Genomic DNA, 57,671 nt, shown 5'->3' with positions numbered 1-57,671 from the left:
GAGTTCAAAAAAGAAAATAACATTGATTTAAGCCAAGATAAAATGGCGCTTCAACGCTTGAAAGATGCAGCTGAAAAAGCGAAAAAAGATCTTTCTGGTGTAACACAAACTCAAATTTCATTACCATTCATTAGTGCTGGAGCTGCTGGTCCATTACACTTAGAATTAACGTTAACAAGAGCGAAATTCGAAGAGCTTTCAGCAGGTCTTGTTGAAAGAACATTAGAGCCAACTCGTCGTGCATTAAAAGACGCTGGTTTTGCTCCAAGCGAATTAGATAAAGTTATTCTTGTTGGTGGATCTACTCGTATCCCAGCTGTACAAGAAGCTATTAAACGTGAAACTGGTAAAGAGCCATATAAAGGTGTAAACCCTGATGAAGTTGTAGCATTAGGTGCTGCAGTTCAAGGTGGCGTACTTACTGGTGATGTAGAAGGCGTTCTATTATTAGACGTAACTCCACTTTCTTTAGGTATTGAAACTATGGGTGGCGTGTTCACGAAATTAATCGAGCGTAACACTACAATTCCAACAAGTAAGTCACAAGTATTCTCGACAGCTGCTGATAATCAACCAGCAGTAGACATTCACGTATTACAAGGTGAGCGTCCAATGTCAGCTGACAACAAAACGTTAGGTCGTTTCCAATTAACTGACCTTCCACCAGCACCACGTGGTATTCCGCAAATCGAAGTAACATTCGATATTGATGCGAACGGTATCGTTAACGTACGTGCGAAAGACTTAGGAACAAGCAAAGAGCAAGCTATTACAATCCAATCTTCTTCAGGTCTTTCTGATGAAGAAGTAGAACGTATGGTACAAGAAGCGGAAGCAAATGCTGACGCTGACCAAAAACGTAAGGAAGAAGTTGAACTTCGTAACGAAGCTGACCAACTTGTATTCCAAACAGACAAAGTTGTAAAAGATTTAGAAGGTAAAGTAGATGCAGCTGAAGTTGCAAAAGCAACAGAAGCGAAAGAAGCATTACAAGCTGCAATTGAGAAAAACGAGCTTGAAGAAATTCGTGCGAAAAAAGATGCTTTACAAGAAATCGTACAACAATTAACTGTTAAATTATACGAGCAAGCTCAAGCAGCTGCTGGCCAAGCGGAAGGTGCGCAAGGTGCACAAGACGCTGGCGCAAAGAAAGACAATGTAGTTGACGCTGAGTTTGAAGAAGTAAAAGAAGACAAGTAATTCAACTGTAAACATAATAAGTAAGATGACAAAAAGTCAAAGTCAAGCGTGCCTTGACTTTGGCTTTTTTCACGAATGAGAAGCGATGTGTGAGGATCTTAAGTTTTTCGCTTTGCATACTGTAAGTGAGGAAACTTTGTTGCAAAGCACTTTCTTTCGGTGTTAAAATTACGTTTATGTGAAAGATTCGGGGGTTGTAAATTTATGAGTAAACGAGACTATTATGAGGTCCTTGGACTTAGCAAGGGCGCTTCAACAGATGAAATTAAAAAAGCGTATCGTCGTTTGGCTAAAAAATACCATCCAGACGTAAGCAAAGAAGAAAATGCAATTGAAAAGTTTAAAGAAGTACAAGAAGCATACGAAGTGTTAAGTGATGATCAAAAGCGTGCACAGTACGATCAATTTGGTCATGCTGGTGCAAATCAAGGATTCGGTGGATTTGGCGGCGGAGGAGACTTCGGTTTTGAAGATATATTTAGTTCTTTCTTTGGCGGTGGCGGCGGTAGACGTCGTGATCCAAATGCTCCGCGCCAAGGTGCTGACTTACAATATCAAGTCACTTTAGATTTTGAAGAAGCTATTTTTGGTAAGGAATTAAATGTAGAAATTCCAGTAGAAGATCCATGTGATACTTGTAAAGGTAGTGGAGCAAAACCAGGAACTTCAAAAGAAACATGTAAACATTGTTCAGGATCAGGTCAAGTGAGTGTAGAACAAAATACACCGTTTGGTCGTATTGTGAACCGTCAAGCTTGTGGTCATTGTTCAGGAACTGGGCAAATGATTAAAGAAAAATGTACGACATGTCACGGTTCAGGTAAAGTTCGTAAACGTAAAAAAATCAATGTTAAAATTCCAGCAGGTATCGATAATGGTCAACAAATTCGTGTGTCTGGAAAAGGTGAAGCTGGCGTAAACGGTGGACCAGCAGGAGACTTATATGTTGTCGTTCATGTAAGAAATCATGAATTCTTCGAGCGTGAAGGAGATCATATTATTTGTGAAATGCCATTAACATTTGCACAAATGGCACTTGGTGATGAAGTAGAAGTTCCTACTGTTCATGGTAAAGTGAAGCTGAAAATTCCAGCAGGAACACAAACAGGAACAGAATTCCGCCTAAAAGGAAAAGGTGCTCCGAACGTACGTGGATACGGTCAAGGAGATCAATATGTAGTCGTTCGCGTTGTTGTACCGACGAAATTAACTTCACAGCAAAAAGATTTATTACGTGAATTTGCAGGACAAGAAGAGCAGGATGATAGTTTATTCGGAAAGCTTAAACGTGCTTTCAAAGGGGAATAATGGAAATAAAAAATGGAGTTGGTAAATTGTGAAATGGTCAGAAATTAGTATTCATACAACAGAAGAAGCAGTAGAAGCTGTCTCTCATATTTTACATGAAGCTGGTGCTAGCGGAGTTGCAATTGAGGATCCAGCGGAGTTAACGAAAGAGCGCGAGCAACAATATGGTGAAATTTATGCATTGAACCCAGATGAATATCCGGCGGAAGGTGTATTAATAAAAGCGTATTTCCCGCAAACGGATTCTTTACATGAAACGATTGCAGGTGTAAAATCATCTATTGATGTGCTTCCATCTTACGACATCGAAATTGGTACTGGAAATATTACCGTTAACGAAGTCAATGAAGAAGATTGGGCTACTGCTTGGAAAAAATATTACCATCCAGTACAAATTTCTGATACATTCACAATCGTACCGACTTGGGAAGAATATACACCATCTTCTCCTGATGAAAAAATCATTGAATTAGACCCGGGTATGGCATTTGGTACAGGAACTCATCCAACAACAACGATGTGTATCCGTGCTTTAGAAAAAACAGTACAGCCAGGTGACACTATTATTGATGTAGGAACAGGTTCTGGTGTACTTAGTATTGCGGCTGCAAAATTAGGTGCGTCTTCTGTTCAAGCATATGATTTAGATCCGGTTGCGGTTGAAAGTGCAGAAATGAATGTACGTTTAAATAAAACAGATGATATCGTGTCTGTTGGACAAAATAGTCTTTTAGAAGGTATTGAAGGTCCTGTTGATTTAATCGTAGCTAACTTATTAGCAGAGATTATTCTATTATTCCCTGAAGATGCAGCAAGAGTTGTGAAGTCAGGTGGATTATTTATTACATCGGGCATTATTGCTGCGAAGGAAAAAGTAATTTCTGAGGCGTTAGAACAAGCTGGATTTACAATTGAAGAAGTGTTACGAATGGAAGATTGGGTAGCAATTATTGCACGAAATGCGTAATATAGATTTTAGTCTATAATGAAAAGTGGAGTCTCTCACTATAAGGTGAGGGACTTGCCGTTTGTTATATGAAAAATGATAACGTTTCGTTCTTTTCGTAAGTGTTGACTTACGAAAGGAACGAAACTCTACTAAGGTGATTATATGCAACGTTATTTTGTAGAAGAGAAATATGTAAATGAGACAAGTATTCGCATTGTAGGTGATGACGTACATCATATCGCAAGAGTGATGCGTATGTCAGCTGGTGATCATATTTATTGCTGTGTAAACGGAAAAACAGCAGTATGTTCAATTGATGAAATTACCAGTGAATTTATTAATACGGCTATTGTAGAATGGGTAGAGGCGTCAAGTGAACTTCCTGTTTTCGTGACGATTGCAAGTGGACTGCCAAAAGGAGACAAGCTAGAGTTAATTTTTCAAAAAGGAACTGAGCTTGGGGCAGCTGCATTCTTACCATTTCAAGCATCTCGCTCTATCGTAAAATGGGATGCGAAAAAAGCTGATAAAAAAGTTGAGCGTTTAAGAAAAATTGTGAAAGAAGCTGCGGAACAATCACATAGAAGTGAAATTCCAGAAGTACATGCTCCGGCATCATTTAAGCAATTGCTTTCAATGAGTGGTGAGTATGATGTTTGTCTTGTTGCTTACGAAGAGGAAGCAAAACAAGGCGAGAAATCTAATTTTGCGAAAGCTTTAACGACAATGAAACCAGATCAAAAGCTATTGATTGTATTTGGCCCAGAAGGCGGTTTAGCTGAGGAAGAGATTACAGCGCTTCGTGAACATAAATTTGTACCATGTAGTTTAGGACCAAGAATTTTAAGAACAGAAACGGCGCCGTTATACGCGTTAAGTGCTGCTTCGTATCATTTTGAATTGATGGGGTGATGATCAATGTCAACTGTTGCGTTCCATACGTTAGGTTGTAAAGTAAACCATTATGAAACAGAAGCCATTTGGCAATTGTTTAAACAAGGTGGTTATGAAAGAACAGAATATGAAAAGAAAGCTGATGTATATGTTATTAACACATGTACAGTAACGAATACTGGGGACAAAAAAAGCCGTCAAGTAATTAGACGTGCTGTGCGTCAAAATCCAGATGCAGTTATTTGCGTAACGGGATGTTATGCACAAACATCTCCAGCTGAAATTATGGCGATTCCAGGTGTAGATATTGTAGTTGGTACACAGGATCGTGAAAAGATGTTAGGTTACATCGAAGAATTCCGTAAAGAGCGTCAACCAATTAATGCTGTCCGTAATATTATGAAAACACGTGTGTACGAAGAACTTGATGTACCTTATTTCACGGATCGTACACGTGCGTCTTTAAAAATACAAGAGGGTTGCAATAACTTCTGTACATTCTGTATCATTCCTTGGGCGCGTGGTTTAATGCGTTCTCGTGATGGAAAAGAAGTTATTAAACAAGCACAACAATTAGTGGATGCAGGCTATAAAGAAATCGTATTAACGGGTATTCATACAGGTGGATACGGCGAAGACATAAAAGATTATAACTTAGCTGGATTACTTCGTGATATGGAAGCGGAAGTAGGCGGATTAAAACGTCTTCGTATTTCTTCTATTGAAGCGAGTCAAATTTCAGATGAAGTAATTGAAGTGTTAGATAAATCTGAAGTAGTTGTACGCCACTTGCATATTCCGTTGCAATCTGGTTCTAATACTGTATTAAAACGTATGCGTCGTAAATATACGATGGAGTTCTTCCAAGAGCGTTTAGATCGTTTGAAAGAAGCGTTACCAGGCCTTGCGATTACATCTGACGTAATCGTTGGTTTCCCAGGTGAAACAGAAGAAGAATTCATGGAAACATACAATTTTATTAAAGAGAACCGCTTCTCTGAATTGCATGTGTTCCCTTACTCAAAACGTACAGGAACACCTGCAGCACGCATGGAAGATCAAGTTCCTGAAGATGTGAAGAACGATCGTGTTCATCGTTTAATTGAGCTATCTAATCAATTAGCGAAAGAGTACGCATCAGCGTTTGAAGGTGAAGTGCTTGAAATCATTCCGGAAGAGCAATTTAAAGAGGGCGACCGTGAAGGGTTATATGTAGGTTATACAGATAACTACTTGAAAATTGTATTTGAAGGATCAGAAGAATTAATTGGTAAGCTAGTGAAAGTAAAAATTACGAAATCTGGTTATCCATATAACGAAGCGCAATTTGTTCGTGTTCTTGAAGATGATGTGAAAAAAGAATCAGCAAGCGCATAAAAAGAGCGTGCAACCGGAAACGGTTTGCATGCTTTCTTTATTTGAAGCGGTTAAGTACTAGAAGGTGGGAAGGCGTTTCGTGCATCCCTGTATGAAAAAAGATGAAACGATAAAAATATAGTTGTCTTCATCAGTGAAGGATACTAGCTATTTGCTTAACTTTTGAAAAGGAAATGCTTCTATTCTTCTTTTATTCTGCCAAATAGTTGACCTGAAGTGATAAAATGTATTATAATCGTAAAAGACATGCTGAAGAAGTGTTTCTTTTTGCATGCTGAAGTTAGTATGTAAGTGTGATGTTTCGGAGGGAGGGAAAGAGAATGTCAAAAACAGTCGTTCGTAAAAACGAGTCTTTGGAGGATGCACTTCGCCGTTTTAAAAGATCGGTTTCTAAAACTGGTACACTTGCTGAAGCAAGAAAGCGCGAGTTTTATGAAAAACCAAGTGTAAAACGTAAGAAGAAATCTGAAGCGGCAAGAAAGCGTAAATTCTAAGAGAGGGTGTAAGTTATGAGTCTTCTCGGTCGTTTAAACGATGATATGAAACAAGCGATGAAGAATAAACAAAAAGAAAAATTAACCGTTATTCGTATGGTTAAGGCTGCTTTACAAAATGAAGGTATTAAACTGCAACATACTCTTACTGAAGAAGAGGAAGTAACAGTTTTAGCTCGTGAAGTAAAACAGTATAAGGACTCCCTCCTTGAATTTAAAAAAGCTGGTCGTGAAGACCTTGTTAATAAACTGCAAAGTGAAATTCAGATTTTAAGCGCATATTTGCCAGAGCAATTAACTGAAGAAGAACTAGTTGATGTAATCAAGCAAGTTATTTCTGAAGTTGGTGCGACTTCTAAAGCAGATATGGGTAAGGTGATGACTGCTGTTATGCCGAAAGTAAAAGGTAAAACAGACGGATCGCTTGTGAATAAGTTGGTTATCCAGCTATTAGCATAAAAAAACGTCTCATTTCGTATGAGACGTTTTTTTATTGTTCTTATTAAGGAGAAACGCTATATTACTTAAAAACGTTTCTGTAAGTGATAGAAACGCCTCTGGTATGTAAAAAAGGTAACAGCCTTAGTTGTAATTAATCCCACCGTAAAAAAAGCTTTTTCGTTTTCTTAATTTCTGTGACTAACTCCTCAATGCTTTCTGTTCCTTGTTCCACTATATCTGGACAAAATTCATACATTTCTTGCGCGAAAGATTGCATTTCTTCGTCTGTAGGTAACACGCTAAAAATGGCATCAACCCAGTCATGATCTGCACCGATCATGATAAAAGGATAGCGGTCATTCCATTTTCTTAGTTTAAAAATAACATCTATATTGCTAACTTCGTAATTAACACCATTTGTTTGTTGGATTGTAAGGATATCAAATTGGCCATTTCCTTGTATAATTGCAATTCTACACTTACTCTTACTTCCTTGACTAAAACTTCTTTCGCAAATAAAAGCTAAGTATCCAAGCTTCTGAACCTCAGATTGAAGTTTTATAACTTGCTGTTCAGCATAATCCTCAAAGGTAACGAAAGAGACTCCAGCTATTTTAGATTTTGAATCAGTTACATAAAAGGGTTGGATGCTGCTGTCAGTAACTTGTTTTATAACATTCAAAATTTCTTGACTAAATCCAATTTCCTTTCGTATTTCCTCGCTTATTAATTCATTTTTTTGTTTTTTAATGAATCCTAATATTTTTTTGAAATTCATATAACAACCACCTATAAAATATTCTTACTTACAATGCGAAATTTAGAGTGGAGCAATTTCCTTTTTCGGATTTTATCTCATTTGTCTAATGAATGACAACTACTTATTCTATGGTCATTATGTCAAGCCCAGAACAAATTGTAACAGGGTTTTTTTAGTATCCAACTGCTCGCTAGGCTCAATTTCTTCATGCAACTTGTACTGATATCCCTTAGGGGTGCATATTCTTGTATTAATACTTCTATTAATAAGGATCACATCCTCTGATCCATCATTGTCCCGATAAATATGATTTCATATAGCGACTGTTTTATTAACATGATATGAACTCTTACAGAATATAGTTATGTTAGTGAAGTCGTTATAACACGATAGGCACTTGTGAAGAAATACATATATGGGATGAGAGGGGGGTCTTTCGAGATGAAGAAATTAGAACAAATGAAAAATTGGTTAACAAAACAAGTAGACCTACCAGTGGATGTATTAATGGATCTACCTCGGATTACTCTTGTTGGGCAAATACATATTTATATAGAAAATCATCGGGGACTATTAGTGTTTTCAGATAAAGAAGTGCGATTGCTTTTAAAACACGGTCAATTACTAATTAAAGGACAATCCTTTGTTATTAAAACGATTCTTCCAGAAGAGCTTTTGCTCGAAGGGATAATTGAGCAAGTAACATTTTTAGAAAATGAAAAAAAAGGTGATTGAAGTGAAACTTCCATTTGTGAAGTTTTTCTTCTTTATCCTGTAAAAGTTTCGTTGATAGAGATCGATTACAGTTTTACTTTGTTTCATTTTAGTACGAGCTATTTTAATGCTTCAAATAAAAAGTAGTATATCTACTTTTAGAAAGGTAGTGAAGGTGGTAAATGAAAAATAAATGGTTTATAAAGTGGCTTGGATATGTAAAAGTGCGAATTGAAGGTAGAGGAGCGGAACGGTTTGTTAATGAATGTGTACGGAGGAATTTATTAGTTTGGGATGTTAAGAAGATAGCTGATGAAACGTTAGTTTTTTGTATGTTGTTACGCGATGTGAAAAAAATAAAACCAATTTATAGAAAAAATGAATGTAAATTATATTTTATTGGACGGTATGGTTTTCCTTTTTGGAATAAGCGTTTAATTAAAAACAGTGGATTTTTAATTGGGTTTTTAATTTTCTTTTTTGGCGTGATTGTAATGTCCAATATGGTTTGGAAAATTGAAATTACAGGAGCAAAACCTGAAACAGAATATATATTGATGAAAGAATTGGATAAAATGGGTATTAAAAAAGGAAAACTACAGTTTCAAATGCCGAATGTAGAAGATGTACAACGCCATTTGACAGATAATATTAATGCCATTACTTGGGCGGGATTAGAAGTAAGAGGAACGACGTATCATTTTAAAATTGTTGAAAAAAACGAACCGAAAAAAGAAAAGGAACAAAGGCCGCAAAATTTAGTAGCAAAAAAAGAAGCGATTATTACAAAAACGTTTGTAGAAGTTGGAAAGCCGGTTGTACTGAAAAATGATCATGTGGAAAAAGGGCAGATTCTCGTATCAGGAATATATGGTAATGAGGAAAGTCCGACGATTGTTTCAGCGAAAGGTATTGTGTATGGCGAAACGTGGTATACATCTAAGGTGGATGTCCCGTTAAAGACGCAATTCCAAGTGTATACTGGCAATGTATACAATGAACATTTTCTTAAATTTGGGGATACGAAAATAAAAATATGGGGATTTCAACATGATAAGTATAAACGCTCTCGTACTGAAAGTGTAAAGCATGATGTGAAATTATTTGGTTTTACACTGCCGATTGCATATGAAAAAGATGTTGTGAGAGAAGAGGAAGAAGCGAACCGAGAATATACAGAAAAGCAAGCGCTGAAAGTAGCGAAAGAGATGGCCGAAAAAGAACTAAAGAAAAAATTGGATGAACATGCTATGATTGTAAGTGATAAGATTTTGAGCAAAGAGGTTGAGGCGGATCAACTAAAAGTCACATTACATTATACTGTGATTGAAAATATTGCAGAGCCACAACCAATATCCGAATCCGATATTCAAGGAGACTGAGTAATGGCAGAACAATTAGTAGAAATGAACCAACAATTGGAAAATACTAACGAAGCAATCGCTCTTTTTGGAGTCAATGATGCGCATTTAAAAGTAATTGAACGAGAACTGAATGTATCGATCGTAACTAGAGGAGAAACTGTTCATGTATCTGGGGCAGTTGAAACGGTGACACTCGTAGAAAAAATCTTACAGCAATTACTTGTTGTAATTCGTAAAAGTATATCAATTTCAGAGAGAGATGTTGCGTATGCAATTCAGCTCGCACAACAAGGGAAAGTTGCTCAATTTGAAGAGTTATATGAAGAAGAAATTTTCAAGACTGCAAAAGGCAAATCCATTCGTGTAAAAACAATGGGGCAAAGACGATATATTCATGCAATGAAGAAGAATGATATTGTCTTTGGGATAGGGCCTGCAGGAACTGGAAAAACATACTTAGCTGTAGTAATGGCTGTGAGAGCTTTAAAACAAGGATATGTAAAGAAAATCATTCTAACAAGACCTGCTGTAGAAGCTGGAGAAAATTTAGGTTTTTTACCAGGGGATTTGAAAGAGAAGGTAGATCCATACTTACGCCCATTATATGATGCCTTACATGATATTCTTGGACAAGAATATACGCAGCGTATGATGGAGCGAGGAGTAATTGAAATCGCGCCGCTTGCTTATATGAGGGGGCGTACGCTTGATGATTCATTTGTTATTTTAGATGAGGCTCAAAATACAACGGGTGCTCAAATAAAAATGTTTTTAACAAGATTAGGTTTTAGTTCTAAAATGGTTATTACAGGGGACCCTTCACAAGTAGACTTGCCAAAAGGGGTAAAATCAGGGCTATCTATAGCTGCTAATATTTTATCTGGTGTATCAGGTCTGTCATTTATTACATTAGAACAAACGGACGTTGTCAGACATCCATTGGTGCAACGTATTATTGAGGCATATGATAAAATGGAATGATCCTATTTGTCAGGATCATTTCTTTTTGTATGATAAGGTTGGCGAACGTCATATTTTTTACTATCATGAAAGATAAGGAAAATAAACTATAGGTACTGGTGTATAAAATGTTACCCCAAAGTATCGTTGGGTAGAAGAAATGAAAGCTATAAATAGTTTCACTTTATTTCTGGAGAGGAGAAGGTATTGAAATCATGTCAAGATCTCAAGAAATTTCTAAGTGGTTTCGTAATTTACAACATTCGAAAAAACTAAGTTGGATTTCTTACGTTGTATTAGGAGCAGTGCTGTTTTTTGCGCTTATGAATAATGTAAAACCAGAGCAATTAGATGTTAACATGTATTCTATTGCGAAAAAGACAATCCATTCTCCTATAAAAATTGAAGATAAAGTTACAACGGATAAAAAGAAAAAAGAAGCCACTACAAAAGTTGAAGATCAATATACATATAAAAGTGAGTATAAACAAAATAAAGTTGATATTGTGAATGACGTCTTTGCTAAAGTGGATGAAGTGGTGCAAGAGATTAAAGCTGTTGGACCGGATGATCAAAAAAAGATGACTGATGCTGAGAAAGTGGACAAGTTAAAAAAGAAACTACCGGCTGACTTAACGAAAGAATTATCTGATTCAAACTTACTAAATTTGATTAATGCAGATTCGAGCCAATTAGTATTAGCGAAGGATGCTGCGGTCACAGCGATTAATAGTATCATGACTGAGCACATTAAAATGGACGAATTGAAAGATGCGAAAGAACGATATGTAAGTGAGATGAATAGTGTTAATGTTGATAATGGTTTAAAAGAGTCAATTAAGGCGCTAGGAAGATATGCAATTTCAGCGAATTATTTTTATGACCCGATCTTAACGAAAGAGAAGAGAAAAGCAGAGGAGGATTTAGTTCCACCTGTTTATATTCTTCAAGGACAAGTTCTTGTTAGAGAAGGTGAAACAATTTCAAGTGATGTGTATAATCAGTTGAAATTAGTTGGCTTGTTAGAAAAAGGGAACGGTTTTCAACCTTATGTTGGATTAGCGGTACTCATTGGTGTGTTACTATACTTTATGCATAAACAATTTGAATTATTTTTAAAGAGAAAAAGAGAAGATAGACCGTATGTTTTAGCGTATATTACAATTTTGTCTATCACAATCGTTTTAATGAAAATCATTAGTTTGTTTCAAAAACTTGAATATGCAGGGATTGCATATGTTGTCCCGGTTGCGATGGGAACAATACTTGTGAAATTAATGATTGGTGATCGATTTGTCTTTTTAACGAGTATGATTTTTTCTGTATGCGGAAGTATTATGTTTAATGAAGGAGTAACGAGTACATTAAATTATAGTGTAGGGATTTACGTATTGTTAAGTTCATTATCGGTTAGTATTTTCTTGAGAGAAAAAAATCGTCGTACAATGATTTTACAAGCTGGTATACTCGTTTCTGTATTAAATGTAGTTGTATTGGCGGCGCTCTTATTATTACGTAATGGGAATTTTTCGCCTCTTGAAATTGGTACGCAATTATTAATGGCTTCACTTTCAGGGATTATATCATCCGTTTTGGCTATGGGGATTTTACCATATTTAGAAAGTGGACTTGGAATCGTATCAAGTATGAAGCTTATGGAACTATCAAGTCCAAATCATCCGCTTTTACGCAGAATTTTGTTAGAAGCGCCAGGGACATATCATCATAGTGTAATGGTAGCGAATCTTTCTGAAGCTGCTTGCGAAGCAGTCGGGGCAAATGGTGTATTAGCGCGTGTAGGGGCATATTATCATGATGTAGGAAAAACAGTACAACCACAATTCTTTATTGAAAACCAAATGGGGATTGAAAACCCGCATGATAAATTAGATCCTGTAACGAGTAAAGATATTATAATTGCTCACGTAACGGATGGAGTAAGAATGCTTGAAGAATATCATATTCCACAAGAAATTATTGATATCGCTGGGCAACATCACGGTACAACGTTACTGAAATATTTTTATTATAAAGCGATTAAAGAAGATAAAGAAAAATATACAGAAGAGATGTTCCGTTATCCGGGCTCAAAAGCAACTTCGAAAGAATCGGCAATTGTTGGTATTGCTGATAGTGTAGAAGCTGCGGTACGTTCTATGAATCACCCAACGCCAGAACAAATTAATAATTTAGTGCAAAGTATTATTAAAGATCGATTGCAAGACGGTCAATTTAGTGAATGTGATTTGACGTTTAAGGAACTACAAATCGTTGGGAAAACGTTGTGTGAAACGTTAAATGGTATTTTCCATTCGCGTATTACATATCCGGAACTTCCGGAAGAAAAGGAGAAAGAATGAGTTTGTTAATTGATTTTATTGATGAAACAGAAGAAGTAAAAGAAGAGTATATGAGTTTAATTCGTGAAGTGTTAGAAAAAGCAGCTCAAATGGAAAATATCGAGGGTGGTGCGGAGGTATCGGTGACATTTGTAGATAATGAGCGCATTAGAGAAATTAATCGTGATTACCGAGATAAAGATCAACCTACAGATGTAATATCCTTTGCTATGGAAGAGATGGGAGAAGGAGAAATGGAGATTGTTGGTGCAGAGATGCCGCGCATGTTAGGTGATCTTATTATCTCTATTCCAAGGGCGAAAGAGCAAGCTGAAGAGTACGGACATTCTTTCGATCGTGAACTTGGATTTTTGGCGTTACATGGCTTTTTACATTTACTTGGTTATGATCACATGACAGAAGAAGATGAAAAAGAAATGTTCGGAAGACAAAAAGAAATTTTAGAAGCTTTTGGATTAGGACGATGAAAAAAGGAAAACTTATAGATAGTTTTGGATATGCTATAGCTGGTATGTTCTTTTGTCTTCGTCATGAACGAAATATGAAAATTCATTATTTAGCCGCAGTCATTGTTATATGCTGCGGCTTTTATTTCCATATTACGAAAATAGAGTGGATGATATTACTTATTGTAATAGGGAGTGTAATGAGTTTAGAAATGGTAAATACGGCTGTAGAAAAAACGGTAGATTTAGCGACTGCCGATATTCATCCGTTTGCAAAAATTGCAAAGGATGTTGCAGCAGGAGCGGTTTTATTGTTTGCAATTATAGCTGTTATAATTGGTGCTATTATCTTTTTACCGTATATGGTATAGTTGCATTCCGAAGCTTTTATTAAGCTTTGGAAGTGCCGTAAGGGCCTTTAATGAGAGAGTGTATCTCTTCATAGCTGTGAACAGGAAGGATGCGGGAATATGAATAGTAAACAATTAATTCTAGAAGCAATCGAAGCGCGTAAACAAGCGTACGTACCATATTCTAAATTTCAAGTAGGTGCAGCATTATTAACGCGCGATGGAAAAGTATATCGTGGATGTAATGTTGAGAATGCATCATATGGCTTATGTAATTGTGCTGAAAGAACAGCTTTATTTAAGGCGGTTTCTGAAGGAGATAAAGAATTTGTAGCCATTGCGGTTGTAGCAGATACAAAGCGCCCAGTACCTCCTTGTGGAGCATGTCGACAAGTTATGGTAGAATTATGTAAACAGGATACGAAAGTATACTTATCAAATTTACATGGTGACGTTCAAGAGACGACAGTCGGAGAATTGTTACCAGGAGCATTTTTAGCGGAGGATTTACATGAATAGAAAAGGTTATAAATCAGGTTTTGTCTCTATTATTGGCAGACCGAATGTTGGAAAATCTACATTTTTAAACCGTATTATCGGCCAGAAAATTGCTATTATGAGTGATAAGCCACAAACGACTCGTAATAAAATTCAAGGTGTATATACAGAAAATGATTCACAAGTTATTTTCATTGATACACCAGGAATACATAAACCTAAACATAAATTAGGCGACTTCATGGTAAAGATGGCTCAAACGACATTGAAAGAAGTTGATATTGTTCTGTTTATGGTCAATGCAGTTGAAGGATTTGGTCGTGGTGAGGAATTCATCATTGAGAAATTAAAAGAAACGAAACAACCAGTATTTTTAGTAATTAATAAAATTGACCAACTTCATCCAGAGCAATTACTAGAGTTAATTGATCAATATCGTAAACTACATGAGTTTGCAGAGATTGTACCAATTTCTGCGTTAGACGGTAATAATGTGGACGCTTTAATTGGAACAATTAAAAAGTATTTACCAGAAGGACCACAATACTATCCAGATAATCAAGTAACGGATCATCCGGAGAGATTTATTATTGCAGAGCTTATTCGTGAGAAAGTACTACATTTAACACGTGAAGAAGTGCCACATTCTGTGGCTGTTGTTATCGATGCGATTCAAAAGCGTGAGGGCGGTGCAGTTTATATAAATGCAACGATTGTTGTTGAACGTGCATCACAAAAAGGAATCATCATCGGAAAACAAGGGAAAATGTTAAAAGAAGTTGGTAAGCGAGCTCGTTTTGATATTGAAGCGCTACTTGGTTCTAAAGTATTTTTAGAAGTATGGGTAAAAGTGCAAAAAGATTGGCGTAATAAAATGTCTCAGCTTCGTGACCTAGGTTTCCGCGAGGATGAGTACTAAAATAGAGTCAAGCTATAATCAGTGGATGGTTGGTTCATCCACTGATTATTGGTTTTTATGAACTTTGATAAATTAGGAAAAATTTTTCTCACATGAAAATGGACAAAATGGGTCAATTTAATAACAACAAAGGAAATTGGTTTATAGGCTACGCTTATTGAGAAAGGTGGATTCTTATGCTAGATTTTACCTGGAAGTTTTTCTCCAAAACAGGAAGCATTGAAACGTACTTGCTTTTGAAAGAAATGGAAAAAGACGTAAACGATGAGATGGATCAACATGAAGAGGAGCTAGCGCATCTAGACTCTCCAATTTCTTGACCCGTTTTGTTCAAACCTTGGATGGTGACGAACATGTTTCAAAAAGTTGAGGGCATCGTTATCCGTACGACAGATTACGGAGAAACGAACAAGATTGTTACAATATTCTCAAGAGAACTTGGTAAGGTAAGTGCAATGGCAAGAGGGGCAAAAAAACCGAAAAGCCGATTAGCATCTGTGTCGCAATTAATGACACATGGCCAGTTTCTTATTCAAATGGGATCTGGGCTTGGAACATTGCAACAAGGCGAGATTATTTCAACTATGAAAGAAATTCGCGAGGATATATTTTTAACTGCTTATGCATCATTTATTGTTGAGTTAACTGATAAAGCAACAGAAGATAAAAAACATAATCCGTATTTATTTGAAATGTTATATCAAACGTTGCATTATATGTGTGAGGGTGTTGATCCAGAAGTATTATCATTAATTTATCAAACGAAAATGCTTCCGGTATTAGGGATGCGCCCGTACTTTGATACATGTGCGATTTGTCATCAAGAAACAGACTTTGTCGCCTTCTCCGTCAGGGAAGGCGGTTTTCTGTGCTCACGTCATGCAGAGCAAGACCCATATCGTATACCGGTAGGAGAAGCTGTTCATAAATTATTACGTCTTTTCTTCCATTTCGATTTACATAGGCTCGGAAATGTATCGGTAAAGGATAGCACAAAAAAACAAATGCGTTTAGTATTGAATACATATTATGATGAATATTGCGGAATTTATTTGAAATCAAGACGTTTTTTAGAACAACTTGATAAGTTTCAAATATAATTTTGGGCCGTATACGGTCCTTTTTACATACTTTCTTTTTCGAATAGCATATTTAGTATATAATATTTAAGAGATAGTATAACTTTTTTCGTTGTGCATTAAAGGTGGTGATTATCATAGAGCTGAATAAACGACAAGAACATATCATTCAGATTGTAAAAGATCACGGTCCTATTACAGGGGAATCAATTGCAGCGCAATTGGGTCTAACACGTGCGACGCTAAGACCAGACTTAGCAATTTTAACGATGGCTGGTTATTTAGAAGCACGTCCACGCGTAGGTTATTTTTATACGGGTAAAACTGGGGGGCAGCTATTATCTGAAGCTGTTAAGAAAATTAAAGTACAAGATTATCAATCTAGACCGGTTGTAATTGATAAAAATGTTTCCGTATACGATGCAATTTGTACGATGTTTTTAGAGGACGTTGGTACATTGTTCGTTGTAGATCAGATGACTCTATTAGTTGGTGTTGTGTCTCGTAAAGATTTATTAAGAGCGAGCTTAGGAAAGCAGGATTTAACCTCTCTTCCGGTTAATATTATCATGACAAGGATGCCAAACATTGCAATGTGTCGTAGAGAGGATTCTTTATATGATATTGCGATGGAATTAATAGAAAGACAGATTGATGCAATGCCAGTTGTAAAAGATACGAAACAAGGTTTAGAAGTGATTGGGCGAATTACAAAAACAAATATTACACGTGCGTTTGTAAATTTAGTAAATAACGAATAAGTGTAATTTGTTTAAAGTGAGGTAATGTAATGGATAATAAAATCGTATATGTCGTATCTGACTCTGTAGGGGAAACGGCTGATTTGGTTGTTCGAGCAGCAATGGGGCAATTCCCGTTTGCTCCTGATATTAGACGTGTACCGTATGTAGAAGATACAGGGACATTAAAAGAAGTGATTTCGATTGCTAAGAGTAATCAAGCACTTATATGTTTTACGTTAGTTAAGCCTGATATGCGCCAGTATTTAGTAACAGAGGCTGCAAGAGAAGGGGTAGAGGCATACGATATTATCGGCCCTCTTATTGATCAAATTGAAGAAATTACGGGGCAAGTGCCGAGGTATGAGCCAGGTGTTGTCCGTAGGTTAGATGAAGAATACTTTAAAAAAATTGAAGCGATTGAGTTTGCTGTGAAGTATGATGACGGCAGAGATGCACGAGGTATTTTAAAAGCAGATATCGTGTTGATTGGTGTTTCGCGTACATCAAAAACACCACTTTCTCAATATTTAGCTCATAACAAACGCTTGAAAGTTGCGAATGTACCACTCGTACCAGAAGTTGACCCACCTGAAGAACTATATCAAGTGGCAAAAGAAAAATGTTTCGGTTTGAAAATTACACCAGATAAGTTAAATCATATTCGAAAAGAACGATTAAAATCACTTGGATTAAGTGATGGAGCAACATATGCAAATATTAATCGTATTCAAGAAGAAATTGATCACTTTGAGGAAGTAATTAGTAAAATAAATTGCCAAGTAATCGATGTATCGAATAAAGCGATTGAAGAAACAGCAAATATTATTGTGAATGCAGTGCAAAACCAAAAAATGTTTTAGCACATTTACCAAAGGTGAATGTGCTTTTTTCGCTCGTGTGAAATATGATACCTATAGATTTTGTAATAGATTGTAGTGTAATGGTTATACTTATACTCCTTTGTCTTTTAGTATATTCAAGGTGTAAGTTTGTCATCCTGAAATGTAAGATGAAAAAATAAAGGGATATGTAGCGTAGTTGAAGAAAATATATTATAATAAAAAATTGTGATAAAAACCTATATTTTACGTTTAGACTTTAATTTTTCAGAATAAACTAGGGATAGGATTTACGAAAAAGACATGTAATTACGTTAAATCGACAAAATCTATACAAGAAAACGCACATTATGGAAGGATTCACAGAAGGGATGTAGAATACAGAAATATGCAAAACATCAACAACATATTAGTTGGTATAGATGCATGTCCCGTGAAGACTGAAATTGTGCAAGTTGGAGCGGAATTTCATGTCGGAATTTTGTTTGTCGCATCATATGCTCATCCTTTAAGGAAATAGCAAGGAAATTGGATCTTTGTAGATACTGAACAAAATGGAGTTGATTGTTATATGGATCACCATGAAAAAGCTACAGATCTCAAGATCAAACAGTATATGTGGCTTGCTACTCTTCTTGTAAAAAGGTGTATATGTATTGTTTCTAAGAGGTACATTTGTAACAGATGAGCAAATGTATACAATTTTATATAGCAAGTATGTATATGCGATTTATGCAGATAAAGGACCTATAGGAAAGGTTCAAAATCGTTTATACAATGTAATCGGCAACACTTTCTAACAAGTTTAGAAAAATATTGTCGAATTATAAAGGAATTTTTTAATTTATATCGAATACAAAATACGACACGGAGATGGAGTTATGGGGAACAGAATTCCCGAAGAAGTTGTTGAACAGATTCGGACATCATCCGATATTGTAGAAGTCATTGGTGAATACGTTCAACTTAGAAAACAGGGGCGTAACTATTTCGGCCTTTGTCCATTTCATGGTGAGAATTCTCCTTCATTCTCTGTTTCATCTGATAAGCAAATTTTTCATTGCTTCGGATGTGGAGAAGGTGGAAATGTATTTTCATTTCTAATGAAAATGGAAGGACTGGCTTTTACCGAGGCTGTTCAAAAGCTAGGCGAAAGAAATGGAATTGCGGTTGCAGAGTACACATCAGGGCAAGGACAACAAGAAGACATATCTGATGACACTGTCATCATGCAACAAGCTCATGAATTATTGAAAAAGTATTATCATCATTTATTAGTAAATACGGAAGAGGGAAATGAAGCACTTTCATATTTATTAAACCGTGGTATTACGAAAGAGATGATTGAGAAGTTTGAAATTGGTTATGCATCACCTGCTTGGGATGCAGCGACGAAAATTTTACAAAAAAGAGGTTTATCGCTGTCTAGTATGGAACAAGCTGGCCTTCTAATAAGAAGTGAGAAGGATGGTAGTCATTACGATCGCTTCCGTGGAAGAGTTATGTTCCCGATCTATACGTTACAAGGTAAGGTGATAGCGTTTAGTGGAAGGGCGTTAGGAGATGACACTCCAAAATATTTAAATAGCCCGGAAACGCCAATTTTTCACAAAAGTAAATTGTTGTATAACTTCCACCAAGCAAGACCGTTTATTAGAAAGCGTGGGCAAGTGGTTCTTTTTGAAGGATATGCCGATGTACTAGCTGCGGTAAAAAGTGGCGTGGAAGAAGCCGTTGCGACAATGGGAACGGCTTTAACTGAAGAACAAGCAAAACTTCTGCGACGTAACGTTGAAACTGTTGTTCTTTGCTATGATGGTGATAAAGCAGGGCGAGAAGCGACGATGAAAGCAGGGCAATTATTGCTAAAAGTTGGTTGCCAAGTGAAAGTCACATCCTTGCCAGATAAGCTTGATCCTGATGAATATGTGCAACAATATGGGACTACCGCTTTTGAAAATCTTGTGAAATCAAGTGTGAGTTTTGTTGGTTTTAAAATAAATTATTTGCGTTTAGGGAAAAATTTGCAAGATGAGTCTGGCAAAGAAGAATATGTGAAAAGTGTTTTAAAAGAGTTATCGTTGTTACAAGATGCGATGCAGGCAGAGTCATATTTGAAGTCATTATCGCAAGAATTTTCGTATTCAATGGAAACACTTTTGAATCAATTGCACCAATATCGCAAAGAACAAAAGGTACAGCAAAAACAAATAAAGCAGGTTGCTAAACCGTCTCAAGTCGTTCAAACAAAACCGAAGTTAACAGGTTTTGAAAGAGCGGAAAGAGAAATTATTTACCATATGTTGCAAAGTGCAGAAGTAGCTGTTCGTATGGAATCCCATATAGAAGATTTTCATACAGAAGAACATAAAGGGATTTTATATGAACTATACGCATATTATGAAAAGGGAAATGAACCTTCAGTCGGAACATTTTTAAGTTGGCTCTCTGATGAAAAGTTGAAAAATATTATCACTGATATTTCGACGGATGAATTTATTAATCCAGAATACACAGAAGAAGTGTTGCAAGGCCATTTGGAGACGCTTAGACGGCATCAGGAAAAACTTGAAAAGATGGAGATCATCTTTAAAGTGAAACAAATGGAAAAAACAGATCCTGTAGAGGCTGCTAAATATTATGTAGCATATTTACAAAATCAAAAAGCGAGAAAATAGCTTTTTTGATAAAGTTTTAGTATAATGAATGTTTGTATCTCGCGTAAGGAGGGGAACAGATGGCTGACAAACCAGCTCGTTCTAAACAAATTGAAACTGAAATGACCCTTGAGCAAGTGAAAGAACAACTCACTGAGCTCGGAAAAAAACGTGGCGTTCTTACATATGAAGAGATTGCAGAACGCATGAATGGATTTGAAATTGAATCCGATCAAATGGATGAATACTATGAATATTTAGGTGAACAAGGCATTGACTTAGTTGGTGATAATGACAACGAAGAAGGCCCTAATAATCGCCAAATTACAAAGACAGAAGAAGAGTTTGACCTCAATGATTTAAGTGTACCACCTGGGGTTAAAATCAACGATCCTGTTCGTATGTATTTAAAAGAAATTGGTCGTGTAGACTTACTATCTGCAGAAGAAGAAATTCGACTTGCAACGCGTATTGAAGAAGGCGATGAAGAAGCGAAACGTCGTCTTGCAGAAGCAAACTTACGTCTTGTAGTAAGTATTGCAAAGCGCTACGTAGGCCGTGGTATGCTTTTCTTAGACTTAATTCAAGAAGGTAATATGGGTCTAATTAAAGCTGTTGAAAAGTTCGATTATCGTAAAGGTTTCAAATTTAGTACGTATGCAACTTGGTGGATTCGCCAAGCTATTACACGTGCCATTGCAGACCAAGCGCGAACAATTCGTATTCCAGTTCATATGGTTGAAACGATTAATAAGTTAATTCGTGTACAACGTCAATTATTACAAGATTTAGGTCGCGAACCGTCTCCTGAAGAGATTGGTGAAGAAATGGATCTTGCTCCAGAAAAAGTACGTGAAATCTTAAAAATTGCACAGGAGCCAGTTTCTCTTGAAACACCAATTGGTGAAGAAGATGACTCCCATTTAGGTGACTTTATTGAAGACCAAGAAGCAACATCGCCTGCGGACCATGCAGCCTATGAATTGCTAAAAGAACAATTAGAAGATGTGTTAGATACACTAACAGATCGTGAAGAAAATGTTCTGCGTCTTCGTTTCGGTTTAGATGATGGACGAACTCGTACGCTTGAAGAAGTTGGGAAAGTATTCGGCGTAACGAGAGAGCGTATCCGTCAAATTGAAGCAAAAGCACTTCGCAAATTAAGACATCCAAGTCGTAGTAAGCGTCTTAAGGATTTCTTAGAATAGGTTATTTTTTAAGTTTACTTCACCTTTGTGAAGTAAACTTTTTTATTTTGTTAATTTTTGTTAAAATTTAGCTATCGGCAACGATTACAATTTCTTGTAATTTATTTTACAGAATTGTCTTTTGATTTGCAAATGCTCATTTTTCGATTTTTCGATTAATTTTGTTTATTCTATACAAAAATATATGTAGAAAAGCGAAAAATATGATGAGAAACGTTAATAATTATCGAAATAATAAGCTATATGACAATAAAAAACAATAAACTGAATTTATGGAATATTTTTAACAAGTAGTAGTTTACTCTTTTCTGATAGAGCGTTTTCAAGTACAATGGAAATGACTGAATCATCTAACTATTTAGGGGTATAGAGGGGGGAGAAGAGATATGAAACGTAATCCGCTGATTCCGTTCGCTCTTATTGCAGCATTAGGTATTATCGTTATGTTTGTATTTTCATTTCAGGGGCTAAATAAATCTAAAGAGTTAGCTGATGCAAAAAATGGCGGGAAGCCAGCACAAACAGCATCAAAACCAGAGGATATTGTGAAGCAAAGCTGTACGAGCTGCCACGGTGATCAGTTACAAGGGGCAGTAGGACCTAACTTACAAAAAATTGGTGGGAAACTTTCAAAGGATGAAATTAAAGAAATTCTTTCCAAAGGAAAGGGCAATATGCCTGCCAATATAGTTCCAGCTGATCAAGCCACTAAAGTAGCTGATTGGTTATCGAAGAAAAAATAAAGTTCCGTATGACAAGTCTTTTGCTTATGCAAAGGGCTTGTTTTTCTATATTTTCTAAAATACGATGAATGATAGAGAAGTGAATTGTTGTTATGGGCTTGCAACAACTACTATAAATTCATTATCATGGAGACAGACTGACAAGAGAAGGAGTAATGGAAATACATGAATGAAGTAAAGCTTTCAAAACGATTAGAAGAAGTTGTGCGTGAAATACCAGTAGGATCTACAGTTGCTGATATTGGATCGGATCATGCGTATTTACCGTGTTATACAATTATAAATAATATTGCTACAAAAGCAGTTGCAGGTGAAGTTGTAGATGGACCATTTCGTTCTGCACAAGCAACTGTAGCTGAAAGTGGCTTACAAGATAAAGTAGATGTACGTAAAGGGAATGGATTAGCTGTTATCGCGCCAGGAGAAGTAGATGTTATTACGGTTGCTGGAATGGGCGGAGCGTTAATTCGTGACATTTTAGAAAGTGGTAAAGAAAAATTAGAAGGTGTAACACGTTTAATTTTACAGCCGAATATTGCAGCACATCATATTCGTGAATGGTTTGTTGAAAATGGTTGGGAGCTTATCCATGAAAAAATCGTAAAAGAAGATGGGAAAATTTACGAGATTTTAGTAGGAGAGCGAGGAAATGTCGAAGCACCTTACTCGGAAAATAAACAAGCGGGATTGTTTATGGGGCCATTTCTAATAAAAGAGAAAAATGAAGCTTTTGGTGAGAAATGGGAAGGGGAATTGAAAAACTTCCAAAATATTTTAAAACAGTTAGAACGTGCGGCTAATTCTGAAGAAACAAAAGCGAAACGTGCAGAAGTAGAAGCGAAAATGAAAATGATAGGGGAGATTTTATCATGAGTAAAATTCCAAACGGCCATGAAATTATTTCTTTATTTGAAAGTATGTATCCGAAGCATTTGGCGATGGAAGGAGATAAAATTGGTCTGCAGATTGGAGCGCTTAATAAATCTGTACAACACGTATTGATTGCGTTAGATGTAACGAAGGAAGTTGTGGAGGAAGCGATTCAATTAGGAGCGAATGTCATTATCGCGCATCATCCTTTAATTTTTAATCCGTTAAAAGCGATTCATACAGATAAAGCGTACGGAAGAATTATTGAAACGTGTATTAAAAATGATATTGCCATTTATGCAGCGCATACAAATGTGGATGTTGCCAAGGGCGGGGTAAATGATTTACTTGCTGAGGCGTTGGGGTTGCAAAATACAGAAGTTTTGGCACCGACATATGCAGAAGAAATGAAAAAAGTTGTTGTGTTTGTGCCAGTAACTCATGCAGAAGAAGTACGAAAAGCATTAGGAGACGCAGGTGCTGGTCATATCGGCAATTATAGCCACTGTACGTTTAGTAGCGAGGGTACAGGTACGTTTGTACCTCAAGAGGGGACAAATCCTTATGTAGGGGAAACTGGACAGTTAGAGCGCGTAGAAGAAGTGCGAATCGAAACGATTATTCCAGTTTCACTACAACGAAAAGTGATTAAAGCGATGGTAACGGCACATCCATATGAAGAAGTAGCGTATGATGTGTATCCACTTGATAACAAAGGCGAAACATTAGGGCTTGGGAAAATAGGATACTTAAAAGAAGAAATGACACTTGGACAGTTTGCAGAACATGTAAAGCAATCATTAGATGTAAAGGGTGCACGAGTTGTTGGGAAATTAGATGATAAAGTGCGTAAAGTAGCTGTACTTGGTGGTGATGGTAACAAATACATCAATCAAGCTAAATTTAAAGGAGCGGATGTATATGTAACAGGTGACATGTATTATCATGTTGCTCATGATGCGATGATGCTCGGTTTAAATATAGTTGACCCAGGACATAACGTTGAAAAAGTAATGAAGCAAGGTGTGCAAAAGCAATTACAAGAAAAAGTGGATGCAAAGAAACTCAATGTACACATTCATGCTTCGCAATTACATACAGATCCATTTACATTTGTATAAGAAAAATAAAAACCGTTGCTCATATAGGCAACGGTTTTTATTATTGTTCTTTTTTCACTTTTACACGAGGTAATATTTTTTGTAACGGTACTTTTCGAACTCTCTCCCATGTAGCGGGATTCATTGGGTCATATTGATCTAAGAAAGCGATAACTTCTTTTGTAATTGGAGTTGGAGTAGAAGCACCTGCTGTAACAGCTACGTTTTCTACACCTTGTAGCCACTCTAATTGAATTTCGCTTACATCAGCAACTCGATATGCTTTTGTACCTGCGATTTCTTGTGATACTTGTGCTAAGCGATTTGAATTGTTACTTTTCGGATCACCAACAACAATTGTTAAGTCTGCAACATCAGCTTGTTTAGCGACAGCTTCTTGGCGAACTTGAGTTGCTAAACAAATTTCTTTATGGAATTCTGCTGTTGGGAATTTTTTTTGAATGTCCTCCATTAAATGTTGAACATCCCATTGACTCATCGTTGTTTGATTCGTTACTAAAATTTTATCTGTTGGGATTTCTAATGTTTTTAAATCATCGGCTCTTTCGATAAGGTGAACAATGTCAGGTGCAATACCGACTGCGCCTTCTGGCTCTGGATGATTTTTTTTACCGATATAAATGACATGATACCCTTCCGCTTTCTTAGCTTCGATAAGGTCATGCGTCTTGGTAACATCTGGACAAGTGGCATCGATTGTTGTTAAACCTTTTTCTTTTGCGCGTTGTTTAACTTCTGGAGAAACACCGTGTGCAGTGAAAATAACAGTACCAGAATCAATTTTATCTAAAATTTCTAAGCGACTTGGACCGTCTAATGTGATGATTCCATCTTCTTCAAAAGCGTCTGTAACATGTTTATTGTGAACAATCATACCTAAAATATAAATGGGTCTCGGCAATGATTTATCTAATGCGGCGTTACGTGCAATTACCATTGCATCGACAACACCGTAGCAATAACCACGAGGGGAAATTTTAACAATTTTCATATGAGTAATCCTCTCCTTCTAAACAAGGGATACTTTTGTGCATAGTCTTTTACATTATAAAGGAGGAGTGGATAGAAAACAAAGGATTGTTACACATATAGTTTTGGTTTTGTTGCTGTTTGTTGAACTGGTTCTTTCGGTAACTCTTTTTCTATTACAGGTTCAATCACTATTTTCTTTCGTTTTCGTTTCTTTTTTTGAGGTGTAGGAGGCGGACTTTCTACCTCAACTGGCTCTGTTACATTTTCCGTTTGATTTTCTTCCGTACTTTTTCCAGAGGTGAGGATTTTAACAATGCTTGGTAGACTACGCATAATAGGACCGTACTGTTCGACGACAGGACCTACAGATTGAACGACTTGGGATACTTTTTCGATGTTATTTATCATATTAGTTGGATTCGAAATTAAATTCGAAAAAAAACTGCCGATGCCACTGCTTGCTGTAGCTGTAGTTGCTGCCCCGCCGCGCGTTTCATTTGATTCATACATTTGAGGCGGTATCATTTGCTCAGGATGTTGCTGCATGTATGGTTGATATTGTGGATGTTGCTGAGGATATTGTTGCTGGTATTGCTGTTGATATTGCTGCGGCGGTGGTTGCTGATGCATCATCGGCGGGCCTTCCATTTGTCGGTAAGGCGGAACCATTTGCATAAAAGGCTCGGTTGGATCGTGTTTTTTAAAAAGCTTAGCAAGAAAACCTTTCTTTTTTTGCGCCATTGGTGGTAGTTGTGGAATGGGATATGGTGTATAAGGTTGTTGTCCTTGATTCGGATACATTTGCCTTGTAGGGGATTTCGGAAACATGTGAGAAATCCTCCTTTCTTCAGTTAGGTATATACACATACAATATGCAATAAAAGGGAAGAAGGTTAGTTTTTGAAGTGAAAACCTAAACTAAAGATGGATTTTACTTGTAGATTTCGATATAATGTAGACTTGACTGATTTGTGCGCGCAGTAGAAATTTTAGAAAGAAGGTGTAACTTATGACGCAAAAAACTTTTACACAGTATGATTTTAAACCATTTTTAATAGATGCAGTTCGTGAACTACGCTTTACAGAGCCGACAGGAATTCAGCAGAAAATTTTCCCGGTCGTGAAAAAAGGTGTAAGTGTAATTGGGCAATCCCAAACAGGTTCTGGGAAAACACATGCATACTTACTTCCTACATTAAACAGAATTAATGCAAGCCGTGAAGAAGTACAACTTGTTATTACAGCACCTACTCGTGAGTTAGCACAACAAATTTACGAAGAGATTGTGAAATTAACAAAATTCTGTGCGGAAGATCAAATGATTACAGCGCGTTGTTTAATTGGTGGAACTGATAAACAACGTTCAATTGAAAAATTGAAAAAACAACCTCATATCGTAGTTGGGACACCAGGGCGTATTAAAGACTTAGTTGAAGAACAAGCATTATTTGTTCATAAAGCAAATACGATTATTGTCGATGAAGCAGACTTAATGCTTGATATGGGATTTATTCATGATGTAGATAAAATTGCAGCACGTATGCCTAAAAACTTGCAAATGCTAGTTTTCTCTGCAACAATTCCTCAAAAACTAAAACCGTTTCTGAAGAAATATATGGAGAATCCAGAGCATATTCATATCAATCCAAAACAAGTTGCAGCTGGAAACATTGAACACTATTTAGTGCCTTCTAAACATCGTAATAAAATTGATTTAGTGAATAAAATGCTACTTCAATTTAAACCGTATTTAGCAGTTGTTTTCACGAATACGAAAAAGATGGCAGATCAAGTTGCTGATGGATTAATGGAACGCGGCTTAAAAGTTGGACGAATTCACGGGGATTTATCACCACGTGATCGTAAAAAAATGATGAAACAAATTCGTGACCTTGAATTCCAATATATTGTTGCGACTGATTTAGCAGCACGTGGTATTGATATTGAAGGGATTAGCCATGTTATTAACTATGAGCTACCATCAGATTTAGATTTCTTCGTTCACCGCGTTGGAAGAACAGCACGTGCGGGGCATTCTGGTATTGCAGTGACGATTTATGATCCAGCAAACGAAGAAGCGTTAGATAGCTTAGAAAAACAACGTCATATCGAGTTTAAACATGTAGATTTACGTGGAGATGAGTGGGCGGATTTAGGTGAGCGTCGTCGTCGTAAGAGCCGTAAAAAACCAAATGACGAACTTGATGTTATGGCAACGAAAGTTATTAAAAAACCGAAAAAAGTAAAACCAAACTATAAACGTAAACTTGCAACAGAACGTGACAAAGTGAAGAGAAAATATAGCAATAAAAAAAGATAAGGGGTTTCCCTTATCTTTTTTTAATCCCGCTAATTTAAATGAAGAGTATAGTCTGTTTAAATAGTCAAATAAATTTGTGTAGTGCGTCTTTTGTGAACAAACAATTCACTACATATTTCTACAAATTATGCTATCATTATATCTATTGTATATTGAAGAGGTGATTGTATGTTAAAGATTGGATCTCATGTTTCCATGAGTGGTAAGAAAATGTTATTAGCAGCAAGTGAAGAGGCTGTTTCATATGGTGCAACGACGTTTATGATTTATACAGGTGCACCGCAAAATACACGAAGAAAACCAATTGAAGAATTGAACATAGAAGCAGGAAGAAAACATATGGAGCTGAATGGAATTGAGGAGATTATCGTCCATGCACCGTATATTATTAATGTTGGGAATACGACAAAGCCAGAAACATTCCAATTAGGTGTAGACTTCCTTCGTATGGAAATTGAAAGAACATCGGCATTAGGTGTAGCGAAACAAATTGTTCTTCACCCAGGAGCGCACGTTGGTGCTGGAGCAGATGCTGGTATTCAACAAATTATTAAAGGGCTTAATGAAGTACTAACGCCAGAACAGACGGTTAACATTGCCTTAGAGACGATGGCAGGAAAAGGAACAGAATGTGGTCGTAGCTTTGAAGAAATTGCAAAGATCATTGATGGCGTAAAATATAATGAAAAGCTATCTGTATGCTTTGATACGTGTCATACGCACGATGCAGGATATGATATTGTAAATGACTTTGACGGTGTATTAAACGAATTTGATAAGATCGTTGGTATAGATCGTTTACAAGTACTTCATATTAATGATAGTAAAAATGTATGCGGAGCAGGAAAAGACCGTCATGAAAACATCGGATTTGGTCATATTGGGTATAAAGCGTTGCATCATATTGTACATCATCCACAGTTAATGCATGTACCAAAAATTCTTGAAACACCGTATGTAGGGGAAGATAAAAAAGATAAGAAGCCACCATACAAATTGGAAATCGAAATGCTGAAAAACGGTACTTTTGATGAAGGGCTTCTTGAAAAAATTAAAGCGCAATAAGGAGGGGATTTCCCCTCCTTATTTTAGTAATTGCTGAAATAATGTATTTACTTGTTGGGCAGTGGCAGGAGAGGTTACTTTTGCAATCTGTTTTAAGAGCTCTAGTCGCTCGTTGTTATCGTAAATATTAATATTTTTACCTTTCATAAGTAAAACGATTTGGTCAGCTTGTGCAGTCGTAATAGAAACTTCATATTCTTTGCTATATTTTAATAACTCTTTTGTAGAAATATGATTTAATTTTTTATTAACAATTTGTTTTATGAGGTTCATCTTGTTATCCTCCTTCACGCGTTCTTCTATCGAAATATATGAGCATATAGCTTGTACATATTCGTATGGAGTTTCTTTTTTCATGAGGAAAAGAAGCGTATGTTATAATATAAGGACAAAACTACAGAAAAAGAGTAAAGGGAGGACCTATGGAGCAAAAGCAACATCGAAAAGAAAGTGTTATTCATCTCATTTATCGTTTAGTTATGATTATTTTTGGAGCAGCATGCGCGGCGGTAGCGATTGAACTATTTTTAATGCCAAATAAAATTATTGATGGTGGAATTATTGGTATTTCTCTTATATTAGATTATCTTACTCCTAACATTTGGTGGTTAAGTTTTTCTACTTTAGTCGTTGTTCTCAATATCCCATTTATGTATTCGGGTTATAAGCAAATTGGAAAAACATTTATGTTATCTTCGACATTTGGTATTGTAGCGTTAGCTTTCATTGAGTCAACGTTACATGCGGTGCCACCATTTACAACAGAACCTATTTTAGCGACAGTGTTTGGTGGGCTTATTTTAGGTCTTGGTGTAGGACTTGTAATTCGTCATGGTGGGTCGTTAGATGGAACTGAAATTATGGGGATTTTATTAACGAAGAAATTACCGTTCTCTGTTGGTGAATTCGTAATGTTTGTGAACTTATTTATTTTTGCATGGGCAGCATTTGTGTTTGGTGTGGAACAAGCGATGTATTCTGTTATGACGTACTATATCGCATTTAAAACGATCGATACAGTAATTCAAGGGCTAGATGAAACGAAGGCGGTTTTAATTGTATCTGATCAATATGAGGAAGTATCAAACGCGATTTTGCATCGTCTTGGCCGTGGAACTACAAAGCTGGTAGCAAAAGGTGGTTACACGGATAAAGAAAAAGAAGTTATTTATGCAGTTGTAACGCGTCTAGAAGTGACGAAGTTAAAATCAATTGTGCATGAAATTGATGAAAATGCGTTTGTTACGATTATGAACACGCAAGAGACAAATGGTGGTAAGTTTAAATCGGCTATTCACTAAAAATTTATAGGAATATTTTTCGAAGCAGAGAATTTTTCTCTGCTTTTTGTTATAATAGTAAGGTTTCTTGAAAAAATAGATATATTTTAGGCAGATTGGTTTACAACTATAATAAGCTGTACTATAATTCAAATAGATATAAATCGGAATCATTCTGAATTAAAATAGGTGAGATGCTATGAATAATATATTAGAGATTGAAGGTTTAACATTCCGATACGAAGATCGGAATGTGTTAGAAAATATTAATTTGCAAGTTCCGAAGGGAGCTTTTTTAGGTTTAGTGGGACCGAATGGTTCAGGTAAATCAACTTTACTTAAGTGTTTATTAGGCGTTTTAAAGCCAAAAGAAGGAAGCATTCGCGTGTTTGGCGTTGATAGTAAGAAGTTTAAGGAATGGAACAAAGTTGGTTATGTATCCCAAAAGGCAAATAGTTTCAATTCTGGTTTTCCAGCAACTGTTTCTGAAGTTGTGTCAATGGGACTTGTTTCGAAAAAAGGGCTTTTTCGATTTTTCACAAAAGAAGATAAGAAAAAGGTAGAAAAAGCAATTGCTGATGTAGGGATGAGTGAGTTTCAAGGTCGTAACATTGGAGAGCTTTCTGGTGGACAGCAACAGCGTGTATTTATTGCTCGTGCGCTTGTTAGTGATCCTGAATTGCTTATTTTAGACGAGCCTACTGTTGGAATCGATGTAAAAAATGTGGAAAGTTTTTACGAAATATTAGAGGATTTAAACAAAAGGTTGGGAATCACATTAATTCTTGTTACTCATGATATGGGAGCTGTTACCGAAAAAGTAACACATGTTGCATGCCTAAACCAACATCTACATTTCCATGGAAATGTAGAGAAGTTCCGAGAGTTAGAAGATGCAGAAATGTCCGTCTTATATGGACATCATGTTCATCGTTTAGAACACGAACATGAGCATCACGGGAGGATATAATGATACAAGATTTTTTACAATATGACTTTTTACGTAATTCTTTATACGCAGGTATTTTAATTGGACTTGTTGCACCGCTAATTGGTGTGTTTGTTGTTATTCGTCGTTTATCTCTTATTGCGGATGCATTAAGTCACGTGACGTTATCAGGTATTGCAGCAAGTTTATTACTTGAAAAAACCATTTTTACAGGTGGATTTTTAAACCCCTTATATATGGGGATGATTTTTTCAATTGGTGGAGCGCTACTAATCGAAAAGTTAAGAACTGTATATAAGCACTATCAAGAATTAGCAATTCCGATTATCCTTTCGGCAGGGATGGGAGTTGGAGTTATTTTCATTTCACTTGCAAATGGATTTAACACAGACTTATTTAGTTATTTATTTGGTAGTGTTAGTGCTGTAACAAGTACGGATTTAATTATTATTGGGATTGTAGCAATTGTTGTTGTTGCGACAATTATTTTATTATATAAAGAGCTGTTTCTACTATCATTTGATGAGGAATACGCAGTATCAACTGGTTTAAGAGCGAAATGGATTCACTTTATTTTCATTATATTAGTTGCTCTTGTCATTGCAGTATCAATGCGTGTAGTAGGGGTTCTTCTCGTATCATCATTAATGACGTTGCCAGTTGCAGCGAGTATTCGTATTGCTAAAGGATTTAAACAAACAATTTTCTTTTCCATTTTATTTGGTGAAATTGCAGTTATTGGTGGAATGTTTGCTTCGTATCAACTTGATCTAGCACCAGGTGGTACAATTGTTATGATAGCAGTTCTTATTTTAATCGGTGCGATTTTATGGAAGAAGAAAAAAACTGCATAAAGTAGGGATAGGTATGAATCTAACAGAAGCTTTACGCCTAATGAAAGAAAAAGGATACAAACATACTGGAAAAAGAGAAGAGATGCTCAGATTATTTGCAGCACATAATCGTTATTTAACTGCGAAAGACGTTTTAGAGCATATGAAAGACGACTATCCAGGGCTTAGTTTTGATACGATTTATCGTAACTTAACAGTTTTTGCTGAGATTGGTGTTTTAGAACAAACGGAATTAAATGGTGAAAAACATTTTCGTTTTACTTGTTCTATTATGGAACATCATCATCATTTTATTTGTTTGGATTGTGGGGGGACGAAAGAGATTACTTCCTGTCCAATGGATTTTATGAATAAAGATTTTACTGGTTATGAAGTAACGGGTCATAAGTTTGAAATATATGGCCGTTGTCCAAAATGTGCAAAGTAAAAGCTCGTCGGTTATATAACTGACGAGCTTTTTTACGTAGAAAAGAAGGTTGCTCACAAATATTGTGGCAACCTTCTTTTTATTGTTCTTGTGTCTCTTTTTCTTTTTCTCGTTCAGCAGCCATTTCAGCAGCAATTACGTCGATTTCTTTTTTCAGTTCTTCTACCATTGTTTCTTCTGGTACTTTACGAACGACTTGCCCTTTACGGAATAATAATCCCTCTCCACGTGCACCGGCAATACCGATATCAGCTTCACGAGCTTCACCAGGGCCATTTACAGCGCAACCAAGTACTGCAACTTTAATTGGTACTTGAAGTGTAGAGATGTATTCTTCCACTTCGTTAGCAATGCTAATTAAATCGATTTCAATACGACCACAAGTTGGACAAGAGATAAGTGTTGCTGCGTTAGACGCAAGACCGAATGATTTTAATAGTTCACGAGCAACTTTTACTTCTTCAACTGGATCAGCACTTAATGAAATACGTAGTGTATTTCCGATGCCTTTATTTAAGATTGCTCCAAGACCAGCGGCACTTTTTACAGTTCCGGCAAACAATGTTCCAGACTCTGTAATACCTAAATGTAATGGATAATCAAAAGCACGAGCAGCTTTCTCGTATGCTTCGATTGCTAAGTTAACATCAGAGGCTTTCATAGATACGATAATATCGTGGAAATCTAAGTCCTCTAAAATTTTAATATGATGTAGCGCGCTCTCAACCATACCATCTGCAGTTGGGTACCCGTACTTTTCTAAAATGTGACGCTCTAATGAACCAGCGTTTACACCAATACGGATTGGAATACCGCGTTCTTTTGCTGCATTTACAACAGCTTCTACTTTATGGCGACGACCAATATTACCTGGATTGATACGTACTTTATCGATGCCACCTTCAATTGCTTTTAAAGCAAGGCGATAATCAAAATGAATATCAGCAACAAGTGGAATGTTGATTTGTTTTTTTATATCAGCAATAGCATCTGCTGCGCGTTCATCTGGAACGGCAACGCGGACGACTTGACAGCCGGCTTCTTCTAAACGCTTGATTTCAGCAACTGTTGCTTCAACATCATGTGTTTTTGTTGTTGTCATACTTTGTATAATTAATTCATTATTACCGCCGATTGTTAAATTACCGACTTTAACTGGACGTGTTTTTGTACGATGAGTCATTTCATTCACGAATAGATCGCTCTCCTTATAAAAGAAGTTTCTTATTTAGTCCCTCATATCAATGATAGTATACGTGATATAGGGCTATAGAAACCGAAGTGCTCGGTTTCACTTTTACTATTGTATCAGCGCCTTTATGTAATTGACAAGGATTAAGTGATAGCTTATTGATATAACGGGAATTTATAAGACTTTCCAATTTGTATTTTTGTAGCAGATGTACTTTTGTTTAATAGTTTAAAGTCGTCAATGACTTTTTCTATAGAAGGAATTTTTTTCTTGTTAATTTGTTCTGTAATAGAAAGAACTGTCTCACCAGTTTTTACTTCAATTGTTTTATAAGATACATCCGTTTCTTTTTCTGTTTTGTTCTCTTTATTTTGTTGGTTGTCTGCGTTCTCTTTTTTAATCGTTTGGGCAGCGGTTGTTTTTTTATATGAACTTAACATCGGTAAAGTACCGATTTTTATATCGTAATAAAATACATAACCGAGAACAAGCACGAATAGGAATATACCTAACCTCTTCATATTCTTCACTCCTTTGCTAGGAATATATGCTTGTCCAAAAAAAAAATGCCTATTTAGGCATTTTTTTCGTTCTTATTTTTCTTTCGGTTTTGGAACTTCTTTAATCGTTAAGTACAGAACGATTAAAACAACTGCAATATAAATGAACGTTGCCCCAGGTACGACGATTTTGAATAAATCCATAATCATGAAGAAAATGGTTGGGATTGTGTAGCTGTATGCAGTTAGTGTCCAAACTTGTTTATAGGATAGTTTACGTTGACCGCTCATAGCAGAACCGATGAACGCAAGTAAAGTCACGCCTACAAAAGTGATGAATAATTGGAATAGGTACACTAAGAATCCGATAACGAATAATAAAATTGGATAAATATTATCGAATAAAGAAATAAATTCTTGTAGATCTTTTTTCTCAAGAGATGCACCTAACAAATCGTTATAAGAATACGTTTGTGTTTGACCATTTCCCATAGAGACTACTTTATCTTTTAAAACAAATAAACCTGTTTTATTTTGATATTTTTCTAGGTCTGTTGAATTTGGATCAAATACGAAAAGTGCATTTCCGTCTTCTTTTTCAATAGGTTGATCAATATCGGCTTTTAGTTCGCCATTTTCAATCTTAAAGTCAGGTAAATCTTTATCGATGACTTGATTTACCATGCCTACACCATCTTGGATAAAACTACCGTACAAAAAAGTTCTTGGAATAGTAGTAATTAAGCAAAGTAGCATAATATACAAAATGGTTTTACCGATTTTTTGAAAACGGAATAGCGCCATATCTTTAGGCGAGTATATGCTTTTTACGAATTGGGTAAATATGGACATAGATTCACTTCCTTTATGTATGTATAAAATCATTGTAACGTAGGAATCTAGAGAATCTCAAGATATATTATATTTACATATAGTGGAGATAACTAAATTTCTTTTTATTAACTTTCTTCTTTTAAATAAGAAAAATACAATTGACACTTTTCTTTTCTATATGGTAAATTTATCTTACCTTTCTTAAAGGGCATATCCGATAGGAATTCCTTTATTTGATATGTTGTTACATACATAATTGTGGACCCTTAGCTCAGCTGGTTAGAGCAGACGGCTCATAACCGTCCGGTCGTAGGTTCGAGTCCTACAGGGTCCATATCCATTTCGCATGTTTATTATGTTAGCAGGAAGCTTCCTTGTAGAAGGAAGCTTTTTTTACGGAATATATGAGCATTTTAATTGAAAAGAAGTGGGAATTTTGCTACTTTAATGATAGCAAGACAATGTGATTTATTTGTTTGCACCCTATGGCAATTAGGGTAGAATGAAGTTGTATGTCACTTAAGTGGCAATACATAAACTGGGAGGAATATAACAATGGCAAAACACGAATTACCAAATTTACCTTATGCGTATGATGCTTTAGAGCCTCACTTTGACAAAGAAACAATGAACATCCATCATACAAAACATCACAACACGTACATTACAAACTTAAACGCTGCTTTAGAAGGTCATGCAGAATTAGCTGACAAAAGCGTAGAAGAATTAGTTGCAAACTTAAACGAAGTACCAGAAGCGATCCGTACAGCAGTACGTAACAATGGTGGCGGACATGCTAACCATACATTCTTCTGGACAATCCTATCTCCAAACGGCGGAGGACAACCTGTAGGTGAACTTGCAACTGCAATTGAAGCGAAATTCGGTAGCTTCGATGCATTCAAAGAAGAATTCGCAAAAGCTGGCGCAACTCGCTTCGGTTCTGGTTGGGCTTGGTTAGTAGTAAACAATGGTGAGTTAGAAGTAACAAGCACTCCAAACCAAGATTCTCCTTTAACTGAAGGCAAAACTCCAGTTATCGGTTTAGATGTTTGGGAGCACGCTTACTACTTAAACTACCAAAACCGTCGTCCAGACTACATCGGCGCATTTTGGAACGTTGTAGATTGGAACGCTGCTGAAAAACGTTACCAAGAAGCAAAATAATCGTAATAAATATAGAAAAAGCTAGGGGAGAGCCCCTAGCTTTTTTCTATGCTTTCCTTTTACATAATTGGGCTTGTCTTTGGAAGACTAGAACATGAAGTAAAGGAGAGTTGTGTATGAAGTGGAAACATATAATTGGTGACGTTGAAGTGAATCGGGATTTAGTGTTATTGCTCCTTATAGGAGGTTTATACACGCTCGCAATTTCTTTATCGAATACGTTTGTAAATATTTATTTATGGAAGCAAACACAAAATTATGTGAATCTTGGCTTGTATAATTTGGCCAGCGTTGTATTACAGCCTCTCACATTTCTTGTAGGGGGGAAATTAGCGAAACGTATCGATCGCTCGATTTTATTACGAATAGGAGTAGGAACGCTCGCAATTTTTTTTATCGTTGTTTTAGTGGCTGGAAAAAGTGCTTCCCAGTATATTTTATTAATGGGGGCTCTTTTAGGAGTAGGATACGGTTTTTACTGGTTGGCTTTTAACTTATTGACATTTGAAATTACAGAACCAGAAACAAGAGATTTCTTTAATGGATTTCTTGGACTTCTTACATCTTTCTCTGGGATGATTGGACCAATAGCAGCAGGATACACAATTTCACGCATGGAGAAATGGAGTGGTTATACTGTTATATTCTTTCTTTCATTAGTTTTATTTGCAATTGCTGTCGTCTTAAGTTTCTTTTTATCTAAAAGAGAATGTGAAGGGCGTTATGAAATTGTGCAAGTATTGAAAGAACGAAGAGTTGATAAAAATTGGGGGAAGATTACACGAGCTCATTTTTTCCAAGGATTGAGAGAAGGAACGTTTATTTTTGTCATTTCAGTATATGTTTATTTAGCAACTAATAGTGAGTTCGCATTAGGGAAATATAGTTTAGTGAACTCTGCTGTATCCTTTGTATGTTATTACTTGGTCGCTCGCATGTTAAAGAAAGAGTGGCGGAAAAAAGCAATTTTACTTGGGGGCATTATTTTATATGCTGTCGTCTTTTTAGTTATTTTCAATGTTACATACACGAAATTACTTATTTATGCGGCATGTATTGCCGTTGCATATCCTATTTTACTTGTTCCATATGGGTCAATGACATATGACGTAATTGGTAGAGCTAAAAATGCGAGAGAATGGCGTGTGGAATATGTCGTTGTCCGGGAGTTATGGTTAAATGCCGGAAGAATCTGTTCCATTTTAAGTTTTTTATGTGCTGTACTATTCTTTCCACCTGGAAAAAGTTTACCTTACTTATTATGTATTTTAGGTGCTGGACATTTTCTTATTTATTTTGCAGTTAAAAATGTCAAATATGATGGGGGAAATGCGGATAAAACAAGTGTTGTAACACAAGGAACTACGCAGAATCAAACTGAACCAGAAGGTTAACTTCTCGTTTGTTTTATGCTAGAATAGAAAAAGATGTAAAACAGCAGTGAGGACACCTGTATGAAGGTGTCCCTTTCACATTACATAGCTGTTGGTAGAGGGGGTTTGTATGAGCAAGAAGCAGAAGCAAAATAAGAAAAAGACCCACGTTCCTTTTCGGTTAAACGTGCTGTTTTTCTGCGTGTTTTTAATGTTCTCCGCGGTTATTGTAAGGCTCGGATATGTACAAATTGTTCGCGGTGAAGAATATAAGAATGAAGTGGAGAAGAAAGAAAACTCAACGATAAGTAATCCTGTACCGCGTGGGAAAATATTTGACCGTTATGGGCGACCTGTAGTAGATAATGCAGCCATTCGTACTATTACATTTACAAAAATGAAAGGATCAACGGCAGAGGATCGCTTAGAAACAGCGAAAAAGCTAGCAGATTTGATTGAAGTACCGACAGATAAATTAACAGATCGCGATAAAAAAGATTATTGGCTTGCTATGCATAAAGAGGAAGCTAAAGAAAAAATTACGAATAAAGATCGTCAAGAGTTTAAAGATAAAAAAATTGATGATAAAGAATTAGACGAGCGTCAGCGAAGTCGTGTAACAGAAGAAGAGATTAATCAATTATCCGCAAAAGATCTAGAAATATTAGCGATTAAAAGTAAGATGGACGGCGGATATGCAATGACACCTCAAGTTATTAAAAAGGATGCTACAGAAAAGGAATATTCGATTATTAGTGAAAACCTAGCAGCATTACCAGGTGTAGATACGAATGTTGATTGGGATCGAAAATATACGTACGATGATTTATTCCGAAGTGTACTTGGTGGGGTGTCGACATCTGATGAAGGCTTACCGAGAGAAAGACTAGATTACTATCTTGTTCGTGATTATAATCGAAATGACCGAGTAGGAAAAAGTTATCTTGAACAACAGTATGAAGATAGCCTGCACGGTACGAAAGCAGAAGTTAGAAATGTTACAGATAAAAACGGTAATATTTTAGAAACGATTAATGTATCAAAAGGACAAAGTGGTAATGACTTGAACTTAACAATTGATATGGAATTACAAAAGCGTGTGGAAGATATTCTTGCGAAGAATTTAATGAGATTTAAAGGAAGCGAACCTCTTTTAGATCGCGCATTCGTTGTAATGATGAATCCAAAAAATGGTGAAGTTTTATCTATGGCGGGGAAACAATTAGTTAACGAAGATGGTCAAACGAAAGTAAATGACTTTGCATTAGGTACCATGACAAGTTCTTATCCGATGGGGTCAACTGTAAAAGGTGCAACAGTACTTACAGGATATCAAACTGGTGCGATTCAACCAGGATCGGTGCAATTGGATGAACCAATTAAATTAAAAGGTACACCTACGAAATCGTCTTGGAAAACGATGGGATACATTAATGACCTTACAGCTTTAAAAATGTCTTCTAACGTTTATATGTTTAAAACAGCGATGAATATCGCCGATGTTCCATATGTGAGAGGTGGTACGTTAGATATACCTCAAAAAGCATTTGATACGATGCGTTATTATTTCGGACAGTTTGGACTTGGTGTAAAAACAGGAATTGATTTACCGAATGAATCTGCTGGTCAGATGGGTAGAAGTAGTCAACCAGGTTTCTTACTAGATTTATCAATTGGACAGTATGATACGTATACACCGCTTCAATTAGCGCAATATATTTCGACGATTGCCAATGGCGGATATCGTATGCAACCACAAGTTGTAAAAGAAATTCGTCAACCGGCAGTGAAACCAGATGAAGTTGGGAAAGTTGTTCAATCTATGGAACCGAAAGTATTAAATCGTGTTGATATGCCAGAATCGCAAATTAAACGTGTTCAAGAAGGATTTAGACAAGTGTATAATGATTCAGGTGGTACAGCTACAAAATACTTTACAGGTGCAAAATATAAAGCGGCAGGGAAGACAGGTACCGCGCAAACTGTGTATGGCGGAGATAAAGAGATTGGTAGAAAGGCAAACGGTGAACGTGTGGAAACATATAACTTAACATTAGTAGGTTATGCGCCACTTGAAGATCCAGAAGTAGCATTCTCTGTTGTCGTTCCATGGGTACATGATGATAAGACTGGTATTAATGGATATATTGGTCGTGAAATTATGGACGCTTACTTTGATTTGAAAAACAAAGAAGTAAATGGTGAAACTCCAAAAGATGACAAAGACAATAAAAATAAAGATCAAGATGATGAATAAAAAATTTGTAAAAAAGCACACTATCTGAAAAGATAGTGTGCTTTTTTTTATGGTTTATGCATATCGTGTAATAAATGTGGACAAGTATACAACACTGAAAAACACGCGGCCGTATAAATGATACTTGTATATGATGAGATAGGGGATAACTGTTTTATAGGGAAATCATCAGAGAAGATGAATAGCTACTACTGATTAAAATTGTATCGTATGTTGATCTTTGTGGAACTTTACAAAACTTTTACAAACAATTAAAACCGAATTAATAGTTTAGCAGTATTCTTATATCTGTAATCCTGTTATTTCTGGTTACTTCTAGGAGGAAGAACACGTGAAATGGATGCGTACACCGATTAAAATTTTCGTACTATCAATATGGTTCCTCTGTTTTGAAATGTCTACTGCATTTGCTTTAAATGATACGGGAGAAGTGAGAGTTGATGGATCCTCAACGGTTTTTCCTATTATAGAAGCAGTAGCGGAGGAATATACAAAGGTGCATCCAGACGTGAAAATTTCCATCAGTATTTCTGGAACTGGGGGAGGATTTAATCGTTTCAGTAAAGGAGAAGTAGATATAAATAATGCTTCGAGAGTAATGAAACAAGTCGAGAAAAATGAAATGAAGAAAAACTCTATTCAATTCACACCTTTTGAGGTTGCTAACGATGGTCTTACAATTGTTGTGAATTGGCACAATACATGGGTAGACGATATGTCAGTAGACGAGTTACGTCTACTGTGGAGTGAAGATGGAAGAGAGAAGCGATGGTCACAAATTCATTCAACATGGCCACGTGAACAAGTGAAGTTTTATGCACCAGGCGTAGACTCTGGTACGTATGATTATTTTCAAAATGTCATCTTACAAAATCATCGCATTGTAAAAAAAGTCTCTTTGTCTGAAGACGATCAAGTTATTATGCAAGGGGTAATGAATGATAAACATGCCATTGCTTTTGTAGGATATGCTTATTATATGGCTAATCGAGATAAGGTGAAAGCAATAAAAGTAAATGGTGTATTTCCGACGAAAGAGACCATTCAATCAGGTAAATATAAGCCGTTATCTAGGCCGCTACTTACTTATGTGAATAATGCATCTATCCGAAATAAAATGAATGTAGCAAACTATGTTGAGTTTATGATTCAGCATGTTGGTAACCTCGCTGAAGAGGTCGGTTATGTAAAATTGCGAAAAGAAAAATACAATGAACAGCTGCGTATGTTAACAGAAATAAAAAGGTAATGTCAGGGTGGAAAGGGGTTTTCATCTTTGGCTCATAATGACAAAAGTCAAATTACATTTTCTGTACAACATTTGATTGAAAGAAATAAAAAGCAAAGAAAAAAAACGCAGCGAATCAATCGAATAGTACCTTTATTACTAAAAATAATTGCTAGCGTTTCTATTGTGACGACACTTGGAATTGTTTTTACGCTCTCTAATGAAACAATCATGTTTTTTCAAAAAATATCATTATACTCCTTTTTGACGGAGAAAGAATGGTTACCATTTTTTGAAGATCCTAAATTCGGTATATTACCACTTATATGTGGAACGTTCCTTGTAACAGCGATTGCTATGTTTGTGGCAATTCCTATCGGTTTAGCGTGTGCTGTATTTTTAAGCGAATATGCTTCAAATAGTGCACGGAAAATATTAAAGCCGATGTTAGAGCTATTAGCAGGTATCCCGACAATTGTATATGGTTTTTTTGCATTAACAATTGTTACGCCGCTTTTACAAAGGATTATACCAGATTTACAGTTTTTTAATGCGATTAGTCCAGGAATCGTTATCGGATTTATGATGATGCCTACAGTTGCATCTCTATCTGAAGACGCGATGAGATCTGTGGCGAAAGGGACGAAAGAAGCTTCATTAGCACTCGGAGCGACGCGGTTTGAAATGGTAAAACAAGTGGTGTTTCCGTCCGCTTTTACAGGGATTATGGCAGCAATTATATTAGCGGCTTCTCGTGCAATTGGTGAAACGATGATCGTTGTAATTGCAGCAGGATCCACACCAAATGTATCGCTTGATCCGACACATTCTATTCAAACGTTAACAGCCTATATTGTGCAAGTAAGTTTAGGTGATGCTCCGCATGGAACGGTTACGTATTACAGCATGTATGCTGTAGGTGCAACTTTATTTATGTTTACTTTTATTATGAACATCATTTCGCAGTCTATTATGCGCCGTTTTAGGAGGATGACATAATATGCGAATGTTGAATCATAATAAAATACAAAAAAACATGGCATCACGCTTTTTAAAAGATCGAATTTACAAATTGTTATTTTATATATCAATTTTATTTTCAATCGTAATTTTGTCTGTGTTACTGTTTCAAATTGTTGAAAAAGGTATAAGTTATCTTTCAATAGATTTCTTTACAAATTTCGCTTCACGTAATCCGAAAGAAGCTGGTATTGCTGCAGCTTTGTCAGGGACAATATTATTTATGAGTATTGTTATACCTGTTTCTTTTATATTTGGAGTTGGAACAGCTCTTTATTTAGAGCAATATGCGAAGGAATCTCTATTTAAAAAAATAGTAGAGATTAATAATCAAACGTTAGCAGGAGTACCATCCGTTGTATTTGGATTGCTTGGTTTAACTATTTTTGTATACGCTCTTCATTTAGGAGAGAGTATAGTTGCAGCAGCACTGACGATGAGTTTACTCGTCTTACCGACAGTTGTTGTGGCGAGTCAAGAAGCAATCCGATCAGTACCAAGTGTATTATTAGAGGGTTCTTACGGATTAGGTGCTACGAAGTGGCAAACGATGTATCAAATTGTATTGCCATATGCTTTTCCAGGGATTATAACGGGCTGTACGTTAGCGATATCAAGAGCAATTGGAGAAGCAGCACCACTATTAGTGATCGGGGCACTTGCGTTTGCAAATTATGTTCCATTTAGTATGTTTGATAGATTTACAGTTTTACCAATCCAAATTTTTAATTGGATGAGTAGGCCACAAGAAGAATTTCAGTATGTAGCAGCAGCTGGGATGATTGTTTTGTTAGGTTTGTTGCTATTTATCAATATATTTGTTTTATGGTTACGAAATCGAAAATAAGTTGGAAGTGGATGAAAGGGGAATTCAAATGGTAGCAACAGTAGTAAATGTACAGGTGAAAAACGAAGAGAAGATCGAGACTGCGCCAAAGAAAGTAGTATTTGATACGAAAAACTTAAATTTATGGTACGGGGAAGACCATGCTTTAAAAGATATTAATTTAAGTATTCATGAGAATGAAGTTACAGCCATTATCGGTCCAAGTGGCTGTGGTAAATCAACGTACTTAAAAACGTTAAATCGCATGGTAGAGTTAGTACCGATCGTTCGAACTACAGGTGTAATTGAATATAGAGAACGCAATATATTTGATAAATCATATCCAGTTGAAGAATTAAGAACACATGTAGGAATGGTGTTCCAAAAGCCAAATCCATTTCCAAAATCTATTTATGAGAATGTAGCATACGGTCCAAAAATCCATGGTATTCGTGACAAAAAGACATTAGATGAAATTGTTGAAAAAAGTTTACGTGGAGCAGCGATTTGGGATGAATTAAAAGATCGTTTGCACGATAATGCATACGGTTTATCTGGTGGACAGCAACAGCGTCTATGCATCGCACGCTGCTTAGCTATTGAGCCAGACGTTATTTTAATGGATGAGCCAACATCGGCATTAGATCCAATTTCAACATTAAAAGTAGAAGAATTAATTCAAGAGTTAAAGAAAGACTTTAGTATTGTTATCGTAACGCATAATATGCAACAAGCAGCGCGTATTTCAGACAAAACTGCTTTCTTCTTAAGCGGGGAAGTTGTGGAGTATACAGATACAAACAAATTATTTACGACTCCTTCAGATAAGCGTACAGAAGATTATATTACAGGTCGCTTTGGCTGATATCGTCGCAAAGCTAAGAGAAAATGCCCTCTTAACAGAGGGCATTTCTTATTTTTATCTCACTTTAATAGGGAAGTAATACTTCCCTTATCTTAAGTTTTATTACAAGCGTAAGAGGCTATGTAGGAGATTTATCCCGCTATTTGCGGGCAGTAAGCCCGGATTTCAAAATTCAACAAAAGCAAAGAAGTTAGATGGCGGGCCGCCTGTAAAAGCCCGATTGATGAGGGTTGATTAAAGTTTCACTTTATATATAATGGCACATAATATTGAGGGGGAAGAAAAAATGGTAAGAGAACAGTTTCAAGGTGATTTAAAAGTGTTACAGCAAAAGGTAATCGAGCTTGGAGAATTAGCAAATGCGGCTTTATTGATTGCTATGGAAGGTCTGCATACAAGGGATGTAGAGAAAGCGTTAGAGGTCATTGATGGTGATTACCGCATGGATAATTTAGAAGAGGAAATAAACGATCTTGCACTTATGCTTATTACGAAGCAGCAACCTGTAGCAAGTGACTTAAGAAGGATCTTTATTTCAATTAAAACAGCGACAGATTTAGAGCGTATTGCAGATCATGCTGTTAATATTGCAAAGGCTACAATTCGTCTTGGGGAAAAAGAAGTGGCTGTTAGTTTGCACAACCTGGATGAAATGTTTGCGATTGCAAATGAGATGTTGCATTTAGCGTTAGAAGCATATGAACAAGAAAATTTAACTTTTGCGAAACAAATCGCTGAAATGGATGATTCTGTTGATGAAATATATGGAAAATCAATTCGTGAGTTTATATCTTCAGTTCCGGAACAACCAGAAGCAATTACGCAAATTACACAATTATCATTTGTGGCGAGATATATTGAGCGTGTAGCAGATCATATTACAAATATTGCTGAAAATGTCTTTTATTTAGTAAAAGGAAAGCATTATTTATTGAATGAGTAGGAATCAAAGCAGGTGATAAGAAATCACCTGCTTTTTTTAGTCAAAACATGACAAAAAAAGCTCGTTGTTTCCTTTAGTTTATGATGATAAGATGTATCATAATGTAATGGGAAAATTAGTATATATGTTGTTCGTTAATAAGTAGTATTTATCAATTAATAGTAAGCGCTTTCTTTGAGTTTGAACCGTACGTTTTTATAAGTGGGAAATTTAATTATAGGGTCTTTTAAATGAGGATTCGTTTAACTAATCAAGTTTATGCTGCTAGTTCATGTGGGATAGAGAATATACATATGGTATATGGAGCTACTGAACATTATATAAGTGGAGGCTGAAGTATATGAAGGGGGTTATTTTAGCTGGAGGAAAAGGAAGACGCCTTAGACCATTAACATGTAATACTCCAAAGCCGATGTTACCATTATTAGAAAAACCAGTTTTAGAATACAATATTGAGTTATTACGCCAGCATGGTATTCGTGAAATTGCAATTACTGTTCAATATATGAGTACGACCATTAAGCAATATTTTGGTGATGGTAGTAAATGGGGAGTTAACTTGTATTATTTTGAAGACTCTCCTCCGCTTGGTACAGCAGGGAGTATTAAACAAGCAGAACAATTTTTAGATGAAACATTTGTTGTGATAAGTGGGGATGCATTAACTGACTTTCAATTATCAGAAGGAATTAGGTTTCATGAACAAAAGAAAAGAATAGTAACAATGTTTGTGAAAGAAGTAGAAAATCCACTCTCATTTGGATTGGTTGTAATGAATAAAGACCAGGAGGTTACACGATATATAGAAAAGCCGGGCTGGAATGAGGTAGTCTCTAATGTTGTGAATACAGGCATATATATTATGGAGCCAGAAATCTTTTCTTACATACCGCCTAGGCAATTTTTTGATTTCAGTCATGATGTGTTTCCGTTATTGGCAAATAAAAATGTGTTATTCGCATATTTGTCAGAAGGTTATTGGTTAGATATCGGCACATTTAATCAATATCGACAAGCACAATTTGATTTGTTAACGAAAAAGTTACAAGTACCTATTCCTTATACGGAAGTATTACCGATGGTATGGATGGGAGAAGGGGTGACGATTGGCAAAGGGACGAAAATTCATGGCCCCTCTTTTATTGGAGAAGGAGCAAAGATTGGTACAGGAGCTGTAATTGAGCCATATTCTATTATTGGGAAAAATAGTATCGTTTCAAATTATTCTCATCTTCAAAAAAGTATTGTTTTTGCAAATGCCCACATTGGGAAGTATTGTGAACTATTAGAAACGACAATAGGAGAGCGTACAATAGTTGAAGATGACGTTACACTGTTTCAAAAAAGCGTTGTAGCGGATCACTGTCATATTGGGAGAAGTACGGTAATTAAGCAAAAAGGAAAACTATGGCCTTATAAGGCGATTGATAGTCATTCGATAGTAGGAGCGGCTGGTATTCAAGAGAGTGAAATGAGTGCAGGTTGGTTACAAAAAAGCCGCATTGTAGGAAGAGGGAATGTTGAAATTACTCCCCAGTTTATCGTGAAGATTGCGATGGCGTATGGATCTCTTTTTACAAAAGGAGAGAGTATATTAATTGGAAGTCAAGAAAATATAGAAACAACCTCTTATAAAAATTTATTTTTACATGCTATTCATGGTATCGGGATTCATACGATGGAATGTAAAGAAATGAACGAGTCACTTTTTCAATATAGTGTTCATCATTTGCAATGTGCAGGTGGTGTTTTTATCCAAGTGGAGAATGAGAATGAGATTGTTATAAAGTTATACGGTCAAGCTGGCATGCCGTTAACGTATAAGCAGCAAAAAGAGATAGAACAAGTATATATGTCCGAATTGTTTTATTACGTACATGAGAAAGAAATGGGGCGAAATAAGCTAGTTCATGTTTCTATGAATGAGTATATAGAAGTTATATTGGAGCATATTGATATCGAGAAAATACAGATGCAGAAGTTTCATCTTCTTATTAATAAGAGAAATGATACGTTGCAACATTTACTTATGCTCTTTCTGCAAAGACTTGGTTGTACAGTTACATGGATTTATGCAAGTGAACAAAAAGATCATGTAAAGGCTTTGATGAAATCAAGTAAAGCGAATATGGCTCTTATGTTTTCTGAGCAAGGAAATTATTTCGAGTTATATGATAAGGATAGTAATATTTACCAGGGTACAGATTTGGAAGAGGTAGATATTCCAGATTTCTTACTCGAATCGACAGGAAATATTTACCCAATGTCTTTGAAGTTAGGAGAATGTTATCTTCTATTTTATACGCAGGATGAAAGAAAGTCGTTTCAAGTAAGGTGGAAGCGAGATATTTTATATCGAATTGGAAAATTATTCGAGCTAATAGCATTGCAAGGAAAAACGTTTCTCAGCATAGTAGATCAATCACCGCCGCTCTATTTACTTTATGATGAAGTGGTATGTTCATGGAATGAAAAAGGGGAAATTATGAGGAAATTATTGGATGATATAGAAAGGAAGGGAGAAGGTATATTTGAAGGAGTACAGTTCAAATATACTGAAAAAGAGTGGTCTTATATCGTTTCTGACACAAAACAACCAAAATTTTTAGTGTATTCACATGCTAGAAACCCAGTAATAGCAAGGGAAAACATGAAAAATCTTATAGAAAAAATTAGACAATATCAAAAGGTGTAGAATTTTTATTTTAAAAGTGGTATTATAGTATAGTCTGATTTAAGTTATTAGTACTGGAGGGAAATAAGAATGCGTGTGAATATTACTCTAGCATGTACAGAATGCGGAGATCGTAACTATATCTCAAAGAAAAATAAACGTAACAACGCTGAGCGTATCGAGCTTAAAAAGTATTGCAAGCGTGACAAGAAGTCTACGTTACACCGTGAAACAAAGTAAGCAGTAGGAATATTTTCCTACTGTTTCTTTTTTTATTCGATTCCTATGTTAAAAGTGATACACTATCATCATAGAGAAAAGTGTCACTGTAAGGGGGAGAATGTGTGAAAGAAGAGAAAGTGCGTTTGCGTAAACAAATAATAGAACACATGAATTCTTTATCGAAAGAACAGTATACAACTTTATCAGAACAGATTGCATTTTTGCTGTATGCGCAAAAAGAGTGGGTTGAAGCTAAAACAATTGGAATTACTCTTTCAATGGAAAATGAAGTGAATACATATCCTATTATTGAAAAAGCTTGGGAAGAAGGAAAGAAAGTTGTAGTTCCTAAGTGTAATAAAGGAATAAGAACGATGTCCTTCAGGCAAATTAATAATTTTGATCAATTAGAAACGGTGTATATGAATTTACGTGAACCGATTCCCGGGCTTACGGAAGAAGTGAATGTGGATGAAATTGATCTTCAAATTGTGCCGGGCGTAGCTTATACAGAACGAGGAGAGCGAATTGGGTACGGCGGTGGCTATTATGATCGTTATCTCGTGCATTATAAAGGGAAAACGCTATCATTAGCGTATGATTTTCAAATGGTAAAACACATTCCGGTAGAGCCATTTGATAAAAATATAGAAAAAATTATTACAGAAAAAGGAACAATGCTTATAAATGAGCTTGTATAGACAAATAAAAATTGACGAGACTTTTTCTTCTTGATTATAATAAAATATGTGAACGTTTTCTTATTATAATTTTTTATAGTAAGTGAGCATAGAGGGTGATGAAATGGTATCTATTTATGATATTCAGCAATTGCTAAAGAAATTTGGTACGATTATTTATACGGGAGATCGAATTGCAGATTTACAATTAATGCAAGATGAATTGCGTGAATTAAATCAATCACAGCTAATCGATCCACAAGACTATCAAACAGCTTTATTTTTATTGAAGCAAGAAATTCAAAAAGAGCTAAATAAGAATTAGATAAAGGTAGGTAAGCAACATGGAAGAGAAATGGTTAGTTGGTGTTGACCTTGGTGGTACAACGATTAAATTAGCATTTATTAATGTATACGGTGAAATTTTACATAAGTGGGAAATCCCTACGAATACAGGTGAGCAAGGAAAACATATTACACTTGATGTTGCGAAAGCAATTGATAAAAAGCTAGAAGAATTAGGCGAATTGAAGAGCAAGTTAATTGGTATTGGTATGGGAGCTCCTGGTCCTGTACATGTGGCATCTGGAATGATTTATGAAGCGGTTAATTTAGGGTGGAAAAACTATCCGCTAAAAGATTTATTAGAAGTAGAAACAGGATTACCTGTTGTTATTGATAATGATGCAAACTTAGCAGCGCTTGGTGAAATGTGGAAAGGTGCTGGTGAAGGTGCAAAAGATTTAATCTGCATGACACTTGGTACGGGCGTTGGTGGTGGTGTAATCGCCAATGGTGAGATTGTACACGGCGTGAGTGGTGCTGCTGGTGAGATTGGACATATTACAGTAGTTACAGAAAATGCTTTCCCATGTAATTGCGGGAAGTCTGGTTGCTTAGAAACAGTAGCATCTGCGACAGGTATTGTACGTGTTGCTATGCAAAAAATACAAGAGACTAATAAAGAAAGCATGTTGCGTTCTATGTTAGCTGAAGAAGGACGTATTACATCAAAAGATGTCTTTGAAGCACTTGGACAAGGCGATGAATTAGCAGGCGAAGTAGTAGAAAAAGTAGCTTCTTATTTAGGATTAGCTGTAGCGAACCTTTCTAGTACGTTGAACCCAGAGAAAATTGTTATTGGTGGAGGCGTGTCTAAAGCTGGAGATGCACTATTAGAACCAATTCAACGCTATTTCGAGCAATACGCTTTCTCACGTGCTGTAAAGAGCACGAAGTTAGCTATTGCAACACTTGGTAATGATGCAGGTGTTATCGGAGGAGCTTGGCTTGTAAAAAAGCACAAATACGAAGCGAAGATGATATAAGTTGTGAAATATGAAAAGAGGAAGGGGGAACCCTTCCTCTTTTTGTGTGAAATCTCGATGAAGAATAAAGTGTAAACGAATTAAGCTGCTGGTGGATACCCGTTATATAGAACAGTCATGATCGTAAACCATCCGAAAACGAGTACAGTTGCAATTGCAAAGCCGCTCGCGAAAAAGTTTTTTTCACGAAGTGTTCTAAGCGTAGCAAATACAGCTAACAGAGTGACAAGTGTAAAAATAATAACAAGGCCCATACAATATCCTCCTCTGTCTACCCATTTCTTATTATGAGTTTTTGGAATATTTACTCTTTTATATTGTACATGTTTTAAAAATGATTGTCGAGATAGCATCCTTTCTTTTCCTCAGAGAAAGAAATGTTGTATCATTAAAAGTAAGTTTAATAACTGGAGGAGATTTTCATATGAAATGGATACAAATGCCGTTAGGCCCATTACAAACAAATGCTTATATTTTAATGAACGATCAAAAAGAGTGCATTATCTTTGACCCTGGTCATGAAGGTGAAAAGCTCGTTACATATTTACAAGAAGAACAATTAAAACCATTGGCGGTTTTATTAACACATGCTCACTTTGATCATATCGGTGCTGTTGATGCGGTAAGAGACGCTTTTCATATTCCTGTATACGTACATAAAGAAGAAGCAGATTGGTTAGGAGATGCAACTGTAAACGGCTCTCAAATTTTTATGATGAACCGCAGTATTACAGCAAAACCAGCGGATCATATTATTGATGCAGAAGGTACATTAACAATTGGATCATTTAATTTTGAAATTTTTGAGACGCCGGGACATTCTCCAGGAAGTATTTCTTATTATAGTAAAGAGGCGAATGCTGTATTCTCAGGAGATGTATTGTTCCAAATGAGCATTGGAAGAACAGATTTGCCTGGTGGAAGTTTTGCTGAATTAATTGGAAGTATTGAAGAGAAATTATTTGTATTACCAGATGAAACAGCAGTGTTATGTGGACATGGTCCAGAAACAAGCATTGGCTTTGAAAAAGAAAATAATCCGTTTTTACAATAAGGAGTCATTATAGGGATGGAGCTCATTTTAAGAGAATGGATGGGAAAAGAAAAGGATTATTCAATTTCATATAGTACGTATATGAACCTTGTATTGTATACAGAAGGTCATGGATATTATATGAAAGAACGTGAAAAGATTGGGAGACAAGGGGATTTTTTTACGAGTAGCAATGTATCCTCTGTTTTTGCAAAAACTTTTGCTAAACTTTTTATTCGTCTTGTTGAAAATGGTGAAGTTGCTTCGAATATTTGTGAGGTTGGTGGGGGAACTGGAAAGTTTGCCTATGATGTTTTACAAGAATGGAAGCAATTATCTCCAAAAACCTTTATTGATTTAAACTATTCAATGATTGAAGTGAGCCCTTTTCATAGGGAATTACAGCAGGAGAAACTTGGCTCATTTTCTAATGTATCGTACTATACCTCCTATAGTGAAATGGGAGATTCTTTCGAGGGAATTCTTTTTTCGAATGAGTTGTTTGATGCATTTCCTGTTGAAATAATTGAGAAAAGAAATGGTATGTTGTATGAAGTACGTATTACATATACAGAGGAAGGAAACCTTTCAGAAGTATGTAGGCCGTTAGATAAAAGAATTGGTCGATATTTATTGAAATATAATATTCATATTGCTGAAGGGCAACGTTTTGAAGTACCAATTGTGATGGAGGAGTATATAAAAGAAATTGCGAAATGGTTTCAAAAAGGTATATGTATTACAGTTGATTACGGATACACAAAAGAAGAATGGATGCATCCAGCACACCGTGAAGGAAGTTTGCGAGGGTATTATCAGCATAAGCTAATACGTAACCCACTAGCGCATCCAGGTGAAATGGATCTTACTACTCATATTCATTGGGACGAGCTAAAGGAAATGTTTAGTATGCAAGGAATGAGTGCAGTATGGCATAAGAAACAATCTGAGTTCTTGTTAGCTGCAGGGATATTAGAACAGCTTACGAGCCATCAAGATACGAATCCTTTTTCTGAAACGCAAAAACAAAATCGAGCAGTTCGTTCTATGATTTTGAATGGAGGAGTAGGGAGTGCGTTTGATGTTGTTATACATACAAAAGATATGCAACATTTACATTTGGAGCGGTATGTAACAATATAAAAAACAAGACACAGTATATACTGTGTCTTGTTTTTTAATACGACTTATGTAGTATTATATATTTCCTCTCATGATATATATTTATATTAAAGATATGAGATAAAAAATATAGAATACGTTCTTTTTCTTCGATTATTAGTCCCTAACCTAATAATACGCGAACGAGTTGAATTATTGTTTCGTTCTCTACTTTGTAATAAATTTCTAATCCTTTTCTTTCACTAGAAACGATTTTAGCGCTTTTTAATTTTGCTAAATGCTGTGAAATTGTAGATTGTGGCATGTTTAAGCCAGTGTACATTGTAGAAACGTTGCTTGGACCGCGCTCAATTAATCCTTTTACGATACATAAACGAACAGGATGAGCCAGCACTTTTAATAATTCTGCATTACTTTCATATAGTTCTAATTCTTTTTGAAAGGTTTCTAACATGTTCTTTTCCACCTCCGTGTGAGCTATTATACCATACTATACATACCAAAAATTTAAAGAAAAGAAAATAGTTGTTGCAGAAAAAAAGTCCTAAAGTAAAGAAATTGTAAGAAAAGAGACCATGATGTAAATAAAATAGGTAAATTAGCACGTTTTTGTAAAATGACATTTTTGGGTGAAAATTTCGATACGTTTTAAAAATTGAAAGATATAGATATATTTGTAACACAATTTTATCATGATTTTCTTATTCTTTCAAATGAATATACGAAATTTTTAAAATAATATGACAAAGGAATTATAATGATATATATAGAATATAAAACAGGTTAAAAGAAAAGAAGCTGAATGTAATTCGCTTCTTTATGGTGATAACGAAATATTTGATTACAGCTGATAAATCTTAGGATAATCAAGTCATTAGTCATTTATTCTAAAATTCATCTTTTAGCAACGTTAAAAATCTGTGATTCCATATGTTCTCGTAAAAATCAATCGTCTCTTTTGCGGACATAAAAGGATTATTCAACGTAGAGGTTGTTTTCTGTGCCATAAAGTTTTCGTATCCCAGTCCGTGGGCAAACTTAATCGTAGCATCCATACAGTACTCTGTTTGGGCACCACAAAATTCAATGCGTTTTACAGATAATTGATCTAAAATTTCTTTTAAGTTTGTTTTATAAAATGAATTTGCATGTGTTTTTCTTACAAAAAAATCTTGTTCTTGAACATCTAGATCGGTATGAATAGCCCAAATTTCTTTCTCGGGTACTAAATCATCATCACAATGTTGAACAAAAAGGATTGGTTTATTTAATTTTCTGTATGAAGAAATTCTTTTATTTACTTTTGTTAGTAAGTTCTGTAAATCAAATAAATGCTCTCCGCTATAACATACTCCATTTTGTAAATCGATAACGATTAAAATATCTGCACAAGTATCCATTATTTTTGCTCCTTTTTATTTCTTAATATATCAATTACTCCATTACTTGGAAATAGATAAAAATTTTATTTTTTAATGAACTATATAGACAGAAAAGCACTAAAACGAGTATGTTAAACAGCATAAAAAAAGATATGAAAACTTAATTTCATATCTTCTATTTATTCTATGCATTTACAGGTTCTTCTACATAAGAAAGGGCATTTTCAAAATCGGATATTAAATCGTCAACATTTTCAAGGCCGACTGATAACCGAAGTAATGAATTAGAGATCCCTCTTTCATCACGAGCTTCTTGCGACAGTGCTGCATGTGACATTTTTGCTGGATAAGAAAGAATTGACTCTACAGCTCCTAAACTAACTGCAAAAACAGGTAATTTTACTTTTGACAAAAATTGGCGGAGTGCATCTTCTGACTGCAAAGTAAACGATAAGACCGCTCCAGCTGATGTTGCTTGAGATTGTTGAATATCAAATCCGAGATGCGTTTGTAATCCAGGATAATAGACATTTTGTACTTTAGCGTGCTCTTGTAAATAATGTGCAATTTTATTGGCATTTTTAGCTGAATGCTCGAGGCGTACATGCAATGTTTTTAGGCCGCGAAGTACGAGAGAACAATCTTGAGGCCCTAAGATAGCACCGAATGCATTTTGTAAAAATCCAAGCTTTTGAGCGAGTTCTGCATCTGTTACTACTGCTAATCCGGCAGTAACATCACTATGACCAGCAATAAATTTTGTAGCACTATGAAGAACGACATCAGCTCCAAGTTCAAGTGGTTTCTGGAATAGTGGTGTCAAAAAAGTATTATCAACAAAAGTAAGAGCGCCAATAGATTTTGCAAGTTTAGAAACTTCGCGGATATCTGTCACTTTTAAAAGTGGGTTAGAAGGTGTTTCTACATAAAAGAGCTTTGTATTTGGTTTAATGTTTTGTTTTATTTCTTCTAAATTGGTCATATCAACAAATGTATGTGAAACACCGTAACGGGAGAGTACCTCAGTTATGACTCTGTAAGTGCCTCCGTATACATCTTCTGAAATGAGTACGTGATCACCTTGTGAAAGAAGGAGGAATGCAGTGGAAATCGCTGCAATGCCTGATGCAAAGGCGAATCCCTTTGTTCCACCTTCTAATAAAGCAATGATATCCTCAAGAGCTTCACGAGTTGGATTTCCTGACCTGCTATAGTCATATTTTCCGAACGCATCTACATCAAACTGGTGAAAAGTTGATGTGTTATAAATGGGAACGTTCACAGCGCCTGTTTGTGAGTCATGTTTATATTGGTTGTGTAGTAAGAGTGTATCTATAGAATAGCTCATATTCTTACACCTTCTTTTACGAGTTTAATGGCTTGCTTTAAGTCTTGAATTAAATCGTTACTATTTTCAATGCCAACGGAGAATCGAAGAAGACGATTGCATACACCGTTTGCTGTTCTAATATCTTCAGGAATATCAGCATGTGTTTGCGTTGCTGGATAAGTCATTAAACTTTCTACACCACCAAGACTTTCTGCAAATGTAATTAAGGATAAAGATTGTAAGAATGGATTAATCCAAGCTTCATCTTTAAGGCGGAATGAAATCATGCCGCCTCTTCCTGGATAAAATACATCTGTCACCCCGCCTTCATCATTTAAATATGCAACAACTGCTTTCGCATTTTCTTCATGTTGTCTCATGCGAAGCGCTAACGTTTTCATACCGCGAATTAATAACCATGAGTCAAATGGGCTTAAAACCGCGCCTGATGCATTATGATAATGAGCGATTTCCTCACAAAGTTCCTTTCCTTTTGCAACGACAAGTCCGCTTAGTACATCGTTATGTCCCCCTAAATATTTCGTTGCGCTATGGAGTACAATGTCAGCACCTTCTGTTAATGGTTGCTGTATATAAGGTGTGTAGAATGTGTTGTCTACAATAAGAAGTAGTCCGTGCCTTTTCGCTACAGTTGCGACAGCGGCAATATCAGTAACTTGCATTAACGGATTAGTTGGAGTTTCTATGAAAATAGCCTTCGTTTCAGTTGTGATAGCTTGCTCAATTTGTTTAATAGATTGTGTATTTACGTATCTACATCGAACATTCCACTTTTTTTCGTGCTCAGAAAATAATCGATACGTTCCCCCGTATAAATCTTCAGATACAATAAGTTCGTCTCCAGAGTGGAATAGAGAAAGGACGAGGAGAACAGCCGCCATCCCTGAACTACAGGCATAACCTTGTTCGCCATATTCTAAGTCTGCGATCGCCTGTTCTAAAAGACCGCGAGTTGGATTGCCAGTTCGTGAATAGTCAAAGCCAGTAGATTTACCAATTCCTTCGTGACGATAAGCGGTTGAGAAATAAACCGGTGGATTAACCGTTCCTGTTGTAGTTTCACTGCGATTTCCGATTTGTGCTAGTTTCGTTTCGATTGTTGACATGTGAAAATTCCTCCTTTTTAAATTGAAACATTAAGTGAATATAAAATAAAAAAAGCCTTCTAAGAAGAAGGCTTTCGGTTTGAATAGAGTCTTCTTCTCATCTGTCAAATCTTTCACAATTTGCTGGAATTAGCACCTTATTAACAAAATGTTAATGGTTGCTGAGGCGTCATAGGGCCAGTCCCTCTACCTCTCTAGATAAGAATGTTCGTATGAAATTTTTATTATGTTTTTAACTTTACAACAAAAGATAATTGAATTGCAAGTTTATTTTAAATAATTTTTATTTTTCCGCAAGTGTCATTGACTTTTATTTTTGTGCATGCTAAATTTATTAAAAAATTAACAAACATTGTTAAAAGGGGAACGCATTTCCTTTTAGCTACATAAATAAAATAATAAAGACAACTCTTATTGAGAGCGGTGGAGGGAAAGGCCCTGTGAAACCCGGCAACCTTCAAACGAAATGTTTGAAACGGTGCTAATACCTGCAAAACGAATGTTTTGCATAATAAGAGGAGGAACGATTATGTCCCCCTCTTCAAAGTGAAGAGGGGGTTTTTATATTGATAGAAATGAGGGAGATTCGTGAAATTACTAGATTTATTATCAAAAGGAATTGTAATAGGTGATGGTGCGGTTGGGACGTTATTGCATTCACATGGTTTGCAAAGTAGCTTTGAAGAATTGAATGTATCTGATCCAGACTTAATTATATCGATTCATAAACAATATGTAGCTGCTGGAGCAGATGTAATTCAAACGAATACGTATGGGGCAAATGAGGCGAAATTACGTATGTATGGTTTAGAAAATCAAGTTACAGAAATTAATAGAGCGGCAGTAAAACTGGCGAAAGCATCTGTTACAGACAGAAATGCAATTTTAGGAACAATTGGTGGTATGAAACACATCGGAGCCGTTACAACGACTGATATGGAAAGGGAGTTTATGCTACTTGAACAGGCAGGGGCTTTACTAGAAGAACAGGTTGATGGATTACTATTAGAAACTTTTTACGATGAATTTGAATTACTTCATGCCGTTAAAGTATTGCGTAAGCAAACGAACATTCCAATTGTTGCTCAATTAGCGTTACATGAAGCAGGTACGACTCAAAATGGAAATGATGTCAATGAAATATTAAAGCAACTTATAGATTACGGTGCAAATGTTGTTGGATTGAATTGTCAACTAGGGCCGCTTCATATGACGGAAGCTTTCAAAATGATATCGATTCCGCAAAATGGCTATTTATCAGCATACCCAAATGCAGGTCTCCCGAATTATGTAGAGGGACGTTACGTATATGAGGGAAGTCCAGCTTATTTCGAAGCGATGACACCGAAATTTATTGAGCAAGGTATTCGGTTATTAGGTGGTTGTTGTGGCACGACTCCAGAACATATTGAAAGTATGAAACGTGCAATTGCAAATGTTACACCTGTAATAGAAAAGGATACGATTCAAAGACCGAAAGTAGTTCATACACACGAGAAACGTTCAAAAGCTCATGTCACATTAGCAGAGAAAGCAAAAAAACAAACGACAGTAGTAGTGGAATTAGATCCACCGAAAACATTAGATACGCAGCGATTTTTTGAAGGAGCAAGAGCATTGAAAAGAGCTGGGGCAGATGCTATTACTCTAGCAGATAATTCATTAGCATCGCCTCGCATCTCGAATATGGCAATGGGGGCATTATTAACGAAGCACGATATTCCGGTATTGACGCATTTAACGTGTAGAGATCATAACGTCATTGGACTACAGTCTCATTTATTAGGCTTATCGGCGTTAGGTATGGAAGAAGTGTTAGCTTTAACTGGTGATCCAGCACGCGTTGGTGATTTTCCAGGTGCCACTTCTGTATATGATTTGTCCTCTATTGAGCTCATTAAAATGATTAAAGAAATGAACGACGGACGCTCGATTTTAGGGAAATCAATAGGTCCAGCAACAAGGTTTTCAGTGGGAGGTGCGTTTAATCCGCATGTAAGACATTTAAAAGCAGCGGTTAAGCGGATGGAACGGAAAATAGATGCTGGAGCGGAATATTTCTTAACTCAGCCAATTTATGATATCGCGTTAATTGAAGAAGTGTATGAAGCGACAAAGCATTTGGAACAACCTATTTTTATTGGGATTATGCCATTAATAAGTAAAAGGAATGCAGATTTCCTTCATTTTGAGGTGCCGGGTATTACTCTACCTGAAGAAATAAGGGAGAGAATGGATGGACATGAAACGAAAGAGGCAGCAATTGAGGAAGGGATTCGCATTTCACAAGAATTGATCGATGTGGCGATGAAATATTTTAACGGCATTTATCTTATTACACCATTTCTAAAATATGAAATTACAGAACATCTTGTTAAATATGTGAGAGAAAAGCAAGAAGTGAAAG

Annotated in this window: 59 protein-coding genes, 1 tRNA gene and 2 riboswitches (2 of these 62 only partly in view); of the genes, 48 read left to right on the top strand and 12 right to left on the bottom strand. The window is 36.0% G+C overall.

The genetic code is table 11. The features are described 5' to 3' along the window. From dnaK to MHI26_RS22190, 7 genes are all read left to right on the top strand, one after another. On the top strand, positions 1-1,200 hold the 3' portion of the coding sequence (dnaK, locus tag MHI26_RS22220; RefSeq protein ID WP_000034700.1) for a chaperone protein DnaK. 636 nt of this gene lie to the left of the window's left edge; only the last 1,200 of its 1,836 coding nucleotides appear in the window; its start codon lies off the left edge, out of view; its stop codon occupies positions 1,198-1,200. A 204-nt stretch (positions 1,201-1,404) separates the two neighbouring features. Next, on the top strand, positions 1,405-2,508 hold the full coding sequence (gene dnaJ / locus MHI26_RS22215; RefSeq protein WP_061666285.1) for a chaperone protein DnaJ: 1,104 nt from the start codon (positions 1,405-1,407) through the stop codon (positions 2,506-2,508). A gap of 28 nt (positions 2,509-2,536) precedes the next feature. Further along, positions 2,537-3,475, top strand: coding sequence for a 50S ribosomal protein L11 methyltransferase (gene prmA, locus MHI26_RS22210; RefSeq protein ID WP_000872103.1), 939 nt, complete (start codon positions 2,537-2,539; stop codon positions 3,473-3,475). 144 nt (positions 3,476-3,619) lie between these two features. Then, entirely contained in the window at positions 3,620-4,369 is a 750-nt protein-coding gene (locus MHI26_RS22205; protein WP_001190158.1) for a 16S rRNA (uracil(1498)-N(3))-methyltransferase, read from the top strand. A gap of 6 nt (positions 4,370-4,375) precedes the next feature. Further along, positions 4,376-5,728 carry a tRNA (N(6)-L-threonylcarbamoyladenosine(37)-C(2))-methylthiotransferase MtaB gene (gene mtaB, locus MHI26_RS22200; RefSeq protein ID WP_000108681.1) on the top strand — a complete coding sequence of 451 codons (1,353 nt, stop codon included), beginning with the start codon at positions 4,376-4,378 and terminating at the stop codon, positions 5,726-5,728. 320 nt (positions 5,729-6,048) lie between these two features. After that, positions 6,049-6,222: a 30S ribosomal protein S21 gene (gene rpsU, locus MHI26_RS22195; protein ID WP_000048061.1), complete on the top strand. Its 174-nt coding sequence runs from the start codon at positions 6,049-6,051 to the stop codon at positions 6,220-6,222. Between the two features lie 15 nt (positions 6,223-6,237). Continuing rightward, the gene (locus MHI26_RS22190) at positions 6,238-6,681 is read left to right on the top strand and encodes a GatB/YqeY domain-containing protein (protein WP_000054582.1); all 444 of its coding nucleotides are present in this window, start codon (positions 6,238-6,240) and stop codon (positions 6,679-6,681) included. Positions 6,682-6,814: 133 nt separating this feature from the next. Here MHI26_RS22190 and MHI26_RS22185 read toward each other — a convergent pair whose 3' ends face one another. Continuing rightward, positions 6,815-7,441: a DUF4253 domain-containing protein gene (locus MHI26_RS22185; protein WP_001009614.1), complete on the bottom strand. Its 627-nt coding sequence runs from the start codon at positions 7,439-7,441 to the stop codon at positions 6,815-6,817. 423 nt (positions 7,442-7,864) lie between these two features. On the opposite strand from MHI26_RS22185, the gene yqfC reads away from it, so the two are divergent. From yqfC to MHI26_RS22095, 18 genes are all read left to right on the top strand, one after another. Continuing rightward, positions 7,865-8,158 (top strand): sporulation protein YqfC, encoded by a 294-nt coding sequence (gene yqfC, locus MHI26_RS22180; protein WP_000732269.1) that lies wholly within the window; start codon positions 7,865-7,867, stop codon positions 8,156-8,158. 161 nt (positions 8,159-8,319) lie between these two features. After that, entirely contained in the window at positions 8,320-9,519 is a 1,200-nt protein-coding gene (gene yqfD, locus MHI26_RS22175; protein WP_061666286.1) for a sporulation protein YqfD, read from the top strand. Between the two features lie 3 nt (positions 9,520-9,522). Further along, positions 9,523-10,482 carry a PhoH family protein gene (locus MHI26_RS22170; RefSeq protein ID WP_000840522.1) on the top strand — a complete coding sequence of 320 codons (960 nt, stop codon included), beginning with the start codon at positions 9,523-9,525 and terminating at the stop codon, positions 10,480-10,482. 194 nt (positions 10,483-10,676) lie between these two features. Continuing rightward, positions 10,677-12,821: an HD family phosphohydrolase gene (locus tag MHI26_RS22165; RefSeq protein WP_000091517.1), complete on the top strand. Its 2,145-nt coding sequence runs from the start codon at positions 10,677-10,679 to the stop codon at positions 12,819-12,821. After that, complete coding sequence (ybeY, locus tag MHI26_RS22160) at positions 12,818-13,288, top strand: rRNA maturation RNase YbeY (protein WP_000054686.1); 471 nt, start codon at positions 12,818-12,820, stop codon at positions 13,286-13,288. The genes MHI26_RS22165 and ybeY overlap by 4 nt, the downstream gene beginning before the upstream one ends. Further along, complete coding sequence (locus MHI26_RS22155; RefSeq protein WP_000715475.1) at positions 13,285-13,638, top strand: diacylglycerol kinase family protein; 354 nt, start codon at positions 13,285-13,287, stop codon at positions 13,636-13,638. The genes ybeY and MHI26_RS22155 overlap by 4 nt, the downstream gene beginning before the upstream one ends. Before the next feature lie 99 nt (positions 13,639-13,737). Continuing rightward, positions 13,738-14,136, top strand: coding sequence for a cytidine deaminase (locus tag MHI26_RS22150; RefSeq protein WP_001086281.1), 399 nt, complete (start codon positions 13,738-13,740; stop codon positions 14,134-14,136). After that, complete coding sequence (gene era / locus MHI26_RS22145; RefSeq protein ID WP_001080237.1) at positions 14,129-15,034, top strand: GTPase Era; 906 nt, start codon at positions 14,129-14,131, stop codon at positions 15,032-15,034. The genes MHI26_RS22150 and era overlap by 8 nt, the downstream gene beginning before the upstream one ends. Before the next feature lie 176 nt (positions 15,035-15,210). Further along, positions 15,211-15,354 carry a YqzL family protein gene (locus tag MHI26_RS22140; protein ID WP_000883924.1) on the top strand — a complete coding sequence of 48 codons (144 nt, stop codon included), beginning with the start codon at positions 15,211-15,213 and terminating at the stop codon, positions 15,352-15,354. 33 nt (positions 15,355-15,387) lie between these two features. Further along, positions 15,388-16,134 (top strand): DNA repair protein RecO, encoded by a 747-nt coding sequence (recO, locus tag MHI26_RS22135; protein WP_000487013.1) that lies wholly within the window; start codon positions 15,388-15,390, stop codon positions 16,132-16,134. A gap of 107 nt (positions 16,135-16,241) precedes the next feature. Further along, positions 16,242-16,874, top strand: a complete 633-nt coding sequence (locus tag MHI26_RS22130; RefSeq protein WP_000583756.1) for a helix-turn-helix transcriptional regulator — start codon at positions 16,242-16,244, stop codon at positions 16,872-16,874. Between the two features lie 29 nt (positions 16,875-16,903). Next, on the top strand, positions 16,904-17,716 hold the full coding sequence (locus tag MHI26_RS22125) for a pyruvate, water dikinase regulatory protein (RefSeq protein ID WP_000368949.1): 813 nt from the start codon (positions 16,904-16,906) through the stop codon (positions 17,714-17,716). A gap of 635 nt (positions 17,717-18,351) precedes the next feature. Then, the gene (locus MHI26_RS22120) at positions 18,352-18,495 is read left to right on the top strand and encodes a hypothetical protein (RefSeq protein ID WP_000479748.1); all 144 of its coding nucleotides are present in this window, start codon (positions 18,352-18,354) and stop codon (positions 18,493-18,495) included. Between the two features lie 81 nt (positions 18,496-18,576). Beyond that, complete coding sequence (dnaG, locus tag MHI26_RS22115) at positions 18,577-20,373, top strand: DNA primase (protein ID WP_000528221.1); 1,797 nt, start codon at positions 18,577-18,579, stop codon at positions 20,371-20,373. A 59-nt stretch (positions 20,374-20,432) separates the two neighbouring features. Next, positions 20,433-21,560: an RNA polymerase sigma factor RpoD gene (gene rpoD / locus MHI26_RS22110; protein ID WP_000764066.1), complete on the top strand. Its 1,128-nt coding sequence runs from the start codon at positions 20,433-20,435 to the stop codon at positions 21,558-21,560. 386 nt (positions 21,561-21,946) lie between these two features. After that, a complete protein-coding gene (gene cccA / locus MHI26_RS22105) occupies positions 21,947-22,303 on the top strand; it encodes a cytochrome c550 (RefSeq protein WP_000828142.1) in 357 nt (118 codons plus the stop codon). Positions 22,304-22,468: 165 nt separating this feature from the next. Further along, the gene (locus MHI26_RS22100) at positions 22,469-23,176 is read left to right on the top strand and encodes a tRNA (adenine(22)-N(1))-methyltransferase (RefSeq protein WP_001006546.1); all 708 of its coding nucleotides are present in this window, start codon (positions 22,469-22,471) and stop codon (positions 23,174-23,176) included. Continuing rightward, on the top strand, positions 23,173-24,294 hold the full coding sequence (locus MHI26_RS22095) for a Nif3-like dinuclear metal center hexameric protein (protein WP_000036249.1): 1,122 nt from the start codon (positions 23,173-23,175) through the stop codon (positions 24,292-24,294). The genes MHI26_RS22100 and MHI26_RS22095 overlap by 4 nt, the downstream gene beginning before the upstream one ends. Positions 24,295-24,334: 40 nt before the next feature. Here the strand turns inward: MHI26_RS22095 and MHI26_RS22090 are convergent, their stop codons facing one another. Next, complete coding sequence (locus tag MHI26_RS22090; protein ID WP_000706658.1) at positions 24,335-25,285, bottom strand: 4-hydroxy-3-methylbut-2-enyl diphosphate reductase; 951 nt, start codon at positions 25,283-25,285, stop codon at positions 24,335-24,337. 89 nt (positions 25,286-25,374) lie between these two features. Then, the gene (locus MHI26_RS22085; protein ID WP_061666287.1) at positions 25,375-26,094 is read right to left on the bottom strand and encodes a YqfQ family protein; all 720 of its coding nucleotides are present in this window, start codon (positions 26,092-26,094) and stop codon (positions 25,375-25,377) included. A 181-nt stretch (positions 26,095-26,275) separates the two neighbouring features. Here MHI26_RS22085 and MHI26_RS22080 point away from each other — a divergent pair, with 181 nt between their 5' ends. After that, a complete protein-coding gene (locus tag MHI26_RS22080) occupies positions 26,276-27,586 on the top strand; it encodes a DEAD/DEAH box helicase (RefSeq protein WP_000192443.1) in 1,311 nt (436 codons plus the stop codon). Between the two features lie 168 nt (positions 27,587-27,754). Further along, on the top strand, positions 27,755-28,651 hold the full coding sequence (locus MHI26_RS22075) for a deoxyribonuclease IV (protein ID WP_000912457.1): 897 nt from the start codon (positions 27,755-27,757) through the stop codon (positions 28,649-28,651). Positions 28,652-28,669: 18 nt separating this feature from the next. Here the strand turns inward: MHI26_RS22075 and MHI26_RS22070 are convergent, their stop codons facing one another. Beyond that, on the bottom strand, positions 28,670-28,924 hold the full coding sequence (locus tag MHI26_RS22070; protein WP_001048958.1) for a DUF2624 domain-containing protein: 255 nt from the start codon (positions 28,922-28,924) through the stop codon (positions 28,670-28,672). A 149-nt stretch (positions 28,925-29,073) separates the two neighbouring features. On the opposite strand from MHI26_RS22070, the gene MHI26_RS22065 reads away from it, so the two are divergent. The 4 genes from MHI26_RS22065 (at position 29,074) to MHI26_RS22050 (ending at position 32,161) form a co-directional block, all read left to right on the top strand. After that, positions 29,074-29,952, top strand: coding sequence for a YitT family protein (locus MHI26_RS22065; RefSeq protein ID WP_000435962.1), 879 nt, complete (start codon positions 29,074-29,076; stop codon positions 29,950-29,952). 178 nt (positions 29,953-30,130) lie between these two features. Next, positions 30,131-30,901 carry a metal ABC transporter ATP-binding protein gene (locus MHI26_RS22060; RefSeq protein WP_001059662.1) on the top strand — a complete coding sequence of 257 codons (771 nt, stop codon included), beginning with the start codon at positions 30,131-30,133 and terminating at the stop codon, positions 30,899-30,901. Then, a complete protein-coding gene (locus tag MHI26_RS22055) occupies positions 30,901-31,734 on the top strand; it encodes a metal ABC transporter permease (RefSeq protein WP_000613815.1) in 834 nt (277 codons plus the stop codon). Before MHI26_RS22060 ends, MHI26_RS22055 begins: the two co-directional genes overlap by 1 nt. A 13-nt stretch (positions 31,735-31,747) precedes the next feature. Then, positions 31,748-32,161, top strand: coding sequence for a Fur family transcriptional regulator (locus tag MHI26_RS22050; RefSeq protein WP_001054516.1), 414 nt, complete (start codon positions 31,748-31,750; stop codon positions 32,159-32,161). A 79-nt stretch (positions 32,162-32,240) separates the two neighbouring features. Here MHI26_RS22050 and ispG read toward each other — a convergent pair whose 3' ends face one another. From ispG to yqgB, 3 genes are all read right to left on the bottom strand, one after another. Continuing rightward, complete coding sequence (gene ispG / locus MHI26_RS22045; RefSeq protein ID WP_153577907.1) at positions 32,241-33,344, bottom strand: flavodoxin-dependent (E)-4-hydroxy-3-methylbut-2-enyl-diphosphate synthase; 1,104 nt, start codon at positions 33,342-33,344, stop codon at positions 32,241-32,243. 164 nt (positions 33,345-33,508) lie between these two features. Continuing rightward, positions 33,509-33,874, bottom strand: a complete 366-nt coding sequence (yqfZ, locus tag MHI26_RS22040) for a protein YqfZ (protein ID WP_000825420.1) — start codon at positions 33,872-33,874, stop codon at positions 33,509-33,511. Positions 33,875-33,946: 72 nt separating this feature from the next. Further along, positions 33,947-34,705 carry a protein YqgB gene (gene yqgB / locus MHI26_RS22035; RefSeq protein ID WP_000021892.1) on the bottom strand — a complete coding sequence of 253 codons (759 nt, stop codon included), beginning with the start codon at positions 34,703-34,705 and terminating at the stop codon, positions 33,947-33,949. A gap of 242 nt (positions 34,706-34,947) precedes the next feature. Between yqgB and MHI26_RS22030 the strand changes: the two genes are divergently transcribed. The 14 genes from MHI26_RS22030 (at position 34,948) to glcK (ending at position 49,270) form a co-directional block, all read left to right on the top strand. Continuing rightward, positions 34,948-35,021: transfer RNA gene (locus MHI26_RS22030), tRNA-Ile, on the top strand. 221 nt (positions 35,022-35,242) lie between these two features. Further along, positions 35,243-35,854 (top strand): superoxide dismutase [Mn], encoded by a 612-nt coding sequence (gene sodA / locus MHI26_RS22025; protein ID WP_001052031.1) that lies wholly within the window; start codon positions 35,243-35,245, stop codon positions 35,852-35,854. Positions 35,855-35,970: 116 nt separating this feature from the next. Continuing rightward, a complete protein-coding gene (locus MHI26_RS22020) occupies positions 35,971-37,248 on the top strand; it encodes an MFS transporter (protein WP_000871389.1) in 1,278 nt (425 codons plus the stop codon). Between the two features lie 109 nt (positions 37,249-37,357). Continuing rightward, a complete protein-coding gene (locus MHI26_RS22015) occupies positions 37,358-39,484 on the top strand; it encodes a peptidoglycan D,D-transpeptidase FtsI family protein (RefSeq protein WP_000038979.1) in 2,127 nt (708 codons plus the stop codon). Positions 39,485-39,815: 331 nt separating this feature from the next. Next, positions 39,816-40,733, top strand: a complete 918-nt coding sequence (locus tag MHI26_RS22010; RefSeq protein WP_000871824.1) for a PstS family phosphate ABC transporter substrate-binding protein — start codon at positions 39,816-39,818, stop codon at positions 40,731-40,733. 27 nt (positions 40,734-40,760) lie between these two features. Beyond that, on the top strand, positions 40,761-41,711 hold the full coding sequence (pstC, locus tag MHI26_RS22005) for a phosphate ABC transporter permease subunit PstC (RefSeq protein ID WP_000940894.1): 951 nt from the start codon (positions 40,761-40,763) through the stop codon (positions 41,709-41,711). Between the two features lies 1 nt (position 41,712). Then, positions 41,713-42,579, top strand: a complete 867-nt coding sequence (pstA, locus tag MHI26_RS22000; protein WP_001242570.1) for a phosphate ABC transporter permease PstA — start codon at positions 41,713-41,715, stop codon at positions 42,577-42,579. A 28-nt stretch (positions 42,580-42,607) separates the two neighbouring features. After that, positions 42,608-43,423 (top strand): phosphate ABC transporter ATP-binding protein, encoded by an 816-nt coding sequence (pstB, locus tag MHI26_RS21995; protein ID WP_000226681.1) that lies wholly within the window; start codon positions 42,608-42,610, stop codon positions 43,421-43,423. 286 nt (positions 43,424-43,709) lie between these two features. Next, positions 43,710-44,366 carry a phosphate signaling complex protein PhoU gene (gene phoU / locus MHI26_RS21990; protein WP_000251245.1) on the top strand — a complete coding sequence of 219 codons (657 nt, stop codon included), beginning with the start codon at positions 43,710-43,712 and terminating at the stop codon, positions 44,364-44,366. Positions 44,367-44,706: 340 nt separating this feature from the next. Next, positions 44,707-47,061 carry a sugar phosphate nucleotidyltransferase gene (locus MHI26_RS21985; protein WP_000679327.1) on the top strand — a complete coding sequence of 785 codons (2,355 nt, stop codon included), beginning with the start codon at positions 44,707-44,709 and terminating at the stop codon, positions 47,059-47,061. 69 nt (positions 47,062-47,130) lie between these two features. Further along, a complete protein-coding gene (gene rpmG / locus MHI26_RS21980) occupies positions 47,131-47,280 on the top strand; it encodes a 50S ribosomal protein L33 (RefSeq protein WP_001265616.1) in 150 nt (49 codons plus the stop codon). Positions 47,281-47,384: 104 nt separating this feature from the next. Next, on the top strand, positions 47,385-47,963 hold the full coding sequence (locus MHI26_RS21975; RefSeq protein ID WP_000656862.1) for a 5-formyltetrahydrofolate cyclo-ligase: 579 nt from the start codon (positions 47,385-47,387) through the stop codon (positions 47,961-47,963). A gap of 103 nt (positions 47,964-48,066) precedes the next feature. Beyond that, positions 48,067-48,267 carry a YqgQ family protein gene (locus tag MHI26_RS21970; protein WP_000253699.1) on the top strand — a complete coding sequence of 67 codons (201 nt, stop codon included), beginning with the start codon at positions 48,067-48,069 and terminating at the stop codon, positions 48,265-48,267. Between the two features lie 19 nt (positions 48,268-48,286). After that, entirely contained in the window at positions 48,287-49,270 is a 984-nt protein-coding gene (gene glcK / locus MHI26_RS21965) for a glucokinase (protein WP_000391701.1), read from the top strand. An 80-nt stretch (positions 49,271-49,350) separates the two neighbouring features. Here the strand turns inward: glcK and MHI26_RS21960 are convergent, their stop codons facing one another. After that, positions 49,351-49,524, bottom strand: coding sequence for a DUF2759 domain-containing protein (locus MHI26_RS21960; RefSeq protein ID WP_000524852.1), 174 nt, complete (start codon positions 49,522-49,524; stop codon positions 49,351-49,353). Positions 49,525-49,694: 170 nt separating this feature from the next. Between MHI26_RS21960 and MHI26_RS21955 the strand changes: the two genes are divergently transcribed. Together MHI26_RS21955 and MHI26_RS21950 are read left to right on the top strand one after the other, a co-directional pair. After that, a complete protein-coding gene (locus MHI26_RS21955; RefSeq protein WP_000871225.1) occupies positions 49,695-50,324 on the top strand; it encodes an MBL fold metallo-hydrolase in 630 nt (209 codons plus the stop codon). Between the two features lie 9 nt (positions 50,325-50,333). Beyond that, positions 50,334-51,446 (top strand): class I SAM-dependent methyltransferase, encoded by a 1,113-nt coding sequence (locus tag MHI26_RS21950; RefSeq protein WP_000525145.1) that lies wholly within the window; start codon positions 50,334-50,336, stop codon positions 51,444-51,446. A 142-nt stretch (positions 51,447-51,588) separates the two neighbouring features. Here MHI26_RS21950 and MHI26_RS21945 read toward each other — a convergent pair whose 3' ends face one another. From MHI26_RS21945 to metI, 4 genes are all read right to left on the bottom strand, one after another. Then, positions 51,589-51,879 (bottom strand): ArsR/SmtB family transcription factor, encoded by a 291-nt coding sequence (locus tag MHI26_RS21945; RefSeq protein WP_000894377.1) that lies wholly within the window; start codon positions 51,877-51,879, stop codon positions 51,589-51,591. A gap of 433 nt (positions 51,880-52,312) precedes the next feature. Further along, on the bottom strand, positions 52,313-52,825 hold the full coding sequence (locus tag MHI26_RS21940) for a cysteine hydrolase family protein (protein ID WP_000379162.1): 513 nt from the start codon (positions 52,823-52,825) through the stop codon (positions 52,313-52,315). Between the two features lie 166 nt (positions 52,826-52,991). Next, complete coding sequence (gene metC / locus MHI26_RS21935; protein ID WP_061666288.1) at positions 52,992-54,155, bottom strand: cystathionine beta-lyase; 1,164 nt, start codon at positions 54,153-54,155, stop codon at positions 52,992-52,994. Further along, entirely contained in the window at positions 54,152-55,264 is a 1,113-nt protein-coding gene (gene metI / locus MHI26_RS21930) for a cystathionine gamma-synthase/O-acetylhomoserine thiolyase (protein WP_061666289.1), read from the bottom strand. Before metI ends, metC begins: the two co-directional genes overlap by 4 nt. A 94-nt stretch (positions 55,265-55,358) precedes the next feature. Further along, positions 55,359-55,469, bottom strand: a riboswitch (SAM riboswitch). A gap of 203 nt (positions 55,470-55,672) precedes the next feature. Beyond that, positions 55,673-55,782, top strand: a riboswitch (SAM riboswitch). 70 nt (positions 55,783-55,852) lie between these two features. On the opposite strand from metI, the gene MHI26_RS21925 reads away from it, so the two are divergent. Beyond that, positions 55,853-57,671: the 5' portion of a bifunctional homocysteine S-methyltransferase/methylenetetrahydrofolate reductase gene (locus tag MHI26_RS21925; protein WP_000770355.1), read on the top strand. 14 nt of this gene lie beyond the right edge of the window; only the first 1,819 of its 1,833 coding nucleotides appear in the window; its start codon is at positions 55,853-55,855; its stop codon lies off the right edge, out of view.

The sequence above is a fragment of the Bacillus sp. FSL K6-1218 genome, assembly GCF_038006445.1.
GTDB lineage: Bacteria > Bacillota > Bacilli > Bacillales > Bacillaceae_G > Bacillus_A > Bacillus_A thuringiensis_S.
The sequence above is the reverse complement of the archived record's forward strand: the minus strand, read 5'-3'. Positions and strand labels throughout refer to the sequence as shown.

What these genes read in the sequence shown, in the direction of transcription:
- era (WP_001080237.1), top strand. Translation starts at nt 14,129, where the DNA reads ATGAATAGAAAAGGTTATAAATCAGGTTTTGTCTCTATTATTGGCAGA.
- MHI26_RS22050 (WP_001054516.1), top strand. Translation starts at nt 31,748, where the DNA reads ATGAATCTAACAGAAGCTTTACGCCTAATGAAAGAAAAAGGATACAAA.
- ispG (WP_153577907.1), bottom strand. Translation starts at nt 33,344, where the DNA reads ATGACTCATCGTACAAAAACACGTCCAGTTAAAGTCGGTAATTTAACA.
- MHI26_RS22015 (WP_000038979.1), top strand. Translation starts at nt 37,358, where the DNA reads ATGAGCAAGAAGCAGAAGCAAAATAAGAAAAAGACCCACGTTCCTTTT.
- mtaB (WP_000108681.1), top strand. Translation starts at nt 4,376, where the DNA reads ATGTCAACTGTTGCGTTCCATACGTTAGGTTGTAAAGTAAACCATTAT.
- MHI26_RS21970 (WP_000253699.1), top strand. Translation starts at nt 48,067, where the DNA reads ATGGTATCTATTTATGATATTCAGCAATTGCTAAAGAAATTTGGTACG.
- dnaJ (WP_061666285.1), top strand. Translation starts at nt 1,405, where the DNA reads ATGAGTAAACGAGACTATTATGAGGTCCTTGGACTTAGCAAGGGCGCT.
- rpsU (WP_000048061.1), top strand. Translation starts at nt 6,049, where the DNA reads ATGTCAAAAACAGTCGTTCGTAAAAACGAGTCTTTGGAGGATGCACTT.
- MHI26_RS22065 (WP_000435962.1), top strand. Translation starts at nt 29,074, where the DNA reads ATGGAGCAAAAGCAACATCGAAAAGAAAGTGTTATTCATCTCATTTAT.
- MHI26_RS22080 (WP_000192443.1), top strand. Translation starts at nt 26,276, where the DNA reads ATGACGCAAAAAACTTTTACACAGTATGATTTTAAACCATTTTTAATA.
- MHI26_RS22090 (WP_000706658.1), bottom strand. Translation starts at nt 25,285, where the DNA reads ATGAAAATTGTTAAAATTTCCCCTCGTGGTTATTGCTACGGTGTTGTC.
- MHI26_RS22085 (WP_061666287.1), bottom strand. Translation starts at nt 26,094, where the DNA reads ATGTTTCCGAAATCCCCTACAAGGCAAATGTATCCGAATCAAGGACAA.
- rpmG (WP_001265616.1), top strand. Translation starts at nt 47,131, where the DNA reads ATGCGTGTGAATATTACTCTAGCATGTACAGAATGCGGAGATCGTAAC.
- MHI26_RS22100 (WP_001006546.1), top strand. Translation starts at nt 22,469, where the DNA reads ATGAATGAAGTAAAGCTTTCAAAACGATTAGAAGAAGTTGTGCGTGAA.
- MHI26_RS22020 (WP_000871389.1), top strand. Translation starts at nt 35,971, where the DNA reads ATGAAGTGGAAACATATAATTGGTGACGTTGAAGTGAATCGGGATTTA.
- MHI26_RS22150 (WP_001086281.1), top strand. Translation starts at nt 13,738, where the DNA reads ATGAATAGTAAACAATTAATTCTAGAAGCAATCGAAGCGCGTAAACAA.
- phoU (WP_000251245.1), top strand. Translation starts at nt 43,710, where the DNA reads ATGGTAAGAGAACAGTTTCAAGGTGATTTAAAAGTGTTACAGCAAAAG.
- yqgB (WP_000021892.1), bottom strand. Translation starts at nt 34,705, where the DNA reads ATGTCCATATTTACCCAATTCGTAAAAAGCATATACTCGCCTAAAGAT.
- yqfD (WP_061666286.1), top strand. Translation starts at nt 8,320, where the DNA reads ATGAAAAATAAATGGTTTATAAAGTGGCTTGGATATGTAAAAGTGCGA.
- MHI26_RS22055 (WP_000613815.1), top strand. Translation starts at nt 30,901, where the DNA reads ATGATACAAGATTTTTTACAATATGACTTTTTACGTAATTCTTTATAC.
- pstA (WP_001242570.1), top strand. Translation starts at nt 41,713, where the DNA reads ATGCGAATGTTGAATCATAATAAAATACAAAAAAACATGGCATCACGC.
- rpoD (WP_000764066.1), top strand. Translation starts at nt 20,433, where the DNA reads ATGGCTGACAAACCAGCTCGTTCTAAACAAATTGAAACTGAAATGACC.
- MHI26_RS22075 (WP_000912457.1), top strand. Translation starts at nt 27,755, where the DNA reads ATGTTAAAGATTGGATCTCATGTTTCCATGAGTGGTAAGAAAATGTTA.
- metC (WP_061666288.1), bottom strand. Translation starts at nt 54,155, where the DNA reads ATGAGCTATTCTATAGATACACTCTTACTACACAACCAATATAAACAT.
- cccA (WP_000828142.1), top strand. Translation starts at nt 21,947, where the DNA reads ATGAAACGTAATCCGCTGATTCCGTTCGCTCTTATTGCAGCATTAGGT.
- MHI26_RS22095 (WP_000036249.1), top strand. Translation starts at nt 23,173, where the DNA reads ATGAGTAAAATTCCAAACGGCCATGAAATTATTTCTTTATTTGAAAGT.
- MHI26_RS22070 (WP_001048958.1), bottom strand. Translation starts at nt 28,924, where the DNA reads ATGAACCTCATAAAACAAATTGTTAATAAAAAATTAAATCATATTTCT.
- MHI26_RS22155 (WP_000715475.1), top strand. Translation starts at nt 13,285, where the DNA reads ATGAAAAAAGGAAAACTTATAGATAGTTTTGGATATGCTATAGCTGGT.
- MHI26_RS21955 (WP_000871225.1), top strand. Translation starts at nt 49,695, where the DNA reads ATGAAATGGATACAAATGCCGTTAGGCCCATTACAAACAAATGCTTAT.
- MHI26_RS22170 (WP_000840522.1), top strand. Translation starts at nt 9,523, where the DNA reads ATGGCAGAACAATTAGTAGAAATGAACCAACAATTGGAAAATACTAAC.
- MHI26_RS22060 (WP_001059662.1), top strand. Translation starts at nt 30,131, where the DNA reads ATGAATAATATATTAGAGATTGAAGGTTTAACATTCCGATACGAAGAT.
- MHI26_RS22165 (WP_000091517.1), top strand. Translation starts at nt 10,677, where the DNA reads ATGTCAAGATCTCAAGAAATTTCTAAGTGGTTTCGTAATTTACAACAT.
- glcK (WP_000391701.1), top strand. Translation starts at nt 48,287, where the DNA reads ATGGAAGAGAAATGGTTAGTTGGTGTTGACCTTGGTGGTACAACGATT.
- yqfZ (WP_000825420.1), bottom strand. Translation starts at nt 33,874, where the DNA reads ATGAAGAGGTTAGGTATATTCCTATTCGTGCTTGTTCTCGGTTATGTA.
- yqfC (WP_000732269.1), top strand. Translation starts at nt 7,865, where the DNA reads ATGAAGAAATTAGAACAAATGAAAAATTGGTTAACAAAACAAGTAGAC.
- MHI26_RS21940 (WP_000379162.1), bottom strand. Translation starts at nt 52,825, where the DNA reads ATGGATACTTGTGCAGATATTTTAATCGTTATCGATTTACAAAATGGA.
- recO (WP_000487013.1), top strand. Translation starts at nt 15,388, where the DNA reads ATGTTTCAAAAAGTTGAGGGCATCGTTATCCGTACGACAGATTACGGA.
- sodA (WP_001052031.1), top strand. Translation starts at nt 35,243, where the DNA reads ATGGCAAAACACGAATTACCAAATTTACCTTATGCGTATGATGCTTTA.
- pstB (WP_000226681.1), top strand. Translation starts at nt 42,608, where the DNA reads ATGGTAGCAACAGTAGTAAATGTACAGGTGAAAAACGAAGAGAAGATC.
- MHI26_RS21945 (WP_000894377.1), bottom strand. Translation starts at nt 51,879, where the DNA reads ATGTTAGAAACCTTTCAAAAAGAATTAGAACTATATGAAAGTAATGCA.
- MHI26_RS22185 (WP_001009614.1), bottom strand. Translation starts at nt 7,441, where the DNA reads ATGAATTTCAAAAAAATATTAGGATTCATTAAAAAACAAAAAAATGAA.
- MHI26_RS22140 (WP_000883924.1), top strand. Translation starts at nt 15,211, where the DNA reads ATGCTAGATTTTACCTGGAAGTTTTTCTCCAAAACAGGAAGCATTGAA.
- dnaG (WP_000528221.1), top strand. Translation starts at nt 18,577, where the DNA reads ATGGGGAACAGAATTCCCGAAGAAGTTGTTGAACAGATTCGGACATCA.
- MHI26_RS21960 (WP_000524852.1), bottom strand. Translation starts at nt 49,524, where the DNA reads ATGGGCCTTGTTATTATTTTTACACTTGTCACTCTGTTAGCTGTATTT.
- MHI26_RS22125 (WP_000368949.1), top strand. Translation starts at nt 16,904, where the DNA reads ATGGATAATAAAATCGTATATGTCGTATCTGACTCTGTAGGGGAAACG.
- MHI26_RS22190 (WP_000054582.1), top strand. Translation starts at nt 6,238, where the DNA reads ATGAGTCTTCTCGGTCGTTTAAACGATGATATGAAACAAGCGATGAAG.
- MHI26_RS21985 (WP_000679327.1), top strand. Translation starts at nt 44,707, where the DNA reads ATGAAGGGGGTTATTTTAGCTGGAGGAAAAGGAAGACGCCTTAGACCA.
- ybeY (WP_000054686.1), top strand. Translation starts at nt 12,818, where the DNA reads ATGAGTTTGTTAATTGATTTTATTGATGAAACAGAAGAAGTAAAAGAA.
- MHI26_RS22205 (WP_001190158.1), top strand. Translation starts at nt 3,620, where the DNA reads ATGCAACGTTATTTTGTAGAAGAGAAATATGTAAATGAGACAAGTATT.
- metI (WP_061666289.1), bottom strand. Translation starts at nt 55,264, where the DNA reads ATGTCAACAATCGAAACGAAACTAGCACAAATCGGAAATCGCAGTGAA.